Annotated in this window: 46 protein-coding genes (1 of these 46 running past the window's edge); 37 read left to right on the top strand and 9 right to left on the bottom strand. The window is 41.8% G+C overall.

The features are described 5' to 3' along the window. The 7 genes from purL to glnB all read left to right on the top strand — a co-directional run. Positions 1-122 carry the 3' portion of a phosphoribosylformylglycinamidine synthase gene (gene purL, locus AACS90_RS04575; RefSeq protein WP_099121954.1) on the top strand. The gene continues 3,766 nt to the left of window position 1, outside the view, so 122 of the gene's 3,888 nt are visible here — the last part of the coding sequence; its start codon lies beyond the left edge, outside the window; it ends in the stop codon at positions 120-122. A gap of 171 nt (positions 123-293) precedes the next feature. Continuing rightward, positions 294-698, top strand: a complete 405-nt coding sequence (locus tag AACS90_RS04570) for a RidA family protein (protein ID WP_099121880.1) — start codon at positions 294-296, stop codon at positions 696-698. Positions 699-1,463: 765 nt separating this feature from the next. After that, positions 1,464-2,903, top strand: coding sequence for a sensor histidine kinase (locus AACS90_RS04565; protein WP_193757183.1), 1,440 nt, complete (start codon positions 1,464-1,466; stop codon positions 2,901-2,903). Positions 2,904-2,935: 32 nt separating this feature from the next. Beyond that, positions 2,936-3,799 carry a two-component system QseEF-associated lipoprotein QseG gene (qseG, locus tag AACS90_RS04560; RefSeq protein ID WP_099121878.1) on the top strand — a complete coding sequence of 288 codons (864 nt, stop codon included), beginning with the start codon at positions 2,936-2,938 and terminating at the stop codon, positions 3,797-3,799. Next, positions 3,796-5,133, top strand: coding sequence for a two-component system response regulator GlrR (glrR, locus tag AACS90_RS04555; protein ID WP_099110611.1), 1,338 nt, complete (start codon positions 3,796-3,798; stop codon positions 5,131-5,133). The genes qseG and glrR overlap by 4 nt, the downstream gene beginning before the upstream one ends. Before the next feature lie 107 nt (positions 5,134-5,240). Further along, positions 5,241-6,863 (top strand): NAD+ synthase, encoded by a 1,623-nt coding sequence (locus tag AACS90_RS04550; RefSeq protein WP_099121877.1) that lies wholly within the window; start codon positions 5,241-5,243, stop codon positions 6,861-6,863. 15 nt (positions 6,864-6,878) lie between these two features. After that, positions 6,879-7,217, top strand: a complete 339-nt coding sequence (gene glnB / locus AACS90_RS04545) for a nitrogen regulatory protein P-II (RefSeq protein ID WP_086956068.1) — start codon at positions 6,879-6,881, stop codon at positions 7,215-7,217. Positions 7,218-7,273: 56 nt separating this feature from the next. Here the strand turns inward: glnB and hmpA are convergent, their stop codons facing one another. After that, on the bottom strand, positions 7,274-8,521 hold the full coding sequence (gene hmpA, locus AACS90_RS04540) for an NO-inducible flavohemoprotein (RefSeq protein ID WP_371635377.1): 1,248 nt from the start codon (positions 8,519-8,521) through the stop codon (positions 7,274-7,276). Positions 8,522-8,808: 287 nt separating this feature from the next. On the opposite strand from hmpA, the gene glyA reads away from it, so the two are divergent. Both glyA and AACS90_RS04530 read left to right on the top strand, forming a co-directional pair. After that, entirely contained in the window at positions 8,809-10,062 is a 1,254-nt protein-coding gene (gene glyA, locus AACS90_RS04535) for a serine hydroxymethyltransferase (protein WP_099121875.1), read from the top strand. A gap of 112 nt (positions 10,063-10,174) precedes the next feature. Further along, positions 10,175-11,401: a 3-phenylpropionate MFS transporter gene (locus AACS90_RS04530; protein WP_099121874.1), complete on the top strand. Its 1,227-nt coding sequence runs from the start codon at positions 10,175-10,177 to the stop codon at positions 11,399-11,401. 107 nt (positions 11,402-11,508) lie between these two features. Here AACS90_RS04530 and suhB read toward each other — a convergent pair whose 3' ends face one another. Beyond that, a complete protein-coding gene (suhB, locus tag AACS90_RS04525) occupies positions 11,509-12,312 on the bottom strand; it encodes an inositol-1-monophosphatase (RefSeq protein WP_099121873.1) in 804 nt (267 codons plus the stop codon). A 125-nt stretch (positions 12,313-12,437) separates the two neighbouring features. Here suhB and trmJ point away from each other — a divergent pair, with 125 nt between their 5' ends. From trmJ to der, 28 genes are all read left to right on the top strand, one after another. Then, positions 12,438-13,199, top strand: a complete 762-nt coding sequence (trmJ, locus tag AACS90_RS04520; RefSeq protein ID WP_099121953.1) for a tRNA (cytosine(32)/uridine(32)-2'-O)-methyltransferase TrmJ — start codon at positions 12,438-12,440, stop codon at positions 13,197-13,199. A gap of 139 nt (positions 13,200-13,338) precedes the next feature. Continuing rightward, on the top strand, positions 13,339-13,833 hold the full coding sequence (iscR, locus tag AACS90_RS04515; protein ID WP_099121872.1) for a Fe-S cluster assembly transcriptional regulator IscR: 495 nt from the start codon (positions 13,339-13,341) through the stop codon (positions 13,831-13,833). A gap of 60 nt (positions 13,834-13,893) precedes the next feature. Then, positions 13,894-15,108 (top strand): IscS subfamily cysteine desulfurase, encoded by a 1,215-nt coding sequence (locus tag AACS90_RS04510; RefSeq protein WP_099110599.1) that lies wholly within the window; start codon positions 13,894-13,896, stop codon positions 15,106-15,108. Positions 15,109-15,132: 24 nt separating this feature from the next. Then, positions 15,133-15,519: a Fe-S cluster assembly scaffold IscU gene (gene iscU / locus AACS90_RS04505; RefSeq protein WP_099110598.1), complete on the top strand. Its 387-nt coding sequence runs from the start codon at positions 15,133-15,135 to the stop codon at positions 15,517-15,519. A 30-nt stretch (positions 15,520-15,549) separates the two neighbouring features. Beyond that, a complete protein-coding gene (locus tag AACS90_RS04500) occupies positions 15,550-15,675 on the top strand; it encodes a hypothetical protein (protein WP_256376533.1) in 126 nt (41 codons plus the stop codon). Positions 15,676-15,698: 23 nt separating this feature from the next. Further along, a complete protein-coding gene (gene iscA / locus AACS90_RS04495) occupies positions 15,699-16,022 on the top strand; it encodes an iron-sulfur cluster assembly protein IscA (protein WP_099110596.1) in 324 nt (107 codons plus the stop codon). Between the two features lie 31 nt (positions 16,023-16,053). After that, positions 16,054-16,575: a co-chaperone HscB gene (hscB, locus tag AACS90_RS04490; protein ID WP_099121871.1), complete on the top strand. Its 522-nt coding sequence runs from the start codon at positions 16,054-16,056 to the stop codon at positions 16,573-16,575. A 127-nt stretch (positions 16,576-16,702) separates the two neighbouring features. Further along, on the top strand, positions 16,703-18,550 hold the full coding sequence (gene hscA, locus AACS90_RS04485) for a Fe-S protein assembly chaperone HscA (RefSeq protein ID WP_099121870.1): 1,848 nt from the start codon (positions 16,703-16,705) through the stop codon (positions 18,548-18,550). Positions 18,551-18,552: 2 nt separating this feature from the next. After that, a complete protein-coding gene (gene fdx, locus AACS90_RS04480) occupies positions 18,553-18,888 on the top strand; it encodes an ISC system 2Fe-2S type ferredoxin (protein WP_099110592.1) in 336 nt (111 codons plus the stop codon). A gap of 154 nt (positions 18,889-19,042) precedes the next feature. Further along, complete coding sequence (gene iscX / locus AACS90_RS04475; protein WP_099121869.1) at positions 19,043-19,237, top strand: Fe-S cluster assembly protein IscX; 195 nt, start codon at positions 19,043-19,045, stop codon at positions 19,235-19,237. Between the two features lie 201 nt (positions 19,238-19,438). Next, positions 19,439-20,749 carry an aminopeptidase PepB gene (gene pepB / locus AACS90_RS04470; RefSeq protein WP_371635398.1) on the top strand — a complete coding sequence of 437 codons (1,311 nt, stop codon included), beginning with the start codon at positions 19,439-19,441 and terminating at the stop codon, positions 20,747-20,749. Between the two features lie 21 nt (positions 20,750-20,770). Continuing rightward, entirely contained in the window at positions 20,771-21,211 is a 441-nt protein-coding gene (locus AACS90_RS04465; RefSeq protein ID WP_099110588.1) for a GNAT family N-acetyltransferase, read from the top strand. 251 nt (positions 21,212-21,462) lie between these two features. After that, positions 21,463-21,891 carry an enhanced serine sensitivity protein SseB C-terminal domain-containing protein gene (locus AACS90_RS04460; protein WP_099121867.1) on the top strand — a complete coding sequence of 143 codons (429 nt, stop codon included), beginning with the start codon at positions 21,463-21,465 and terminating at the stop codon, positions 21,889-21,891. Between the two features lie 70 nt (positions 21,892-21,961). Continuing rightward, positions 21,962-27,022, top strand: a complete 5,061-nt coding sequence (locus AACS90_RS04455) for an alpha-2-macroglobulin family protein (protein WP_099121866.1) — start codon at positions 21,962-21,964, stop codon at positions 27,020-27,022. 528 nt (positions 27,023-27,550) lie between these two features. Then, the gene (locus tag AACS90_RS04450) at positions 27,551-31,960 is read left to right on the top strand and encodes an inverse autotransporter beta domain-containing protein (protein ID WP_099121865.1); all 4,410 of its coding nucleotides are present in this window, start codon (positions 27,551-27,553) and stop codon (positions 31,958-31,960) included. Between the two features lie 281 nt (positions 31,961-32,241). Further along, positions 32,242-33,990 carry a hypothetical protein gene (locus AACS90_RS04445; protein ID WP_099121864.1) on the top strand — a complete coding sequence of 583 codons (1,749 nt, stop codon included), beginning with the start codon at positions 32,242-32,244 and terminating at the stop codon, positions 33,988-33,990. Between the two features lie 221 nt (positions 33,991-34,211). After that, a complete protein-coding gene (locus AACS90_RS04440) occupies positions 34,212-36,944 on the top strand; it encodes an Ig-like domain-containing protein (RefSeq protein WP_099121863.1) in 2,733 nt (910 codons plus the stop codon). A gap of 164 nt (positions 36,945-37,108) precedes the next feature. Then, positions 37,109-39,430 carry a peptidoglycan glycosyltransferase PbpC gene (gene pbpC, locus AACS90_RS04435; protein ID WP_099121862.1) on the top strand — a complete coding sequence of 774 codons (2,322 nt, stop codon included), beginning with the start codon at positions 37,109-37,111 and terminating at the stop codon, positions 39,428-39,430. A gap of 184 nt (positions 39,431-39,614) precedes the next feature. After that, entirely contained in the window at positions 39,615-39,941 is a 327-nt protein-coding gene (locus tag AACS90_RS04430) for a hypothetical protein (RefSeq protein WP_228863364.1), read from the top strand. Positions 39,942-40,361: 420 nt separating this feature from the next. Continuing rightward, on the top strand, positions 40,362-40,790 hold the full coding sequence (ndk, locus tag AACS90_RS04425; RefSeq protein ID WP_086956086.1) for a nucleoside-diphosphate kinase: 429 nt from the start codon (positions 40,362-40,364) through the stop codon (positions 40,788-40,790). 322 nt (positions 40,791-41,112) lie between these two features. Then, positions 41,113-42,309 carry a bifunctional tRNA (adenosine(37)-C2)-methyltransferase TrmG/ribosomal RNA large subunit methyltransferase RlmN gene (locus AACS90_RS04420; RefSeq protein ID WP_099121952.1) on the top strand — a complete coding sequence of 399 codons (1,197 nt, stop codon included), beginning with the start codon at positions 41,113-41,115 and terminating at the stop codon, positions 42,307-42,309. Positions 42,310-42,380: 71 nt separating this feature from the next. Then, a complete protein-coding gene (locus AACS90_RS04415; protein WP_099121861.1) occupies positions 42,381-42,824 on the top strand; it encodes a fimbrial assembly protein in 444 nt (147 codons plus the stop codon). A 143-nt stretch (positions 42,825-42,967) separates the two neighbouring features. Continuing rightward, positions 42,968-44,038 (top strand): cytoskeleton protein RodZ, encoded by a 1,071-nt coding sequence (rodZ, locus tag AACS90_RS04410; protein ID WP_099121860.1) that lies wholly within the window; start codon positions 42,968-42,970, stop codon positions 44,036-44,038. 149 nt (positions 44,039-44,187) lie between these two features. After that, positions 44,188-45,309: a flavodoxin-dependent (E)-4-hydroxy-3-methylbut-2-enyl-diphosphate synthase gene (gene ispG / locus AACS90_RS04405; protein ID WP_099121859.1), complete on the top strand. Its 1,122-nt coding sequence runs from the start codon at positions 44,188-44,190 to the stop codon at positions 45,307-45,309. A 116-nt stretch (positions 45,310-45,425) separates the two neighbouring features. Beyond that, on the top strand, positions 45,426-46,703 hold the full coding sequence (gene hisS / locus AACS90_RS04400; protein WP_099121858.1) for a histidine--tRNA ligase: 1,278 nt from the start codon (positions 45,426-45,428) through the stop codon (positions 46,701-46,703). An 11-nt stretch (positions 46,704-46,714) separates the two neighbouring features. Next, on the top strand, positions 46,715-47,335 hold the full coding sequence (locus tag AACS90_RS04395; protein ID WP_099121857.1) for a YfgM family protein: 621 nt from the start codon (positions 46,715-46,717) through the stop codon (positions 47,333-47,335). A gap of 14 nt (positions 47,336-47,349) precedes the next feature. Further along, a complete protein-coding gene (gene bamB / locus AACS90_RS04390; protein WP_099121856.1) occupies positions 47,350-48,522 on the top strand; it encodes an outer membrane protein assembly factor BamB in 1,173 nt (390 codons plus the stop codon). A gap of 173 nt (positions 48,523-48,695) precedes the next feature. Next, on the top strand, positions 48,696-50,189 hold the full coding sequence (der, locus tag AACS90_RS04385) for a ribosome biogenesis GTPase Der (RefSeq protein ID WP_099121855.1): 1,494 nt from the start codon (positions 48,696-48,698) through the stop codon (positions 50,187-50,189). A gap of 117 nt (positions 50,190-50,306) precedes the next feature. On the opposite strand, the gene AACS90_RS04380 is transcribed toward der, so the two are convergent. The 7 genes from AACS90_RS04380 to AACS90_RS04350 all read right to left on the bottom strand — a co-directional run bounded on the left by AACS90_RS04380 (position 50,307) and on the right by AACS90_RS04350 (position 57,286). Beyond that, on the bottom strand, positions 50,307-50,504 hold the full coding sequence (locus AACS90_RS04380; RefSeq protein ID WP_099121854.1) for a protealysin propeptide domain-containing protein: 198 nt from the start codon (positions 50,502-50,504) through the stop codon (positions 50,307-50,309). Positions 50,505-51,016: 512 nt separating this feature from the next. Beyond that, positions 51,017-52,063: a M4 family metallopeptidase gene (locus tag AACS90_RS04375; RefSeq protein WP_099121853.1), complete on the bottom strand. Its 1,047-nt coding sequence runs from the start codon at positions 52,061-52,063 to the stop codon at positions 51,017-51,019. A 209-nt stretch (positions 52,064-52,272) separates the two neighbouring features. Then, entirely contained in the window at positions 52,273-53,361 is a 1,089-nt protein-coding gene (locus tag AACS90_RS04370; protein WP_099121852.1) for a M4 family metallopeptidase, read from the bottom strand. A gap of 315 nt (positions 53,362-53,676) precedes the next feature. Next, positions 53,677-54,585 (bottom strand): oxygen-dependent coproporphyrinogen oxidase, encoded by a 909-nt coding sequence (gene hemF / locus AACS90_RS04365; RefSeq protein ID WP_099121851.1) that lies wholly within the window; start codon positions 54,583-54,585, stop codon positions 53,677-53,679. A gap of 337 nt (positions 54,586-54,922) precedes the next feature. Further along, the gene (locus AACS90_RS04360; protein WP_099110566.1) at positions 54,923-55,180 is read right to left on the bottom strand and encodes a helix-turn-helix domain-containing protein; all 258 of its coding nucleotides are present in this window, start codon (positions 55,178-55,180) and stop codon (positions 54,923-54,925) included. Positions 55,181-55,740: 560 nt separating this feature from the next. After that, a complete protein-coding gene (locus tag AACS90_RS04355; protein WP_099121850.1) occupies positions 55,741-56,127 on the bottom strand; it encodes a LecA/PA-IL family lectin in 387 nt (128 codons plus the stop codon). Between the two features lie 49 nt (positions 56,128-56,176). Then, on the bottom strand, positions 56,177-57,286 hold the full coding sequence (locus tag AACS90_RS04350; protein WP_193757182.1) for a phage tail fiber protein: 1,110 nt from the start codon (positions 57,284-57,286) through the stop codon (positions 56,177-56,179). Between the last annotated feature and the right edge of the window lie 385 nt (positions 57,287-57,671).

The raw sequence follows: 57,671 nt of genomic DNA, 5'->3' as shown, positions 1-57,671 counted from the left end.
CAATGATGCCGCACCCTGAAAGGGTATTCCGTACAGTGAGTAACTCCTGGCACCCTGAGGAGTGGGGAGAAGATGGCCCGTGGATGCGTATCTTCCGTAATGCCCGCAAGCAGTTAGGTTAATAACTTAATTATCCAATTTTCACTTTTCATCATAAGGCTCTGAATATGCATCAGAGCCTTTATTTTTCATTTCGTTATCACAGATAATGTTTTTTCTACATGTGGTTTTTATCTTTTTGATTTATCGTTTTATTTGCGATTTTTTTACTCTGACTGTCGAGGCATATCTCTATGACTAAAAAAACGATAAATCCTGAAACTGTCTTTAATTCTGTTCAATATGGTTTCAGTCAGGCAGTGATTAAAACAGGAACCCGGCATCTGTTTTTGTCTGGTCAGGTAGGAATTAATAAAGATGAGGAAACAATTCCGGGAGGGTTGCCTGCCCAAACTAAACTTGCGTTAGAAAATTTGCACTCAGTGATCCGAGAGGCTGGTGGTGAATTAAACGATATTACAATGTTGCGTATCTATATCAAGCAAGGAGCTGAATCGCATGAGAATCAGCAGGTCATATCATCTTTATTACAGCAGTATTTCCCTTCAGAGCCTCCCGCTTCTTCTTGGGTCATTGTAACAGGATTATCTTTACCTGAATGGCTAATAGAAATTGAAGCTGAAGCCATTTTAGATTAATGCAAAGATTTTCCATAATACACGAAGTGTTGTGTAAATGTTTTAATTTGGTTAACTTACGTTGTCTTATGAGTTAATTAAATTAATCGTTTTAAAATGGTGTCTCTAAAGAGCGACAATGGTTGTTTTTGTTGTCTCAAAATGGAGACATTTAATATTATGATTTAATTAATTAAATTAATTTAAATCATGAAGTGTCATAAATTAGCGACAGAAATACATACCCTGCATCAAAAATACATATAACAAAGTATAAATATTAAAGTGTTTTTTATTTTTATATAATAAAATCAATTAATTAATAAGTTATTTAAAAGTTGGCACGCAATGTGCATAATAAAAGGCAGTTGCTCATTCAATTTTTTATGTCGGCCCACAGAATAGGGTGGAAAAATGCCACATAAGCCCGGAATGACGCCAAAGTAAGGTGCCTACCGTCCAATTTATGATATTCGCTTTCGGGCCTTATCAAGCAAGGGGCGACACGTGGAGTGAGGCACCACCTATATTCTTATAGGCTCCTCGCTGGCGGGATAGTAGAAAAAATACTATCCCGCCGTCATTATTGCTGATTCATTTTGCCCATCGTGTTGATATATCCGCCTGCACTATTCTTGTTCTTGCCAGCCCATTTGTTATAACCCATTATTTGAGACTATTTTTTTCTAAAACTATTTTTTCTGAAAAACGGCGATAAAATCCATCGTCTGGCTGGCTTTCTACCACCTTACATCGGTTAGCATCAACGTAATTGCAGGTTTTAAGATGATTTCTCTGAAAAAAAGGCGTTTATTTCCCCGATCATTGCGTCAATTAGTTGTAATGGCTTTCTGGCTGGTGTTATTACCGCTATTAGTTCTGGCATATCAGGCATATCAAAGCCTGGATCAACTCAGTACTCAGGCGGCAGAAATTAACCGCACAACCTTATCTGATGCCCGGCGCAGTGAAGCTATGATTGGTGTCGCCCTCGAGATGGAACGCAGTTATCGCCAGTATTGTGTTCTGGGGGATGCCCGGCTGGAAAAACTCTATCAACGCCAATATCAGCAGTACACAACGATGCTGAATAATCAGATGGCGATGCTGGCCAATAAAGAGTATAAGGAGAAGTTTAATCAGCTCCTGTCCGGGTTGAATAAGATTACTTGTCGCAACAGTGTGCCAGAGGCTGCCGCAGATAAATTACTTGAACAATTCTCAAACGCTAATAACCAGTTAGTACAGGAAACGCGCAATATCATTTTTATTCGTGGTGAACAATTACAAAAAGAGATCGCGGATAAAGGGCAGTTTTTTGGCTGGCAAAGTTTAATATTATTTCTATTAAGTGCATTTTTAATTGCCCTGTTTACACGTATGATTATTGGGCCGGTCAAAGGCATTGAGAGAATGATTAATCGATTAGGTGCCGGACAGGCACTGGAAAACAAGATTGAATCCTTCAAGGGCCCCAGAGAATTACGCTCACTGGCACTGCGGATTATTTGGCTAAGTGAACGTCTGTCCTGGCTTGAATCGCAGCGCCATGAGTTTTTACGCCATATCTCCCACGAACTGAAAACGCCTCTCGCCAGTATGCGCGAAGGGACGGAATTATTGGCGGATGAAGTTGCCGGACCATTAACTACAGACCAAAAAGAAGTGGTCACCATTCTGGACAGTAGCAGTAAACATTTACAGCAACTTATTGAACAATTACTCGAATATAATCGCAAAATTGTCGATGCTCCTGCCGAACAACAGGTTGTGTCGTTAAAAGAGATAATTGACAGCGTTGTTCTGTCACATCAATTACCTGCGCGGACAAAAAATATTCATACAGAAATTCAGTTGGATACTGATGATTGTTGGGCTGAACCTAAATTATTAATGAGAGTTATTGATAATCTCTACTCCAATGCAGTGCACTATGGCGCTGAATCCGGTAACATTTGGATTTCCGGTCGGCAAGTGGATAAAAATATTCAGCTCGATATTGCCAATACGGGAACACCTATCCCTGAGTTAGAGAAAAGCATGATTTTCGAACCATTTTATCAAGGAAAACTTCAGCGCAAAGGTGCGGTCAAAGGAAGTGGGCTTGGTTTGAGTATTGCGCAGGACTGTATTAGACGGATGGGGGGAGAACTTCATCTGATAGAATCCGACTTTGCTGATGTATGTTTCCGGATTGAACTGCCGTTAACCGCAGAGAATGATTAAATAATATGCACAACAGGTTTACTCACCACTTTATGATGAAGACGGAGCAGCAGAATATTGTGACTCGGACAGTGAAAAAAAAAGCGGTAATGCAGCGTTTATCTGAACGGGCTGTGTCCCGGTGTTTCCGTACTATGATTTTACTGTTTGTTCCCTATTTACTGGCAGGGTGTGTTTCAAATTCCGCTTCTGGTGAGCTGGCAAAAATTTCTGAAGCCATTATGCCGGAGCAGCGTGTCATTGATTATCACCCCAAAGGGTGTGATGTGATATGGAATATCACAAAAACAGCTGCAATGGAAAATAGCCTTTACTGGCTAAGACTGATCGACTGCACGGAGAGACTGTCTCCAACGGAAGCCCGTGACAAGGTCAAGCAGTTCATGGCAGATGATTGGTCACAGGTTTTCAAACAGAGTATTCTTATCAACCACTCAATACCTTCAGTTGCTGAACGGCGCAGTATCATAGAAAACCTGAATCGATATAGCACACAATTTCCGCCTTCGTTGCAGCCATTATTACAACTATGGCGTGACCAACAATATTTAAAAATTAGTCTGGCAGAGCAAAAATCAAAATATCAGCGATTACAATCAGATAGTGAAACAAAAATTGATCGACTGAAAGAAGCACGAACCCGGCTGGAATATGAATTACATTCAATATCCCGTAAGTTAGAAAATCTGACCGATATTGAACGTCAGCTTTCATCCCGCAAGCAAAGCCAGAATGTCTCTTCAGCGTCAGTTGAAACAGAATACCCTGCTGATGAAAGCGGTAATAAAATCAACGAATCCCACCCGGAAAGCCATTCGAAACAACTTCCGGAAAGAAAATCGGAAACAAAGACAGAAGATAATTTTTCAGAAGAAAAAGGAGCTGAAGTACAATGACCGCACGCAATCCTGCTCATCTCCTTCTGGTTGATGATGATCCAAGCTTACTGAAATTATTGGGAATGCGTCTGATCAGTGAGGGATTTCGTGTCACGACAGTGGAAAGCGGGCATGAAGCATTACGCATCCTATTAAAAGAAAAAGTAGATTTAGTCATCAGTGACTTACGCATGGATGAGATGGATGGCATGGCCTTATTTGCTGAAATTCAAAAACAGCATCCGGGTATGCCGGTGATTATTCTCACTGCTCATGGTTCTATTCCCGATGCTGTTGCTGCAACACAGCAGGGTGTATTTAGTTTTCTGACTAAACCTGTTGATCGTGATGCACTTTACAAAGCTATTGATGATGCTCTGGAATTATCAACACCTGCTATAGATGGCAAATGGAGTGAACAAATTGTCACCCGCAGCCCTCTGATGCTGCGTTTGCTGGAACAGGCAAAAATGGTGGCGCAGTCTGATGTCAGCGTTTTGATTAACGGGCACAGCGGAACCGGTAAAGAAGTGTTGGCTCAGGCTATTCATCGTGCAAGTCCCCGGGCAAAGAAACCCTTTATTGCAATTAACTGTGGTGCCTTACCTGAACAACTGCTGGAATCTGAACTGTTCGGCCATGCGAAAGGCGCATTTACCGGAGCAGTCAGTAGCCGGGAAGGGCTTTTTCTGGCGGCTCAGGGAGGAACGCTGTTTCTTGATGAAATCGGCGATATGCCATTGGCGCTTCAGGTTAAATTATTGAGGGTATTACAGGAGCGTAAGATCCGCCCTCTGGGAAGTAATCGTGATTTAGATATTGATGTCAGGATTATTTCGGCAACTCACCGGGATTTGCCGAAGGCGATGCAACGCAATGAATTCCGCGAAGATCTCTATTACCGATTGAATGTTGTCAACCTGAAAATCCCTACCCTGAATGAACGGGCCGAAGATATTCCTTTACTGGCAAACCATTTGCTGCGGGAATCAGCCAAACGTCATAAGCCTTTTGTGCGTAGTTTCTCCACCAATGCGATGAAATGTCTGATGGCAGCAAGCTGGCCGGGGAATGTTCGCCAGTTGGTCAATGTGATTGAGCAATGTGTGGCGCTGACAACCGCTCCGGTGATCAGTGATGCCTTAGTCATGCAGGCATTGGAAGGTGAAAACACGGCATTACCGACATTTGTCGAGGCGCGTAGCCAGTTTGAACTGAATTATTTACGTAAATTACTACAAATGACTAAAGGTAATGTCACTCACGCTGCCCGTGTAGCAGGGCGTAACCGAACAGAATTTTATAAATTATTGGCTCGCCATGAACTGGATGCCAATGATTTTAAGGAATAACCTTCCTGTAATTTAAATCCCATAAATAATTGAAACGTTTTTAAAGCCGTATTGAACTGTCTGAACCAGACAGAGAAGTGAATAATGGCCCAGGAGAGCCGCATTCTATGAGTCGTACTCTTAATATTGCCCTTGCCCAATTAAACTGGCTGGTAGGGGATATCGAAGGCAACAGCGAGCGTATGTTGCATACAGTACAGGAACAGCAGGAAAAAGGCGCTGATCTCGTCATGTTCTCTGAATTATCACTGTCGGGTTATTTCCCAGAGGATCTCCTGTTCCGTTCTGATTTCCATCAGCGTTGCCGCGAACAGTTAGTACGCTTACAAGAGGCAAGCTCTCAGGTTGGTATTTTAGTTGGTCATCCGTGGCAACAGGACGGAAAAATATACAACGCACTTTCGCTGTTCTGGAAAGGTGAAACCGTTGCGCGTTACTTCAAGCAACAACTGCCTAATTATGGCGTTTTTGATGAAGAACGCTATTTCGATGCGGGCGAGCGAAATTGTGTTATACCCTTTAAAGGTTATAATCTGGGTTTGTTGATTTGTGAAGATCTATGGTTTGATGCTCCGGTTGATGCTTTGAAACAGGCGGGAGCCGATATTATCCTGTCAATGAATGCTTCTCCTTATAATCACGAAAAACCAAATATCCGCAGTGCGCTTATCAAATCACACTGCCAGCGTATCCATTTGCCAATCATCTACCTGAATCAGGTTGGCGGACAGGATCAGCTGATTTTTGATGGCTGTTCAAAAGTCTTTGATATGAATGGTGAAATCACACACCGCATGGCAGCTTTTGAAGAGCAGGTCGAGCAGTGTCGTTTGAATGACATGATAGTTGAGCCGATGGCAAACCCTATCCCTCCATTGCCGCCATTGGGGCAAATTTATAAAGCCTTAGTTCTTTCTGTGCGGGATTATGTACAGAAAAATGGTTTTAAAGGCGCGTTACTTGGGTTATCCGGAGGAATTGATTCCGGCCTGACACTGGCGATTGCGGTGGATGCTTTGGGTAAAGAGCATGTACAGGCGGTGATGATGCCATTCCGCTATACCTCTGAAATGAGTATTCATGATGCCAGAGAACAGGCTGAATTGCTTGGTGTTGAATTTGATATTGTCTCTATCGAACCGATGTTTGACGCATTTATGGCTCAGTTAGAGCCGATGTTTGCCGGTACAGAAAAAGACACGACAGAAGAAAACTTACAGGCTCGCTGCCGGGCTGTCATTCTAATGGCAATGTCAAACAAGCGCCGCCGTCTGGTACTGACAACCAGTAATAAAAGTGAATCAGCGGTGGGCTACTCCACTTTATATGGCGATATGGCTGGTGGCTTCAATGCTTTGAAAGATGTGCCAAAAACAATGGTATTTGCATTGTCCACATATCGTAATACATTATCTCCTGCTATTCCTCAGCGTGTTATCGATCGTCCGCCATCTGCGGAACTGGCTCCTGATCAGCTCGATCAGGACAGCCTGCCACCGTATGACATGCTGGATGCTATCCTCGAGGGATATGTAGAAAAAGATAAATCCGTGGCTGATTTAGTAGCAGAAGGTTTTGACGAAGCGATTGTCCGTAAAGTGATCCGGTTGGTGGACATCAATGAATATAAACGTCGTCAGGCTCCGATTGGCCCGCGTATTACACAGCGTGATTTTGGTAAAGACAGGCGCTATCCGATTACGTCTGGTTTCGGGCGTAAGAACTGGTAATAACAGGAATACTTCATGAAAAAGATTGATGCAATTATCAAACCTTTCAAGCTCGATGATGTGCGTGAAGCTCTGGCTGAAGTTGGTATCACAGGTATGACGGTGACAGAGGTGAAGGGATTTGGCCGCCAGAAAGGACATACCGAACTGTATCGTGGTGCAGAATATATGGTGGATTTTCTGCCCAAAGTCAAAATAGAGATTATCGTACCGGATGATATTGTTGATACCTGTGTCGATACTATTATGCAGACCGCCCAAACCGGTAAAATTGGTGATGGCAAGATTTTTGTGTTCGATGTTGCTCGTGTTGTACGTATTCGTACTGGTGAACAGGACGAAGAAGCAATTTAATCTCTAAGAGCCTCATTCCCCGCCATGACGGCGGGGTTCTAGATGACGATGCCGAGTTAAATGACTTTATGCGGGCCAAAACATTCGTAATGGATATGTTGTTCATGGATGCCCATTTTCAGAAGCTGAGCGGCGATATATTGCATGAAAGCGACCGGCCCACAGAGATAAAACTGCATCCCTTCTATATTTATTTCATCTTTTACCGAAGCCAGCTCCATTAATCCTGTCTGTTGGTAATCTGCGCCGAAATTATCTTCATTTCTGGGTTCGCGATACCAGACCTGATAATTCATATTAGGCATGGATTCAGCAATCGCTTTTACTTTGCCTGAGAAGGCATGAAAACCACCATGTTCTGCTGCGTGAAGCCAATTGACGATACCAGTATGTTGTTGTTTATGCAGATATTGCAGCATACTCATCATCGGAGTCAGGCCGACACCGGCAGAGATAAGCGTAACAGGAGTATCAGGCAGGATATCAAGGAAGAAATCGCCTCGCGGTGCGGACAGTAATACGGTATCTCCTTCCTGTACTTTATCGTGCATATAGCTGGATACCTTGCCATGAGATTCCCGTTTAATGGCGATTTGATAGTGAGTTCCGTTCGGTGCGGCAGTTAATGAATACTGACGAATTTCACGATGCTCAAAGGCAGGATCTTCCAGATAAATACTCAAGTATTGCCCCGGTTTATAATCTAAGACTTTACCGCCATCGACAGGCACAAATTCAAAACTGGTAATAATATCGCTTTGCGGCTGTTTCCGGCTGACACGGAACTGACGCAGACCACGCCATCCTCCTGCCGAAAGTTCACCACTCTGATAAATTTCCTCTTCACGATTGATAAAAACACCGGCTAATACATCGTAGGCTTTTCCCCAGGCATCCAGCACTTCTTCTGCCGGATTAAACATCTCATCAATTGTTGCCAACAGATGATTCCCCACAATCTGGTAGTGTTCCGGTTGAATATTCAGGCTTGCATGTTTGTGAGCGATCTTTTCTACCGCCGGTAACAGAGCAGATAAGTTATCGATATTAGCCGCATAAGCACACAGAGCATTGAAAAGGGCCTGACGTTGATCACCGTTACTCTGGTGGCTCATGTTAAAGATATTCTGTAATTCAGGGTTATGACTGAACATGCGTTCATAAAAATGAGCAGTCAATTTTGGCCCGGTAGAAACAATCAGCGGAATAGTGGATTTTATAGTTGCGATAGTTTGACTGTCTAACATCATGATCTCCTGAATTTTTAAATCATGCTCAATTGATAAGTTGCATTTTAAATGCAACTTATTCTTCTGGGGAAGAGCTTAAAGTAAAAAGCAGAAATTATTTTGACTTAAATCAAAATCACAGGATTTGTGAAACAACAATATTTGACAGAAATCACAAAGATCAATGATAAATCCCGGACGGATAAAAAACATGATGGGCTATAGGGCGGTAGGTCTTGAAGCAATCGTTTGCGTAAAATGTCCTGTCAAGACTATCTCATTTGATAAAAAGAGTTTACACTGTGTCACATTCTGGCCCTCAGGGGTATTTTTTAAAGATGTAGCTGAGTCAGGAGAACCAAATGCTAAAGCGTGAAATGAATATTGCGAATTATGATCCCGAACTGTGGCAGGCGATGGAGCAGGAGGTTCGTCGTCAGGAAGAACACATTGAACTGATTGCTTCTGAAAACTACACCAGTCCAAGAGTTATGCAGGCTCAAGGCTCTCAGCTGACTAACAAGTATGCGGAAGGTTATCCGGGTAAACGCTACTATGGTGGCTGTGAGTACGTTGATATAGTTGAACAACTGGCAATTGACAGAGCAAAAGAGCTGTTTGGTGCAGATTATGCTAATGTCCAGCCGCATTCAGGTTCTCAGGCGAATATGGCGGTATATATGACGCTGTTGCAACCCGGTGACACTGTTTTAGGGATGAATCTGGCACACGGTGGGCACCTGACTCACGGTTCTCCGGTCAACTTCTCTGGGAAACTTTATAATGTTGTTCCCTATGGCATTGATGAAAATGGAAAAATTGATTACGACGATATCCGTAATCAGGCACTGAAACATCAGCCTAAAATGATCATCGGTGGCTTCTCTGCCTACTCTGGTGTGGTTGACTGGGCAAAAATGCGTGAAATCGCTGATGAAATCGGTGCATACCTTTTTGTTGATATGGCTCACGTTGCAGGCCTGATTGCTGCGGGTGTTTATCCAAACCCGGTTCCTCATGCTCATGTTGTGACAACGACAACCCACAAAACACTGGCAGGCCCACGCGGTGGTCTGATTCTGGCAAAAGGTGGGGATGAAGAACTGTATAAAAAACTGAACTCTGCTGTTTTCCCTGGTGGTCAGGGTGGCCCGTTGATGCATGTTATTGCAGGTAAAGCGGTTGCGCTGAAAGAAGCCATGGAGCCAGAATTCAAAACGTATCAGCAACAAGTTGCTAAGAATGCGAAAGTCATGGTAGACGTGTTTTTACAGCGTGGTTACAAAATTGTTTCCGGCAGCACTGAAAACCATTTGTTCCTGCTGGATCTGGTGGATAAAGATATTACGGGTAAAGAAGCTGATGCAGCATTAGGTCGTGCCAACATTACCGTCAATAAAAACAGCGTACCTAATGATCCTCGTAGCCCATTTGTCACTTCTGGTATTCGTATTGGTACCCCGGCAATTACCCGTCGTGGTTTCAAAGAAGCAGAAACCAGTGAACTGGCTGGCTGGATATGTGATGTGCTGGATAACATCAATGATGAAACGGTGATTGAAAGCGTTAAACAGAAAGTCTTGGCAATCTGCGCAAAATATCCGGTCTACGCATAACTTAGAATAATTATTGAGTATAAATACTGAATAAATAGTTAATAAGCCCGTCTCATTAGTTTTGAGCGGGTTTTTTTGCATTAAACTTTTGCATTAAACACGGGGGCAAAGGATGGTTGTTCCATCAACATTTTGGCTGGGATTAGGCTATTTCACCTATTTCTTTTCTTTTGGGATTTTTTTACCATTCTGGTCAGTCTGGTTGCAGGGAGAAGGCATTACTCCTTCCATGATCGGCATAATATTAGGCATTGGTTTGGTTTCCCGCTTTGTTGGCAGTCTCATTATTTCTCCTACCGTTAAAGATCCTGCCAAATTAATTACAGCATTAAGATTATTATCTTTTCTGGCTTTAATCTTTGCGGTCAGTTTTTCTTTTGGCAGCCACTGGGCATGGATTTGCCTTGTAATGATAGGTTTTAACCTGTTTTTTTCGCCGTTAGTACCTTTATCAGATGCTTTAGCGGGTACATGGCAAAAGCAGTTTACTTTTGATTATGGCAAAGTGCGTGTGTGGGGGTCGATTGCCTTTATTATCAGTTCTTCTTTAACCGGGATATTACTCTCTTCCTCCGGTATTGAGTTTGGAACAAGTGTCAGTATTTCCTTTGATAAACTCAATGACTGGATTGGTGGCAATTTATTCGGTCATCACCAGATTATCCTTGCTTCTCTGATTATCAGTGTTGCTATTATGCTGTCAGGGATGATGCTGAAACCATCTGTTATGCCTGCGGGTAAAATTAAGATAGAAAACGCCAATACAGTATCATTCAGAAAGTTATTATCCGAAAAATCAGTGTGGCAGTTTTTATTATGTGTCACGCTATTACAGGCAGCTCATGCTGGTTATTACAGCTTTGGTTCCATTTATTGGGAAAAAGCCGGTTATTCATCATCCACTATCGGTTATCTCTGGTCACTGGGTGTGGTAGCAGAAGTTGTGATTTTCACCTTCAGCAAACAGTTATTCCGTCGCTGGAGCGCTCGTAGCCTTCTGCTGCTTTCTGCTATTTGTGGGGTGATCCGCTGGGGACTAATGGGAGCATTCACAGAACTACCCGTGCTGATTATTATTCAAATCCTGCATTGTGGAACTTTCACTGTTTGCCATTTAGCGGCTATGCGTTTTATCGGTGCCAGAAAAGAAAATGAAGTTATTCGCCTACAGTCAGTCTACTCTGCGTTAGCAATGGGAGGCGGTATCGCTGTTATGAGTGCAGTAGGTGGTTTCCTGTATGAACATATGGGAGGCGGAATCTACTGGGTAATGGCGCTGGTCGCATTACCTGCGATTTTCTTACGGCCTAAAGCTGAAGGTCAAATTCATTCAGTATGAAATAAAATTATAAATAAGAAACAATAAGTTAATAATAACTCAGTAAAAAAGGGCACCTATCATTTTGGTGCCCTGTAAATAACATTGCTCAGATAATTATTTTTTAATTAACGTTTCAGTGCTTCAGTTAATTCTTCACGCATTTCAGACAGCATATCTTTAACAATACGTGGGCTGCCTGCAACGATATTACCGGAACTGATGTAGTTGTGACCACCAACGAAGTCAGTCACGATACAGCCGGATTCACGAACCAGCAGTTCACCACCCATGAAATCCCATGGTTTCAGGCCAATCTCGAAATAACCATCAACACGGCCGGCAGCAACATAAGCCATATCCAGCGCCGCGGAACCAGTGCGACGAAAATCTGCACAACGTTCAAATAATTTACCCAGTACGTTCATGTAAGGGATAGCGTGTTGTTTAGCTTTGAATGGGAAACCGGTAGCAATGATAGTGCCATCCAGATCACGGGCATTAGCACCACGCAGGCGATAACCATTCAGCTGTGCACCCTGACCACGAGTAGCAGTGAACAATTCGTTACGCATTGGGTCGTAAACCACAGCAACTTCGGTGCGGCCTTTGATGCGCACAGCAATGGAAACAGCGAAATGAGGGAGACGTTTAATAAAGTTGGTGGTGCCATCCAGTGGATCGATTACCCATTGGACATCGCTATCTTCACCTAAGTGTTCACCGGTTTCTTCAGTGATAATAGTATGCTTAGGGTAGGACTTGCGGATAATGTCAATGATCATGCTTTCTGCTTCACGATCAACATTAGTGACAAAATCGTTACTGCCTTTTTGGCTTGCTTCAACAGCGTCAGGAGTTTCATAGCTTTTGGCAATGTGGTTGCCGGCCTTACGAGCAGCGCGTATAGCGATATTTAGCATCGGATGCATGGGGTATCTTCCACCAGAATTTTAAAGAACGGGAAACAAATCGGCGCGCAGTATAGCAGTAGTTCGTCAAAATGACTAATGCTGTGTTAAGATATTCGGCTCTTATACTGAAATTAAAAGCCGTCATGTTAGAGAACATCCGCATTATCCTGGTAGAAACTTCCCACACGGGCAACATGGGTTCAACTGCCAGAGCTATGAAAACCATGGGGTTAACCAATCTGTATCTGGTCAATCCGCTTGTTTTGCCTGATTCTCATGCAATCGCACTTTCCGCAGGCGCCAGTGATGTCATTGGTAATGCAATGATTGTGGATTCGCTGGATGAAGCACTGTCCGGGTGTGAATTGGTTATCGGAACCAGTGCCCGTTCCCGTACACTTTCCTGGCCAATGGTTGAACCGAGAGAGTGTGGTGAACGCTGTGTCAGCGCTGTTCAGAACTCACCGGTAGCTATCGTGTTCGGTCGTGAACGTGTGGGGCTGACTAACGAAGAACTCCAGAAGTGTCACTACCATCTTTATATTCCGACCAATCCTGAATATGGTTCGCTGAATCTGGCTATGGCTGTTCAGTTGGTCAGTTATGAGATCCGAATGGCGCACCTTGCTCTTACTGCTCAGGAAAAACAGGAAAAAGCGGATGCGACAGAGCATGAAGCGGAATACCCGCCTGTTGAAGATATGGAGCGTTTTTACCAGCACCTTGAGCAGGTATTAAATCATTCAGGCTTTATTCGCAAAGCACACCCTGGTCAGATAATGAACAGATTAAGGCGTCTTTATACCCGTGCCCGTCCGGAAACTCAGGAATTGAATATCCTGCGTGGCATTCTGACTTCTATGGAAAAATGGGCCAATAAATCGTCTGAATCCGGTCGGAAATAGGATCAGAAATGCGGCTTGTGAGCGGTAACAGGATGAAAGACAACTAAATAATAGTTGAGTAAATTACTAGGTTAAATAGTTGACTAAAACGCTCAGGAATGCCACAATTTGACCCATATTTCACCATGGAGTTTTTGTTATGAGACTGACATCAAAAGGACGTTATGCGGTAACTGCCATGTTAGATGTGGCATTGCATTCACAAGAAGGGCCGGTGCCACTAGCTGACATATCTGAACGTCAGGGAATTTCCCTTTCCTATCTTGAGCAGTTGTTTTCTCGCCTACGTAAGAATGGTCTGGTTTCTAGCGTCCGTGGTCCGGGTGGCGGTTATCTGCTGGGCAGAGATGCCGGTAAGATTTTCGTTGCCGAAGTAATTTCTGCTGTTGATGAATCCGTAGATGCAACTCGCTGTCAGGGCAGGGAAGGCTGTCAGGGTGGTGATCGCTGTCTGACTCATACATTATGGCGTGATCTTAGCGAGCGCATTACGAGCTTCCTGAATAGCATCAGTTTAGAAGAATTAGTGAACAACCAAGAAGTTTTAGACGTTGCTGATCGTCAAGACAGCGATAAGCGCCGTACAGCTAATGGCCGGGTTCAAGAAATGATTAACGTTAACCTGCGTGCTTAAATTAGTGGTAAATAAGCGGCAAACAAATGTATTAAAAGTGTCTTACGGAGCATGTGAGCAATGAAATTACCCATTTATTTGGACTATTCAGCAACAACGCCGGTTGACCCTCGTGTTGCTGAAAAGATGATGAATTATCTGACTATGGACGGGGTTTTCGGTAACCCTGCTTCCCGGTCACACCGTTTTGGCTGGCAGGCTGAAGAAGCGGTTGATATTGCGCGTAACCAGATTGCTGATCTTATCGGTGCTGACCCGCGTGAAATCGTCTTTACTTCAGGTGCAACAGAGTCAGATAACCTCGGTATTAAAGGTGCAGCGAAATTCTATCAGAAAAAAGGCAAGCACATTATTACCAGTAAAACTGAACATAAAGCTGTTTTGGATACTTGTCGTCAGCTGGAGCGTGAAGGTTTTGAAGTGACTTACCTTTCACCGATGAGTAACGGCATGATCGATCTGAAAGAGCTGGAAGCCACAATGCGTGACGATACGATTCTGGTTTCTATCATGCACGTCAACAACGAAATTGGTATTGTTCAGGACATTGTGACTATCGGTGATATGTGCCGCAGTCGTGGCATCATTTTCCACGTTGATGCGACTCAGAGTGTCGGGAAACTGCCTATTGACCTCAGCAAACTGAAAGTTGACCTGATGTCTTTCTCGGCTCATAAGATTTATGGCCCGATGGGTATCGGTGGTTTGTATGTTCGTCGCAAACCTCGTATCCGTATTGAAGCACAGCAGCACGGCGGCGGTCATGAACGTGGTATGCGTTCCGGTACACTGCCTGTTCACCAGATCGTCGGCATGGGCGAAGCCTACCGCATTGCAAAAGAAGAGCTGCAAGCCGAGTCAGAACGTCTGCGTGGTTTACGTCTGCGTTTATGGAACGGTATCAAAGATATTGAAGAAGTTTACCTGAACGGCGATTTGGAACTGGGTGCACCACACATTCTGAATGTCAGCTTCAACTATGTTGAAGGCGAATCATTGATGATGTCACTGAAAGACTTAGCAGTTTCTTCCGGTTCAGCATGTACTTCTGCGAGCCTGGAGCCTTCCTATGTTCTGCGCGCACTGGGCATGAATGATGAGCTGGCACACAGTTCTATTCGTTTCTCTTTGGGGCGTTTTACCACAGAAGAAGAAATAGACTATGCAATCAAGTTGATTCATAACGCGATTGGTCATCTGCGTGATCTTTCTCCATTGTGGGAAATGTTCAAACAGGGAGTGGATCTCAGCACCATCGAATGGTCTCATCATTAATCAGACAGTTTCAGGAGTAACGACATGGCTTACAGCGAAAAAGTAATTGATCACTACGAGAATCCACGCAATGTAGGGTCATTTGATAGTGAAGATCCTTCAGTGGGTAGTGGAATGGTTGGTGCGCCGGCTTGTGGTGACGTCATGAGACTGCAAATTAAAGTCAGCGATGACGGCATTATCGAAGACGCACGTTTTAAAACTTATGGCTGCGGTTCCGCGATTGCATCCAGTTCTCTGGTCACAGAGTGGATGAAAGGAAAATCACTGGATCAGGCAGAAGCAATCAAAAACACTGAGATTGCCGATGAACTGGAGCTGCCACCAGTGAAAATTCACTGTTCTATTCTGGCAGAAGATGCAATTAAAGCTGCGATTGCAGATTATAAGAGCAAGCGTCAGGCCAAATAATTCTTCTAAATATACCCTACTTGAAAGAGGATGGGTGAAAATATAATTCTGGTGGATATTGTTTTAATATCCACCTTTACTGATTTTGAAGATGGCAGCTTTGAAGGTGATAGCTTTAAAGGTAATAACTTCAAAGATAATAGTATTCAAAATTAATAGTTTTAAAAGTGAGGTGTTGTATGTCAATTTCCCTGACAGAAAGTGCAGCCCAGCGTGTTTTGGCTTTCCTTGATAATCGTGGAAAAGGTGTTGGTCTGCGTCTGGGAGTGAGAACTTCCGGCTGTTCTGGTATGGCATATGTACTTGAATTTGCTGATACAGTTAATGATGAAGATCAGATTTTTGAAGATAAGGGTGTGAAAGTTATCGTTGACGGTAAAAGCATTGTTTACCTTGATGGAACTGAGTTGGATTTTGTCAAAGAAGGCCTGAATGAAGGCTTTAAATTCAACAACCCCAACGTTTCCGGCGAATGCGGCTGTGGGGAAAGTTTTAACGTTTAACCCCCGTATTTTGCGAAACCAAGAGTAACTTATGGACTACTTTACTTTATTCGGGTTGCCTGTGCGTTATGCAATCGATCGCCAACAATTGGCGACCCGCTATCAGGAGTTACAGCGTCAGTTTCATCCTGATCGTTTTGCCACCCAGCCAGAGCGTGAAAAAACGCTGGCACTTCAACAGGCTGCAACCATTAATGATGGTTATCAGACTCTGAAACACCCCCTGAAACGTGCAGAATATATGCTATCTCAGCAAGGGTTTAACTTATCCAGCGAACAGCACACTATGCAGGATACGGCTTTTCTGATGCAACAGTTAGAGTTGCGTGAAGAGCTTGATGCTATTGAACATAGTGCCGAGCCGGATGCCGCATTGGCTGGTTTTTCATCTCGCCTGAATAAAATGATTAAAACTCGTAGTGAGCAGATGGAACAGCAGCTGGATGCAGAACAGTGGTCAATTGCAGCCGATACTGTCCGTAAGTTACGCTTTCTGGATAAATTGCAACAGCAGGTCGAACAGCTGGAAGAACGGCTGTTGGATGATTTTTAGCTGAATCGCGTTTTAGTGAACAATGCGGGGCTGATTTAGTATATCCGAGAAATTTCAAGTTGTATCGAGGCCAATGACAAAGAGGCAGCTTGAAAGACGGGTATAATTGGTTTTTATAGGGGCACACATGGCTTTATTACAAATCAGTGAACCTGGTTTATCTGCCGCACCACACCAGCGTCGTCTGGCTGCGGGGATTGATCTTGGTACAACACACTCCCTGGTTGCGACAGTCCGCAGTGGTCAGGCTGAGACCTTAGCAGATAGTGAAAACCGTCACTTACTTCCTTCAGTTGTACAATACTGCAAAGATGAAATTCAAATCGGCTGGCAGGCCCGTCAACAGGCGGCTTTCGATCCTGTTAATACGATAAGCTCTGTCAAACGTATGATGGGGCGCTCTCTGGCTGATATTCAGCAGCGTTACCCGAATCTTCCTTATCAATTTCAGGCCAGTGAAAATGGATTGCCGTTAATTAATACAGCGGCAGGTTTGGTTGATCCTATTCAGGTTTCTTCTGACATATTGAAATCGTTGGCTCAACGGGCAGAAGAAACACTGGATGGTAAACTTGATGGTGTTGTTATCACCGTTCCCGCTTATTTTGATGACGCTCAGCGTCAGGGAACGAAAGATGCGGCTCGTTTAGCGGGTTTGCATGTCCTTCGCCTCCTGAATGAACCCACTGCGGCTGCAATTGCCTACGGGCTTGATTCTGGTCAGGAAGGTGTGATTGCTGTTTATGATCTGGGCGGTGGAACATTTGACGTTTCTATCCTTCGCTTGAGCCGTGGTGTTTTTGAAGTATTGGCCACGGGCGGTGATACTGCACTGGGTGGTGATGACTTTGACCATCTGCTGGCAGACTGGATCCGTGAGCAGGCCGGGATTACCGATACCGGCCACGGGTTACAGCGTCAGTTACTGGATGTTGCGACACAAACTAAAATTGCATTGAGTGATGCAGATTCAGTCTCAATTAATTTTGCTGACTGGCAGGGCAATATTACCCGCATCGAGTTCAATGAATTAATTACGACACTGGTTAAACGTACTTTATTGTCTTGTCGCCGGGCCTTGAAAGATGCTGAAGTAACTGCTGACGAAGTCTTGCAGGTTGTGATGGTGGGAGGCTCAACAAGAGTTCCGCTGGTGCGCAGCATGGTAGGCGAATTTTTTGATCGTGAACCGCTGACCTCTATCGATCCGGACAAAGTTGTTGCAGTTGGTGCGGCAATACAGGCGGATATTCTGGCAGGTAATAAGCCAGACAGCGAAATGTTGTTGCTGGATGTTATTCCGCTGTCACTGGGTCTTGAAACGATGGGCGGGCTGGTTGAAAAGGTTATTCCGCGCAACACCACTATTCCTGTCGCAAGAGCTCAGGAATTTACGACCTTCAAAGATGGTCAGAGTGCAATGAGCATCCACGTTGTTCAGGGTGAACGCGAATTGGTAGCAGATTGTCGTTCTCTGGCTCGTTTCACGCTGAGGGGAATTCCTCCGTTACCGGCAGGTGGTGCGCATATCCGCGTGACTTTCCAGGTTGATGCTGATGGTTTGCTGAGTGTCAGTGCACTGGAGAAATCGACGGGTATTGAAGCCTCTATTCAGGTAAAACCTTCTTACGGTCTGTCTGATGAAGAAATCGCCAGAATGATCAAAGATTCAATGAGTAATGCGCAGGAAGATATTCAGGCGCGTAAATTGGCTGAGCAAAAAGTAGAAGCAGCCCGTGTGCTGGAAAGCTTAACCGGTGCGCTGGAAAAAGACGCTGATTTACTCAGTCAGGAAGAACATGCTGCAATTGATGCTGCGGTACAAGTATTAATTGAAAGTGCTCAGGGAACGTCTCCTGAAGCGATTGAAAGTGCAATTAAACAATTGGACAAGCAAACGCAGGAATTTGCTGCGCGTCGCATGGACACATCAATCCGTCGGGCTTTGGCGGGTCATTCTGTGGATGAAATTTAATTATGCCTAAAATTGTATTTTTACCTCATAACGAACTTTGCCCTGAAGGTGCAGTATTGGACGCTAAAGAAGGCGAATCAATTCTGGATGTTGCACTGCGAAACGGTATTGAAATTGAACATGCCTGTGAAAAATCCTGCGCATGTACCACTTGTCACTGTATCGTCAGAGAAGGGTTTGACTCATTGGAAGAAAGTGAGGAACTGGAAGATGACATGCTGGATAAAGCATGGGGACTGGAGCCGGAAAGTCGCTTAAGCTGTCAGGCTAAAGTTGCTGATGAGGATTTGGTTGTTGAAATTCCTAAATATACGATCAACCACGCGCGTGAGCACTGAGTTTAAAATAAAGTTATACACAATGGATTTCAAGATGCATCGCGGCGGCAAGGGAGTAAATTCCCGGGAGCATAGATAACTATGTGACTGGGGTGAGCGAGCGCAGCCAACAAAGAGGCTACTTGAAAGACGAAGTGTATAAGGAGAACAAAAAATGAAATGGTCTGACAGCCGTATAATAGGCGAAGCACTTTATGATAAGTTCCCGGATTTAGATCCTAAAACAGTGCGTTTCACCGACATGCATCAATGGATTTGCGAACTGGATGATTTTGATGATAATCCGGAAAAATCCAACGAAAAAGTATTAGAAGCCATTTTATTGGTTTGGTTGGATGAGTTTGAATAACAGAGCTCAATCTTAGAAGTCATGTTACGCAAACAAATAATGCGAAAAACAGTACTAACTCACCAATTTTTGTCCAATGACTTGGCATAGTCTGTATTTAATGAAAAACTGGCATCCGCCAGTTTTTTTACATTTATTACTCTAATAATGATCCTAATACAGTAAAAATAAGAAGAGAGAAAGATAATGACCAAAAACGCTATACCGGCGCAAATCATGCCGATAACTCTGTCTTATGAGCCAGCTAAAGCATGCTGGGGTGAAAAAGCGCTAATTAGCTCAAATGATCAGGGAATGATGATCCATATGTCAGGCGAGAAATCTGACATAAACAGTGAACTGGCGTTGATTCAGCGTGCCGGACGTAAAATTAATGGGCAAGGTATCTATAATGTTGCTTTGGCTGGTGAAGGCTGGGATCTGGAAAAAAGCTGGGCATTTTGGCTCGGTTTCCGGGCACCAAAAGGACTGCGCACTATCGAATGGCCGCAACTGAATGCCGAAGAAAAGCAGGAACTGGAACATCGAATTAAATTCATCGACTGGGTGCGTGATACCGTCAACCTGCCTGCCGAAGAACTAGGGCCAGAGCAGCTTGCTCAGCGTGTTCTCGATTTAATTAACAATGTAGCGCCAGATGCTATCAGTTATCGCATCATAAAAGGTGATGCGTTATATGAGCAGGGTTATGTTGGTGTCCATACTGTTGGTCGTGGTTCTTCCCGTGTTCCTGTTTTTCTGGAGCTGGATTTCAACCCAACAACAAACAAAAATGAACCCGTATTTGCCTGCTTAGTCGGAAAAGGTATTACTTTCGATTCAGGCGGATATAGCCTGAAACCATCTAACTCGATGAGCGCCATGAAATCTGATATGGGTGGTTCAGCAACTCTGTCAGGTGCGCTGGCACTGGCAATCAGCCGTGGTCTGAAACAGCGTGTAAAACTGTTCCTGTGCATTGCTGATAATATGGTCAGCGGGAATGCATTCAAACTGGGTGATATCATTCGTTATCGTAACGGTAAAACCGTTGAAGTCATGAATACTGATGCAGAAGGCCGTCTGGTACTGGCTGATGGTTTGATTGATGCCAGTGCAGAAAATGCCCCTTTGATCATTGATGCAGCGACATTGACGGGTGCTGCAAAAATGGCTGTTGGTAACGATTACCACTCTGTTTTCAGTTTTGATGATCAACTGGTGGCGGATTTATTGGTTGCAGCGGATACAGAGCATGAACAATTCTGGCGTCTGCCATTGGCTGAATTCCACCGCAATCAGCTGCCATCCAACTTTGCTGATTTGAATAACATTGCTGCACCTTCTCACACAGCTGGCGCAAGTACTGCCGCTGCTTTCCTGTCTCATTTTGTCGAGAATTACAAAAAAGGCTGGGTACATATCGATTGTTCAGCAACCTATCGTTCATCTGCGGTTGAACAATGGTCGGCAGGTGCAACAGGTTATGGTGTTCGCACCATCGCCAACTTACTGCTGACAAAAGCAAAATAAGCACATGAGAAGGAAAATGTAATGAATCAGGACATTGTGCTACCCGACTTTGACATCACGGATTCTGACGAGAATGATCCACATGCGCGTGAACGGGTCAGTGAATTACTCGATCAATGGAATATCAGGCAGACGGGCGAGCAGGGTAACCAGCCTCTGGATATTTATATCCGGGATAGCGATGGGGAAGTGATTGGCGGTTTGGTCGGACGAACGTCGCTTGGCATGCTTTTCATCAACTATCTTTACCTCCCTGATGAACTCAGAAGTCAGAGACTGGGCAGTGTGTTACTCAGAAAAGCTGAGGAAAAAGCCCGCCAGCGTGGTTGTCATGCTGTGACGTTGTACACGATGTCCATTCAGGCACCTGAGTTTTACCTCAAACACGGATACACGGCTTTTGGTGAAGTCGCCTGTAAACCGGCGGGAAATGCCAGAATATTTATGTATAAACTGTTGTGATATCTGAATACTTCTGATTTCCTGTTTTCTGGCCTCCTCATATGGGGAGGCTATGATTTAGCACTTTTTTAGATATATACACAATGGATTTCAAGGTGCGTCGCGGCGGCAAGAGAGTAAATCCCCAGGAGCATAGATACCTATGTGACTGGGGTGAGCGAGCGTAGCCAACAAAGAGGCAACTTGAAAGATGAAGTGTATAACTCTGCTTTTAACATCTGTATCAACATATATACTGTTCGGAGATTTTCATGAGCTTGTCAAACGAAGCCGTTGCCACTGAAATTGAGGTTCCGAGTGGAAGTCGTATTACTCTCAGCCAACTAGAAGAACAACCAGTCCAGCTTATTGAAGCTCTGATTAATTTATTTAAGCAGCATAAACCCGTACGCCGTGCTTTTCTGGTGATGGCTCACGATAAAGAGCAGGACGAAAACCCTAATCTGTTAATTGGTCTGGAGCTGAGTGGGATACAGGCAGACAGTGACATTAATATACTGATCCAGACTGCTGGAGAGGTAGCTTGTGAACACCTGAATGAAGATGAATCAGTGGATTTTTGCCTGCTTGATGAAAAAGATGGCGGGATAAGCCACTACCTGATTCAACATACTCAGCCTTTCTACCAACGGAAATTAGGCAGTTGGCTGAGGGAGACTATTCCTGTACTCAATCAATAAATAAATATTAATTAACACAGGGATCGTGTAATGAATGAGTGCCAGCCGGTGAACAATAAGGATTATGGTTATGTGTCAACATCAACTGAGGCAATGGGCAACAAGGAAAAAACGCACAATCACGTCAATGGTTGTTACTTTGTTTGCATGCTTTGCGCTAGGTATTTTATCTGGATGCGATCAATCGCAGGATAATGAAAAGAGTATAAAACCGGAAACATCAGCAATTCCGGCACCTTCAGAAATAACGGATACCGCCAGTCGCGGTTCTCACACCCCGGAAACACAATCTCCAGCAGCCCAATCCCTGCCACGCCAATCCCTGGAAGAGCAATATGCGGGTAAAGATGTCACTATTTTAGATGCTTCAGAAGTACAGCTGGATGGTGCCAGTGCAATGGTTGTGACATTCTCTGTTCCTCTGAAACCCGATCAAAATTTTGCTCAGCGCGTTCATTTGGTTGATGTTAAATCCGGCAAATTAGATGGTGCATGGGAGTTATCAGATAACCAAATGGAGCTGAGACTCCGCCATTTGCCTCCAAAGCGCCAATTAATATTAACTGTTGATGACGGTTTACAGGGCATCAACGGGCGTAGTCTGTTCAATGTCTATGAAAAAAAATTCCAGACTGCCTCAATTCAACCTGCTGTTGGTTTTGCCAGCAAAGGTGTGCTTTTACCCAGTAAACTAGCAGAAGGCTTACCCGTTCTGGCACTGAATGTTGATCGGGTCGATGTTAATTTTTTCCGCATCAAAGAAGCTTCATTACCCATGTTTATCGCTCGCGGGCGATACCTCAGCGGTATAACTTCCTGGGATTCTGAGCGATTACTGGAAAATGCAGATTTAGTCTATACCGGTCGCTTTGATTTGAACCCGACACCGAATACCCGTGAAAAACTGTTATTGCCATTGAATGATATTAAAGAGTTGCAAAAGAGTGGTGCCTATCTGGCCGTTATGCAGCAGGCCGGAAAATATGCTTACACTAACCCAGCAATTCTGTTTACGCGGAGTGATATAGGCGTTTCGATGCATAGCTATCTGAATCAGATAGATGTTTTTACCCAATCACTGGAACAGGGTTCCGGCCTGAAAGGTGTTGAGGTTCGTGTACTGGATATCAATGGGCAACTTCTGGCAAAAAATACGACAGACAGTAATGGCCACGCCACGCTGGAAAAAAGTTCCAAAGCGGCCTTGTTGCTGGCAACGCAGGGCGAGCAAGTCAGTATGATTGATTTGTCATCCCCTGCACTGGATCTGTCTGAGTTTGATATCGGTGGTGAGCAAGGGTATAGCAGGCAGTTTTTTGTATTCGGCCCCCGGGATCTTTATCGTCCGGGCGAAACACTGATTGTTAATGGCTTACTGCGTGATGCGGATGGTCGTTTGCTGAAACCTCAGCCGGTAAAAGTGGATATATTAAAAGCCGATAATCAGGTAGCGCGCAGTTTTGTCTGGCAGCCTGAAAATGGGTTGTACCAATATCGTTATTCAATTCCACAGTCTGCTGAAACCGGAATGTGGTCACTGCGTCTGGATTTGGGAGATAACACCCCACGTTATTACAAATTCAACGTTGAAGACTTTATGCCTGAGCGCATGGCCTTAGAAATTAAAGGAAATACGGATAGCCGACCAATACAGAAGAATGAAAGTGTTAACTTTTCCATTACGGGTCGTTATTTGTACGGTGCTCCGGCAGCCGAAAATCGGCTACAGGGCCAGTTATTCATGCGTCCGGCTCGTGATGCAGTGGCGAAGCTATCAGGGTATGAATTTGGCTCGTCAAAAGAAGAAGAGTTAAGCAGAACGCTGGATGAGTTTGATTTAGTCCTGAATAGTGAAGGCAAAACTAACATTACTGTCGGTGAGGATAACTGGAGATATGTCTCTTCTCCGGTAAGAATCGCTGTACAGGCCAGCCTGCTTGAAGCAGGAGGACGCCCGGTAACACGCCATGCTGAACAGGCTGTCTGGCCTGCTGAAAAACTGGTTGGTATACGCCCGCTATTTAATAAAAAGTCTAATTATAACTATTACACTGATCACTATGAATCCCGTTATAACGTTAATGAAAACTCGCTGGCGGAGTTTGATGTTGTTTATGCGGATGCCGATGGTAAAAAATACGCCACGAATGACTTGAGAGCTCGCTTGATATACGAACGCCGTGATTATTACTGGCGTTGGTCTGACAGTGGTGGCTGGGATTCGGGATATGACCAGAAAGATCTGATGATGGCAGATGAGCCTGTTCAAATTGTGGAAGATGGTACAGCAAAAATCAGCTTTCCGGTTAAATGGGGTTCTTATCGTATTGAAGTTGTGAATCAGAAAAATCAACTTATCACCAGTCTGAACTTTTGGGCCGGCTATTCATGGCAGGATAATACCGAGGGAACAGGAGCTGTCCGGCCGGATCAGGTCAAATTATCACTGGATAAACCTGCATATAAACCGGGAGATAAAGTCAGACTGCATATAGCTGCGCCACAGGCAGGTAAAGGATATTTATTACTGGAATCCAGTGATGGCCCGTTATGGTGGCAGGAAATTGACGTACCAGCACAAGGTCTGGATATTGATGTGCCGGTTAATCAATCATGGGCGCGTCATGATCTGTATCTGACCGCAGTTGTGGTACGACCGGGAGATAAAAACCGTCAGGCAACATCAAAACGGGCAATCGGCGTCTTACACTTACCACTGATGGATGAAGGGCGTAAGCTGGATCTGACGCTCAGCGCGCCGGACAAAGTACGCCCGAATCAGGACCTTTCTGTCAAAATTAAGGTAACACCTCAAAAAGGCAGAGAGTTGCCAAAGCAGGTTTATGTACTGCTTTCTGCTGTTGATTCTGGTGTCCTTAGTATTACTGACTTTAAAACACCGGATCCTTATGAGGCATTTTTCGGGCGTAAGCGTTATAGCGTTGACCAGTATGATGTTTACGGACATCTGATTGAAAGTGAAGGGCGCAAGGCAAACTTACGTTTTGGTGGTGATGTTGGTGAAGGTGAGCCGGAAAGAGGCGGTAAAAAACCGCTGACAGTAGTCAATATTCTGGCGGAACAGGCTAAGCCTATTAGCCTGAATGCTGATGGAGAAGGGGAGATTACGTTACCGATCCCTGACTTTAATGGTGAACTCAGGCTAATGGCGCAGGCATGGAGCGATGACGAATTCGGAAACAGTGAACGCAAAGTTACTGTAGCCGCGCCAGTGGTTGCGCAAATGTCATTACCGCGTTTTATGGCTGGTGGTGATCAATCTCAACTGGCATTAGATCTCACTAATCTTACTGAGCAGCCACAAAAACTGACATTTAATTTTGCTGCAACCGGGCTGATACAATTACAGGAATCTGCGAATAACAGCATCACGCTGGAAACAGGAAAAAGGGTAACGATTCAAATTCCGGTTAAAGCTGACTATGGATTTGGACAAGGCGAAATTTTCCTGACCGTTGATGGCCTGAAGGTATCCAACGAGGTACAGCAATACAAAAACAGTTGGAAAATTGGTGTTCGTCCGGCATACCCTGCTGTTACCAGACAGTTTGCGGATGTTATCCGGCAAGATGAAGAATGGCTGTTACCGCCAGATGCGATCACAGGTCTGGCCCCGGAAACACTGGAAGGCCAGCTTTTGCTGACCAGTAGGCCACCACTTCAAATCGCCCGTTATATCCGCGAATTATATGCTTATCCATATGGCTGTCTGGAACAGACAATCAGTGGGCTTTATCCGTCTCTCTACTCCAATGAAGCTGAACTGAAAAAACTGGGCATTAAGACACAAAGTGATGAAAAACGCCGGGCAGCCATTGAAGACGGTATTACGCATCTGCTGAGTATGCAACGTCATGATGGCAGTTTTTCTCTTTGGGATCGTAATGGTGAAGAAGAATTCTGGCTCACCGCATATGCGGCAGATTTCCTGTTCCGTGCCAATCAGCAAGGCTACAGTATTCCGGTTGATTCCCTGAAAAATGCCAATAACCGGCTGCTGCGTTACTTGCAGGATAAAAACATCATCAACGATCGCTATAGCGGTTCGCACAGTGCAACACAGTTTTCCGTGCGGGCTTACGCCGGTCTGGTGTTAGCCAGCCAGCAGAAAGCGCCATTAAGTAGCTTGAGACAACTTTACGAGCAGCGGGATCAGGCTGATAGTGGATTATCTCTGGTGCAATTAGGCGTAGCATTAAGAATGATGGGGGATGATAACCGTGGCAATGAAGCCATTCACTTGGGGGTGTCTAAATCCCGTAAACAGGGTTATGGGCTGAATGATTATGGCAGCACCATACGTGACGACGCATTGATTGTCTCTTTGTTGAATGAAAATAACATGTTGCAGAAAGAGCGGGATGAAAAGCTGCTTGCGTTATCCAATGAACTCTCGTCCCGAAAGTATTTTTCAACACAGGAAAGTAATGCGCTTTATCTGGCCGGACGTTATTTTATTGATGCCAGTGAACAACCCTGGAAAGCCGTCATTAATCGACAAATACCACCGATTAACCGCAATACTGCGCTGAATAACGCCTTGTCTGCAAAACAGATTCTGAATGGCATTGAGATAAGTAATCGGGGAGATAATTCCCTGTATTCACGGCTGAATGTGGTGGGTTACCCTCTGAAAAAACCCGAACCTTATTCAAACATACTGAGTATTAAGCGTACCTATCTTGATTTGACAGGTAAAACCTACACTCCGGATCGCCTGAACAGCGGCGAGCTGATGATTGTAAAACTGGAAATCAGTGCGACCCAGCCTGTTTCAGATGCTCTGGTTGTCGATCTCCTGCCCGCAGGATTGGAGCTTGAAAACCAAAATCTGGCATACAGCAGCGTCAGTTTGAGTGAAAACGCAACAGATTTACAGGATATGATTTACAGAATGCAAAGAGCAAATATTCGTCATATGGAATACCGGGATGATCGTTTTGTTGCCGCTGTTTCTGTAGAGCCTTACCAGCCAGTGACCCTGTTATATTTAGCAAGGGCTGTTGCACCGGGGGTTTATCAAATCCCGGCTCCCCAGGTTGAATCCATGTACGTACCTTACTGGCGTGCCGTCGGTGTAACAGGCGAAAAACTGGAAGTTGTCCGGTAACTGTGATGAATACATAGGATATTTGGTAATAGCGCCCATTTTAGTTAGAAAAAAGCTTCATCTATAGTTTGGTAACTACAGACCAAAATCATGGATGAAGCTTTGACGATTATTATTATAAAATTATTATTACTTTAATCCTTCCCGTAACTATTCCTTACAAAACATAGTTCACTAAATAGCTGTTCAAAATTATAGGAGTACACCTTACCCCGCGTGACACGCGGGGTAAGGAACACCGCATGCTGATACTCTCACTATTATGAAAAGGTATATAGAACAGCATTGATTAAAAATTCGTGAAATATCTGACCTTTCACATTGTTCTTTAGCTATCAGCCATAGCGAACAGCAATTTATTACTTTGTGCTCCACATAACAGCTTAGATGGGCTTTATCGAAGCTTAATAATGATAATTTAATTTTTTTGACTAGTATTAATCATTGGGAATAAGTGAATGTTATAAAAGAAATGAAAAAACAAATGAATATTATTCGTTAATGTAAAAATTTCTGGGGTATTCATACATGTCTTCATATGCAAGAAAAACTATTAGTTTCTTTGTTTTCTTCTACACATTATTAATGCCTTCTTCAGTATTTAACGCTTCAGCGGAAAATAATATAAAATCTGAGGATGTGTATACCCATTTTAAACAAACTAGTGATACTTCAGAGCTTGATACATCACCTATTATTGATAACACAGCCCGGACAGTAAGCCATATTTTATCTTCTTCCTCCTCAGAACTGGTGGATCAAGCAACATCCTATACGTTGAATAAATTTAACAGTACCGTATCTTCTGAAGTACAAAAGTGGTTATCGCAGTATGGTACTGTGGGAATTAACTTTGGGTTAAACCGTGAGTGGACGCTAAAGAATAACTCAATCGATCTCTTACTACCGATTTATGACAATCAAGAAAATTGGCTGTTTTTTTCCCAGCTGGGTTATCGTAATAAAGATAGCCGAAATACGGTTAACTTAGGTTTAGGCAGCCGATATTTTGATAAGAACTGGATGTATGGTTTAAACACTTTCTATGATTATGATGTAACAGGAAACAACCGGCGATTAGGGTTAGGGGGGGAAATTTGGGCCGATTATATTAAATTTTCTGCTAATACTTATTATCGCTTAAGTAACTGGCAAGAATCCCGGAATTTTGAGGATTATCATGAACGCCCAGCCATGGGTTATGACATTAATGGCGAGTTTTTTTTATCGGCTTATCCTAACTTGGGGATGAAACTGACTTATGAGCAATATTTCGGTGATAATGTCACTTTATTCAACCGAGAGACAAAGCAAAAAAATCCCCGCCAAACTAAATTAGATCTGATGTATACCCCGATTCCTTTAATCACAATTGGTGCAAGTTATCGGCAAGGTGAAGAAGGTCATACTGAAACTCAGTTTCTGACAAACTTAAATTATAAATTCGGAATTCCATTAAGTACTCAATTATCACCTGCTAATGTCTCATCTATGCGGACATTGATAGGCAGCCGCCATGATTTGGTTGAAAGAAATAATTATATTATTTTGGATCATAAAAAAAGAGAAAAAGATGAACTGTACAAGCTAGACCCAATTAGCGGATATGGCCAGCAGGAAATAACTGTTAATGCCCCTATTCGATCTTATGCGAATATCAAAGATATTAGCTGGTCTGTACCAGATAAAGCATTTAAAGAAAATGACGGGAAACTCACGCCAGAATCAGGCAGGAGTATTATTATTACGCTTCCCAGTTATCAGGAAACGCATGAAAGCGATTACGAGCTTGATGTATTGATCACTGATAATCAGGGAAGGAAACAAACTGTTCAGACCACGATAAAGGTTGTGCCTTTTTTAATCGATGAAAAAGTGAATATTACAAGTAATGACAAAAATGGATATACATTTAGTGATCCCATTATTACTTATCGCGGAGCACCTTCCGGAGAGTTTGTTAAAAATGCCAGCATAAATAAGGTGACTTGGATAACTGATCCGCCTTTAGGCGATGAATCTGGATTAGAATTTACATGGAAAAATGGTCCTGCCAAAACGAATGATGAGGGTAAACTGGCAGATGAAGAAGGAAATGTGATACTTAACACTTTAACTAGCAAAAAAGCACACGAAAAAGTTTTAGTTTATATACAGTTGGATGGGGCACAACGGCAGAAAATAGGATCAGTGAGTTTTACCGACAATCCATCCGCTTACCATATTCAGGAAGAATTTCTGACTGTAAGTCCGCAGGGGCCTTTGTTCGTAGGCGATGGAAAATTTTACACCTTCAGCGGTACAGTCGTGGATCGCCATAATAATCCGGTAAAGACACAAGAAATTAAGACTGTGGTATGGAAAGCAACCGATGATAAAGGTCAAGAAGTCAAGTTAACCTCGCAAACAAAAAAGACAAATGATTCAGGTGAGTTGATTGCAACATTAGATAGTTCGCAGCCATTCAATAAGGTAACGGTATCACTGGCTATTGAAAATCACCCCGCGATTAGCACTAAAGTGCCGGTTTCCATTGAATCTGAACACGCTTACCATATTCAGGAAGAATTTCTGACTGTAAGTCCGCAGGGGCCTTTGCTCGTAGGCGATGGAAAATTTTACACCTTCAGCGGTACAGTCGTGGATCGCCATAATAATCCGGTAAAGACGCAAGAAATTAAGACTGCGATATGGAAAGCAACCGATGATAAAGGTCAAGAAGTCAAGTTAACCTCACAAACAAACAAGACAAATGATTCAGGTGAGTTGATTGCAACATTGGATAGTTCGAAGCCATTCAATAAGGTAACGGTATCACTGGCTATTGAAAATCACCCCGCGATTAGCACTAAAGTGCCGGTTTCCATTGAATCTGAACACGCTTACCATATTCAGGAAGAATTTCTGACTGTAAGTCCGCAGGGGCCTTTGCTCGTAGGCGATGGGAAATTTTACACCTTCAGCGGTACAGTCGTGGATCGCCATAACAATCCGGTAAAGACGCAAGAAATTAAGACTGTGGTATGGAAAGCAACCGATGATAAAGGTCAAGAAGTCAAGTTAACCTCGCAAACAAAAAAGACAAATGATTCAGGTGAGTTGATTGCAACATTGGATAGCTCAAAACCCTTCAATAAGATAACGGTATCACTGGCTATTGAAAATCACCCCGCGATTACCACTAAAGTACCGGTTTCCATTCAATCTGAACATATTACTGTGGAATGCAAGGCTGTTGGTAAAACCCCTGTATTAGTAGGCGAAAGTTATATCTGTACAGCCCATGTGACGGATTTAGATGGAGGTATAGCAGGGGAAAAAATTGTTTGGAAGGTTAACGATCCTGATCTTCAATTGGAGCCGACTTCAGAGGCAACGGATAATGATGGTAAGATGAAAGCAACCTTAACCAGTCCGAAGAAGGCATTAGGTCTTGTTGTCACAGCATCTGTTATAGAGTCCAGTGGTGCACAATCTAGCGGGGAATCAACAAAAGATATTATTAGCTTTATTTGGCCGGAAATTACTATCAATCCAACCTCAAAAAATCCAGTTGTTGTTGCAAATGGGCAGGATTCATATGAATTTACAGCAACTGTCTGGCGTGACAAACAAAGTAATAATCCATATAAAGGGACAGACATAAAGTTTGCATGGGCTAAACCTCAGCTTCAGGATGATACAGGTACAACTGAACCAAACTTAACACCTCCACCAGATGAACCGTTAGAGGTAAACCCGAAGGATGGGACTTTAATAGCTACTATGACCAGTCTTCAGTGGGGACAGGTAAAAGCATGTATTAATATTGTGGATAGGGATCCTGTTTCGCCGATATGTTCGAAATTAGTGAATTTTGCATTGGATTTCGAAATTGCTAAGGATAGTGTTGAAATATATAAAGTTAACCGAGCTGGGCGTGAAGAGGTATTTGATCCTAATAAGCCATTATTGGGGGATGATAAATCAGAATATATGTATAGGGCACAGATCATTGATAAAAACAACAAACAGCCAGTATCTAACTACACATTCAGTGACGTCAACTGGACTCGTAATCTTCCGGATGTAACAGATAAACAATTAAGTATAGAATGGGATAAAGAGGGTAAAACAAATAGAGAAGGATATTTATACGCTACTTTAAAGAGTAATGTCGGACTCAATAAAAAAAGAGTAGAAGTTACCTTCAATATGGCAGGGATTTCATCTGGTAGTACGTTCTTTCAGGCTGCCAAACAAACAGTCACTTTCGATGTTTCACCGGATGTAGCCGCGATAAGGGTCTATAAGTATGATCCTAAAACGATGAAAGTGAATAAATCGATTAGCAAATCCTTTACCGAGCAAGAAAGACCATATAATGCTTTTTTTCAATTGGCTGCTGAATTCACATCCTCTAAAGGTGAAGCACTCGTTGAATCAGGAGATAATGTTAGATACACTCCAGAATTAGATTGGTCGACTCCTGTGGGAGTAGATAGATTTAACAAAAGATTTTTGATATTTAACAATGTACTAGGAAGCCAAAAAGTTACGCTTCATATTACGAAAAAAAATGGAACTCAACAGCAATATACATATACATTTTTTACGCGTAGATTTTTCTTAATCAATTTGAATATTCTTAGTGGCACTACACTAAATAATGGTCAAAGTTGCGAAGAGGATGATATGTTGTCACCCATTAAATCAGATTTAGTATCGACAGGAACAGGAACTACACTGTACGATGAGTTTCCGGATGCTTATGAATTTGGCATTTTAGATGGGATTATTGTTAAAAATATAAATCATATTTATATTAAGATGTTAGAGTCTCGACAAAATAGTGACTCTGGTAAATATTTAGCCTATAACTTATTAACAGGTAAGCAAGTTGTAGGTGATAATTCTAACAATTTTTATGTGTTATGTGAAAACAATTATTCTCAATAGCAGGGTGTAATTAACCAAGGAATAATGTCTTATGTCAATTGTTTTAAACACTTCATATTATATTCATTAATGATGGCTATATTTTTCAAGATACCAAAATATTCATTGTAAAATAACCATGTTAAATTAATTATAAAACAAACTATACCGAGAAGATCAGTGCAAAATACATAATATAAGCTGTGCTGATTACTTTTTTTTATTGGATATTTTATTTTAAATGTTTTCCAATACACTTGGAGTAACAAATAAAAATCATATACTAATATATGAGGTTAACTATGACAGAAATAAATAGAAATAATATACTTGTTTCCACAGTAACTCCTATTTTATCAGTCCCAAATGAGACCACGGTAATTTACGGTCAGACATTTTATCTTGATGTGACATTGAACGACAAAAATAATTTTCCACCAGGAGCATCACTTAAGGTTACAGCAAAAGGTCAGGGTATAACAATAAGTCCTATAGAACCTCCCCCTGTGTCATCTGGCTCGGAAAAAAGTATTGTTGGGCATTACATGGTAGTCATTAGTAGTGATGAAACTAAGATAACAAGTGGTCTGGTATCATTTAGTGTAGACTTCACTTCGACTCAATATCCTAATATTTTTAATAGTGATTTTCAATACAATGTAAAAAAAATCTTCCCCTCTAGTTTGCTGCTACAGACTGATAAATATGCTTTTGTTATTCCTGAAAAATACTCTAAACCAGATAAAAATGATTCTCAGGATAAATATGTTATTTACAAAACTATATTATTAGAGAATACAGAAACATCTTTATTAAAGACACAGTCAAAGATACCATTGAAAAATGCACTGGTTTATCTTGTAACTCAAGAACGTCCCGATATCAGAAATGACATTATTGTGACATCTGATCCAGACAAGGGAGGAAATGATACATTAATAATTTATAAACCGACAAAGATAAAAAATAGTGATTTTACTTTTATCAAATTAATAAGTGATGCCAGTACGGGAGAAATCAGATTCCGTGTTTATTCAAATAATAAACCACTTCTTGGTGAAAGTGATACCAATAGTAGACCAACTGTGATTTACTTAGGATGTATAATTTACGAAGTAGAAGAAAATTATATGGCTCACAGTGTGTGCTTTATTAAGCCAAGACCATCTATCAATCTAGATGAACTAGATCAATTATATATACCTGATTCCGATAATGGTGTAATAAAAGGAGATCCAGACAGTCCTGGTTTTGAAGTGCAAATTGATACTGGTGCAAATTATAAAAATAATGATCAGCTATTATTTTTCACAAAAGAAGAAAATAACATCCCTGATGTAAATAGTTTAATATCATCTCCTTATACAATTAGAAGTGATATTAATAATTATTCTTATCCAATTCCTTATAATAGCTTTACGATAAATAAGAAATCGGAAATATTTTATGTGATTGCACGTAAAGGGGATACTCTTTATTCAGGATCAGAATCAATTACATATGCTGGCGGAGGTTCTGGTATTGTTCCACCTGGTGCAGTAGCCAGGGTTTATAATAAAGTTGAGGTTTTTTCAAGTTATGCGGATTATAATGACGATAATACATTAAGTAACCCTGGTGAATTAGGTTCTCGACTGGATGAGGACGAGGTTACTACCAGAGAACAACTGGCAAACTATATTTATAACGGTGGAAATGATGCATATTTGAGAATAAAGGCAACTAATGACCCCAATGATGATAAATATCCTAAGGTTGGGGATTATATATTTATAAATATGTATATTAGTTCGGAGAATAAAAATTTATGGCAGCCAATAAATGGAAATAATGGCATAAGGCTCTTATCTATACTAGATAAATACCCAGCACATAATACAACTATTTGTTCAACAGTAGTTCCAATTCCGCATCCTTTTTATACGGATATAGATGCTTATGAAAATATTCCAGCAATGGTTTATTTTGAATATTATACAGTAGATGAGAGTAATCATAAAATATATAGCAAAGTTTGGCATGGTCCAACAGATACATCATCTTCAATATGATGCTGAATGGTGTCTGTTTTATTTTTTATAATTAAAAATGAAATTAATTTTGGTTTGTTTTAAATGAAATTCTGTCACCTTTTACTTGATGTTTGTTTTAAATAAAATATATGGAAATGGAATTCCATTTCCATCATAAAAAATTAGCAGAAATTACTAGGATTGGTATTAATAAAACCTTTCATTGGGTGACTTAAGTATATCAATGCATGAGGTGAACTATGACAGCAGTAAATAAAAATAATTTATCTGGCCCCACAATAACTGTAACCTTGTCAGTCCCGAATGAGACCACCATAATTTACGGTCAACAATTTTATCTTGATGTGACATTAATGTCTGAAGTTAATTTTCTGCAAGGAGCATCACTTCGTGTTACAGCGAAAGGCCAGGGTATAAAAATAACTTCTATAGGAGAAGTCCCTGTATCATCTGGCTTGGTAAAAAGTATTGTTGGGCATTATTATGTAGTAATTAGTGATTTTAGTGATACTAAGAACCCAGTAATAAATGGTGAAGTGTCATTTACTGTAAATTTATCTTCACCTCTAATGACTAATTATTATAGTTATTTTCAATACAGTGTAAAAAAAATTCTTCGGGACAGTTTGCAGTTGAAACCTAATAAGCTTGTTTGTGTTATTCCCGAAAAATATTCAGATCCAAAAATAAATGACCCTCAGGATAATTATTTTCTTTATGAAGCTAAGTTATTAGAAGATACAGGGGATGGTACATCTAGTACTCCACTGAAAAAAACACTAATTTATCTGGTTTCTTCACCTGATACAGATATTAATAGAGATATTATTATTACGTCTGATTCAGATGAAAGTACTGGACAGTTAATCAACTATTCCCCAGTAAACTATAATGAAAATGATTTTATTAGCTTAATAAGTGATGAGCAGTCGGGAAAAATTAGATTCCGTGTTTATTCAAATAATAAACCTATTGGTAGCGATGTTAATTATAAACCAACGATACTATCTTTGGGTTGTGAGATTTTGGATCATAATCCTGTACAAATGTCAGAAAGTGTATTTTTTATTACGCCTAGACCTGTTTCACATTTCGATGACCTAGAGAAACTATATATACCAAGTGCTGATGGTGGTGTAATACATGGTGCTCCGGGTAAAAGTAGTTTTGTAGTGGTTATTCAAAATAACATTAATTATAAAGATAACGATCGCCTTTTGTTTTTCACAAAAGAAAAAAATCACATTCCTGATGTGAACAGTTTAATACCACCTATTTATAGAATGGAAGGAGGTATTGATAATTACTTTTATAATATTCCTTTTGAATATTTTAAGAATAATGTGTGGACAGAGATTTTCTATGTGATTACAAATAGGGGTTATACTCATTATTCAATAAGTGAAAAAATAAAATATATAGGTGTAGATTCAGTACAATACACGCTTAAATTTGAACTTATTAATGGCAATGAAATAGTCGGTGATATGCAATCCCAAAAAGTCCAGGCTATTCTTACTGGAACAGGGGAAGGAGTAAATACTGCTAACCGTAAATTGAATTTAAGTATTGATGGAAACGCATCTTTTAAAGAAGATAGTAGAGTTCAAACAATATCTGTTATTACAGGTGAATCGGGGAAAATAAGTTTTGAACTCTATGATTCTAACCTAGATGGCGAGACAGTGACACTAACAGGGGAACTGGATATTGATAAAAAAACGAAAGCAACAAAACGAATTCATTTCTCATCAATTAAAGTAGAATTATTCTTCCTGGAACCTGAAAATAGCATAGTAGCGGTAGGATCCACTGTACCTTTAACAGCCACGGTAATATTAGAAGGAGGTATAACTAAAAAGGGTATAGAAGTTGTTTTCCAAGCAGATAATGGTGTCACATTAAATCCGCCTTCTACAACAACGAATGAAAATGGAGAGGCTACGACGCAGGTTACCAGTAACCAGACAATCGCTATCACAGTTACCGCGACTGCGGTGAGGAAAAGCACTAAGGCATATATTGATTTCGTTCAAATAGAGTCGATTAGTTTGCACCCTGAAAAGATAACAGTATATTTTGAAGCTGAGGTGTCATTCAAGGCCACGGTAGTGTTAGCAGGTGGTATAACTAAGAAAGGTATACTTGTTGATTTTAGCTCAAGCGACAATAACATTTCAGGAGATGAAGAAATAACAGATGGTAGTGGTCAGGCCGAAACATGGTTCTCATTTTCTGACGGAGAAGAAGATACTATAACCGTTACTGCAACTGCACTGGGGAGAAGTGCTATTGCGAAAGTTTTTACCTATACTGTGGGCTGGAGTTCTTTGACACCTGCAAATAGCACAGCACTAGTGAAAACCTCTGTACCACTAACATTCAAGGTAGGAGTAATAGAAGATATACCTATGGATGGCATAAAGGTTACTTTTCACGCAAGCAATGACGTCATTCTTAACCCTCCTTCGACTCACTTGAAAAAAATCAGCGAAGCTACAGCTACAGAGAATAATATCGGTGAGGCCATAACTCAGGTTACTAGCAATCAGGCAGTCTCTACAACAGTAACTGCCTTCATTGAATCCTATGGAGAGGGTGCCAATGCGAATGTTACGTTTATTAAAAAACCGTACATTATTACAATAGCTCCTGACCATGCTGAATTAGGAGAAGGCGGTTCTGTAACATTCTCAATCGGAGTAAAAAGCCTAAATAATTATGCTTCGGGTTACGTAGAGATTACTGTTAGTGCTATTTATGTGACTTTTAGTCAACCTTCAGGAACAGTGTGGCTTGATGGTGCTTGGTTCCACACGGTAGCCACTCTTAGCGAGCCTACCGCTATAATACAGCATGATATGCTTGAAACAGTTACAGTTACCATTAAAGACTCACATGGGTATGTTCAACACGCTTATGCAAAAATTAATTTGCTACAATCTGGCGCGTATGGTGGTGATCGTGAGTGATATCAGTCCATTATTCCATAGTAAAAGTGGAAATCACTGGCTGGGGTATATGGTTGCTGAGTTCTAATTCTATTCAATTTCTCTATCGATTTCTGCAATTTCATTTTGTTTAATCAGCCCTTATTACCGATAATAAGGGCTGATTTCTGTCGGATTCAGTTTCAATGAGAAAATATTTCCCCCGCATTTACCTTATTATTTTGGCTATTTTACTTATTCTGCCTGCCACTTTGTGGCTAGCCGACAAAATCTGGCCTTTACCATTAAAAAACGTCACCGCCGCACGTGTTGTGGTCGGAGCGGATGGTTCACCTTTATGGCGTTTTGCTGATAGTGAAGGGATCTGGCGTTATCCCGTGACTCTAGAGCAGGTTTCCCCTGAATATATTCAGGCTTTGTTAACTTACGAAGATCGCTGGTTTTACCAGCATTTGGGGGTGAATCCTCTCTCGTTGTTACGGGCGGCAGGGCAGGATATACGTGCCGGAAAAATCGTATCCGGCGGAAGTACGATTTCTATGCAGGTTGCCCGTTTGATAGATCCTCATTCACGTACTTTTGGCGGTAAGTTCAAACAGCTTTGGCGAACTCTGCAATTAGAGTGGCACTATTCGAAAGATGAGATTCTGGAGATGTATCTGAATCGGGCGCCATTTGGCGGCACGTTACAGGGCATCGGGGCGGCAAGTTGGGCTTATTTGGGAAAGTCACCGTCAGATTTGTCATCCGGTGAAGCGGCATTATTGGCAGTGTTACCACAGGCTCCAAGCCGTTTAAGGCCGGATCGCTATCCTGAGCGTGCTCAGGCTGCCCGTAACAAGGTATTGCAGCGATTGAAGCAGTATGGTGTCTGGTCAGCAGAAAAAGTGGCGGATATTGAGGAAGAAAATCTTTGGCTGGCTCCGCGTCAGGTTCCTCAGCTTGCCCCTCTTTTAGCAAGACGAATGGCTCTCAATAATCAGCAGGAAATCATCCGAACCACAATTGATACCGGCTTGCAGCGCCAACTGGAAGATATGGTACTTAACTGGAAATATCAGTTAGCGGAAAAAACATCAATTGGTGTGCTGGTGGTCGATCATACGGATATGACAGTGAAGGCTTATATTGGCTCGGCGGATTTTCAGGATAACAGCCGTTTTGGTCATGTTGATATGGTCAGCGCATGGCGCTCTCCGGGTTCGACATTAAAACCTTTTCTGTATGCAATGGCGCTGGATGATGGTCTGATCCATGCGGAATCTCTTTTACAGGATGTTCCCCGCCGTTTCGATAATTATCGGCCGGGAAATTTTGATAGTGGGTTTAATGGCCCGGTCAGCGCCAGCGAGGCGCTGACTCGTTCACTAAACTTGCCGGTAGTACAGCTTCTGGAAGCCTATGGCGCGAAACGGTTTACTGCCAATTTGCGTAATGCAGGCATGATGCTGCGTTTCCCTCTGGGAAGTGAGCCGAATCTGGCGCTGATTCTGGGAGGAACTTCGGTTCGTATGGATCAGCTGGTTTCTGTTTACAGTGCGTTTGCTCGTCAGGGGAAAGTCTCTCCGTTACGCTTTACTTCACAGCAGGAACTGCGGGACAGACAGCTTTTTACTCCGGGAGCCGCCTGGATTATCAGGCGGATTATGGCAGGGGAAAGCCGCCCGCTACCGGATAATGTCTTGCCCGCCGAAGTGCCGCTGGCATGGAAAACAGGCACGAGTTATGGCTATCGTGACGCATGGGCAATCGGTTTAAATGCCCGATATACCATTGGTGTCTGGGTCGGCAGGCCGGATGGAACACCGGTAGCAGGGCAGTCTGGTTATGCGACTGCAATTCCTATCATGAACCAGATTCATGGGTTATTGATGGCTGACTTGCGCTATGGTTCGCAACCTATTCCTGTTGATCCGCGACCGGAGAATGTCAGTCAGGCTGTTATTTGCTGGCCGGGTGGTACGGTATTTCGGTCGGAAGACAGCAACTGCCGTCAGCGCCGTTTGAGCTGGATTCTGGATAACACCATCCCGCCAACACTGCCATCTACGGGGCAGGAATCGATTTCGGGTATCCATGAACAGATATGGGTCGATAAAAACGGTTTGCGTGTTGCTGCCGATTGCCCTGATGCCCGACCTGAAACAATCTCTTTATGGCCGATTGCACTGGAAGCATGGCTACCAGAGAAAGAGCGCCGCGTGAATCGGCTACCTCCAATTAATCCTCAGTGCCCGCCAATGAAAACAGATGACGCACCGTTATTGATTACCGGTATCCGAGAAGGGGATGTTCTGACTCGCTTGCCCGGTCAACGGACGTTGGATCTGCGGGTAGCAACACAGGGCGGTCAGGGACAGCAATGGTGGTTTTTGAATGGTGAGCAGGTTACCGTGACTGAAAATAATCAGTCGTGGACGAAAACATTGTCACAGCCAGGAAAATATCAGCTTAGTGTTTTAGATCTGAGTGGGCAAATCAGCAAAATTAATTTTGTATTAAAATGATCCGGTTACGATTTGTGGTGTAGGTCAAAAATTTCGTCATAAACAAAAAATTAATTGTATTTTTTGTTTTAAAGTAAACTTATTGCTGTTCTGTTCGGAATATATTGATCTTTTAAGATGTTGAGTCAGTAAGTTGTAATTTATTTAATAGCTGTATGTTAATTCAACCAGTGAGGAAATAAAGATGAAAGTTGTTTCATATGCTTTGTTGCTGGGTTTATTTTATGTACCAGTTTCTTTAGCAGATACATCAGCAAAAGATATTGATAATAAAATAGTAATTAAAGAAGTGGTTAATCAGGGCGCATTGAAAAAATGCACCCATTTATTACCTGAAGGACATAAATATACTATTAGCATTATCGGTACTTCTGATAAGACAACAAAAGACAGTAATGAGCAGTTTACAGGGCAATTTGAAGTTTCTGATGAAACTAAAAAACCATTGGATGAGAAAAGACAAGAACAGGTTAAGCCTTTTATTCAGTGTGTGAAAGATACGGTTTTGTAACTGAAGTTGTTTAAATAATGATATAACGCGCGAAGTCAATGATCTTGGTCAGAATGCCTATGCGGGAAATTATCGCCTGCATAGGCATTATTTTATAAAATGAATCAATAAGACAGTGCATATCGATAGAAAAGTAAGATATCTGAAATAGGAGTTAGTGCTGAAAATGTGTTTAACTCGTATCGTCTTTAATTGGTTTGTACTGCAAAAATGTGATTTGTGCTAAAAAATTATCATTTTCGCTAAGAATGTTTTAATAAAATGTTGTGTTTTTTGTAGGCAAGCCGAAAGTCTCCTCCTATAATCAACGCCTATTTTTATTCCTGTCAGGAAAACAGGATAAATTCTGTCCTTCTGTGTTATCAGGGGGAACAAAAAATTAAAATGAATCATCGCTGAAAGTGCCAAAGGGGTTATCCAATGACGATTGAACGTACTTTTTCCATTATTAAACCTAATGCTGTGAAGAAAGATGTTATCGGTTCCATCTATGCTCGTTTTGAAAGTGCCGGTTTTAAAATCATCGCTGCTAAAATGCTGCATTTAACTCGTGAACAAGCTGAAGGTTTTTATGCCGAGCACAAAGGCCGCCCTTTCTTTGATGGTCTGGTAGAGTTCATGACATCCGGCCCAATCATGGTACAGGTTCTGGAAGGTGAAAATGCAGTTCAGCGTCACCGTGATCTGATGGGTGCAACTAACCCGGACAACGCGCTGGCTGGTACTCTGCGTGCTGATTATGCCGACAGTTTTACTGAAAATGCGGTACACGGCTCAGATTCCATTGAATCTGCAAACCGTGAAATTGCTTACTTCTTCAGTGATGATGAAGTTTTCTCTCGCAGCTAATATTCAATAAGTTTCGAGCTGCTTCAAAAAGACGACCTGAAAGATGGTCGGGATGTTTAGTTCTCGTAGCATCTGAACAGTAAAGTTTGTACAATGTCGCGCCCCGCTGATTTGACTTAGCGGGGCGTTTATTATTTCATTTCAATTAACGATTAACGCTGGATATGTTTTCGCAAAAGAGACCATGTATTGCGTTATATTTATTGAATATGAAGTCTGTTTACTGAATCAGTAGTCACCGCATGAAAACTTAGTGCTGAAATACAATCAGCACAGAGCCGAAAGTGTAACAACGAGGCGATGTAACAATATGTCCCAGACAATGTCCCAACCTAATACAGCCGAACAATGTTCAACTTCTGCCACTTCTTTCACACCTGATAAGACTTTTACGCGGGATAAGACAAGCGGCAAAATTAATCTGCTTGATCTCAACCGCAAACAAATGCGTCAGTTTTTCATTGAAATGGGGGAAAAACCTTTTCGTGCCGATCAGGTCATGAAATGGATGTACCACTATTGCTATGACGACTTTGAGCAAATGACTGACATCAATAAAGTGCTCAGGGCAAAACTACAACAGGTTGCTGAAATCAGAGCACCTGAAGTTGCAGAAGAACAGCGTTCTTCGGATGGTACTATCAAGTGGGCAATTACTGTTGGCGATCAACAGGTCGAAACAGTTTATATTCCGGAAGATGACCGGGCGACACTGTGTGTCTCATCTCAGGTAGGGTGCGCTTTAGAATGTAAGTTTTGCTCTACTGCTCAACAGGGTTTTAACCGCAACCTGCGTGTTTCTGAAATTATTGGTCAGGTCTGGCGCGCCGCTAAAATTATTGGCTCGCTGAAATCCAGTGGTCGCCGCCCAATCACCAATGTGGTGATGATGGGCATGGGAGAGCCGTTACTGAACCTGAACAATGTGGTACCGGCCATGGAAATCATGATGGATGATTTTGGATTTGGCCTGTCAAAACGTCGCGTAACCCTGTCAACATCCGGCGTAGTGCCTGCACTGGATAAACTGGGTGATATGATCGACGTCGCTCTGGCAATTTCTCTCCATGCACCCACTGACGATATCCGTGATGAAATTGTACCGATTAACCGTAAGTACAATATCGAAGAGTTTCTGGCTGGTGTCCGCCGCTATCTGACTAAGTCGAATGCTAATCAGGGACGGGTCACGGTAGAGTATGTGATGCTCGATCACGTTAATGACAGCGTGGAACAGGCTCACCAATTAGCAGAATGTCTGAAAGATACACCAAGTAAAATTAACCTGATCCCCTGGAACCCGTTCCCCGGAGCACCTTACGGGCGTAGCTCCAACAGCCGGATTGACCGTTTCTCCAAGGTACTGATGGGATATGGCTTTACTACCATCGTGCGTAAAACCAGAGGTGATGATATCGATGCTGCCTGTGGACAGCTGGCTGGCGAAGTTATCGACAGAACCAAGCGGACAATGAGAAAACGTCTGGCAGGTGAACCTATTCAGGTAAAAACAGTCTAATTTTTTGTTCAATTCTTGTAATTGGCTAAAAATCTGGCGAAGTTTGACATATCCTTATAAATGAAAATGATATGATACGGAAATCAATAATTTGGTCTATAGTTTGTTTGAGTCTGGTAGCAGGTTGTGCGGAACATCCTCAGAACCGGGCTCATCATGCTGTTGCAGTAGATACCCGATTACAGTTAGGGAAAGCATATCTGGCAGAACGTAATTTATCGGCTGCCAGATTTCATTTTCAGAAAGTTTTACTGGCTGAACCCCGTCATCCGCAAGCTCATTTGGGGATGGCGTTGCATGAACAATATGCGGGTCAGCCTGAATCCGCCGACCGTCACTACAGAATGGCAATGCAGTACGGAGCAGGAGATGATACTGTAATAGGTCATTATTACGTTTTTCTCTGTGAACAAAGACGGTATAAAGAAGCTAAAAATTTGGTCTCGGACAATTTGGTCACAGATAATTTGGTTATAAAGAGTAACACCGGCTTCTATGCCCATTGCGGTGAATAATTGCAATAAGTAGGAGTTGTGATAAATGATTGCCTACGTTTTATGCAGTATGAAATGATTTCGCTACACAAGTTAAATTGTGTCTGATAGTCAATTAACTTGTGTGAATATTTTAACCTGAACAGTACCAGTGTCCTTAGATAATGAAGACTGAAACTCATCCAGAAGAAGCTAATCTGACAGCGGGTCAGATCTTGCGTCAAGCTCGTGAAAAACATGAGCTTTCTCAGCAGACTGTGGCAGATCGCTTGTGTCTTAAAGTGTCCACTGTTCGTGATATTGAAGAAGATAATGTTCCTGACAATATCGTACCCACATTTTTTCGCGGTTATATCCGTGCTTATGCGAAACTTGTTCAGGTGCCTGAGTCTGAGATCTTAGCCAAGATCGATGTACAGATGCAGCATAAGGCAGTAAAAACATCTCAGATGCAGAGCTTTTCTGCCCAAAAAATACGTAAGAAACGTGATGGCTGGCTGATGAAATTCACATGGCTTGTCATTATTGTGTTATTGGGTATGACAGGTGTGTGGTGGTGGCAGAATTATAATATTCAGCAAAAAGACTTGGCTTCAATGACAGAACAGTCTGATATACAGGCACAAAAGTCTGCCAGTGAACTGAGTGATACTCAATCTGTGACAGCCAGTTCCAACCTAAATACGACAGAAGTGCAATCTGGTACAGCTCAGACAGAGAAGAATGTACAAGTACCATTAAATAGCACAACTACAGACAGTCAGGTGCCATTATCTTCCGGTGCTCCTTCATCAACTCAGACTAGCTCAGTGCCACAGTCGGGTAGTCAGCCGCTGACAGCTTCTGGTAATACTGCCTCCACTGGTGTTTCTCCTGTAAATCAGGGAGCAGAGAATTCAGTTACAACGAATATCACGCCAGACGCTGTGTCATCAACGAATCCTGTATCAACAACTCCCTTATCAACAACTGAAAATCAGTCCAGTATCGCGAACAGCAATGAACTGGTATTTAATTTCAAAGGCAGATGCTGGCTGGAAATTAAAGATGCCAACGGTAAGAAACTGTTTAGTGGTACCAAAAGTAAGGGCGATAGCCTGAAATTATCAGGTGCTTTACCTTATTCACTTAATATCGGGGCACCTGCTCAGGTCGAGGTAGAGTTTCAGGGAAAACGTGTGAATATGGATGCGTTTATTAAGAAAGGCACCAATGCCAGACTGACACTGCCATAAGCGGATTTATGGTTTTGACACGTTTACTGGGCACATACTTTGAGACGAATGTTGAGCTGGGGTTCAGGTTCGTCTATGTGTATTATTCACCACAGCATAGTTGTAATTTTTATAAATAAAATACAGGGATGTAGGGGAGTAATGTAAAAATGCATAATGAATCACCGATAACAAGACGTAAATCCACACGTATCTATGTCGGTAATGTACCTATTGGAGATAATGCACCTATTGCGGTGCAGTCAATGACGAACACACGGACAACAGATGTTGAAGCGACTGTTAATCAGATCAAATCGCTGGAGCGTGTAGGTGTTGATATTGTCCGTGTTTCGGTGCCAACCATGGATGCGGCGGAAGCTTTTAAACTCATCAAGCAGCAAGTCAATGTCCCGTTAGTTGCCGATATCCATTTTGATTATCGTATCGCATTAAAAGTTGCCGAATACGGTGTTGACTGTTTGCGTATTAATCCCGGAAATATTGGTAATGAAGAGCGGATCCGTCAGGTTGTAGATTGCGCTCGCCATCATAATATACCAATCCGTATTGGGGTTAATGGCGGCTCTTTGGAAAAAGATTTACAGGAAAAATACGGAGAGCCGACACCAGAAGCATTGGTGGAATCGGCTATGCGTCATGTAGATATTCTTGACCGCCTTAACTTTGATCAGTTCAAGGTCAGTGTTAAAGCATCTGACGTCTTCCTTGCTGTAGGTGCCTATCGTTTGCTGGCTCAGAAAATTGATCAGCCGCTGCATTTAGGCATTACTGAAGCCGGTGGTGCCCGTGCTGGTGCGGTGAAATCTTCAATCGGGTTAGGAATGCTGTTATCTGAAGGTATTGGAGACACTTTGCGTATCTCTCTGGCGGCAGATCCGGTAGAAGAGGTTAAAGTTGGCTTCGATATTCTGAAAGCACTGCGCATTCGTTCAAGAGGTATCAATTTCATTGCCTGCCCGACCTGCTCCCGTCAGGAATTTGACGTTATCGGTACAGTCAATGCGCTTGAACAACGCCTTGAAGATTTGATTACGCCGATGGATGTTTCCATCATCGGCTGCGTTGTCAATGGTCCCGGAGAAGCTGAAGTTTCTACATTGGGTGTGACAGGCGCAAAAACAAAAAGTGGTTTTTATGAAGATGGCGTTCGTCAGAAAGAACGTCTCAATAATAATGATTTGATTGACCAGCTTGAAGCGAAAATCCGGGCCAAGGCTGCGATCCTTGATGCCAGTAAACGAATCAGTATCAATCAGCTCGAAAAGTAAAATTCAATACCGGCTCATGTTATTTGAGTCGGTATTATTTTGTTTGCTGATTGAACCTTGAGAATATTCGCTTTTATAATCGACTCTATTGTAAAAATATTAATAAGAGATAAAACATGGCAAAAAACATTTCGGCTATTCGTGGCATGAACGACTGCCTTCCTGCTGAAACAGCGATTTGGCAACGTGTTGAGTCTACAATAAAACGTGTGCTGGCTGGTTATGGCTTCAGTGAAATCAGAACACCGGTTGTAGAGCAGACCCCGTTATTCAAGCGAGCTATCGGGGAAGTGACTGATGTGGTCGAAAAAGAAATGTATACATTTAATGACCGCAACGGAGAAAGCCTGACCCTGCGCCCGGAAAACACTGCTGGTTGTGTTCGTGCCGGTATCGAACATGGTCTGCTGTACAATCAGGAACAGCGTTTATGGTACATCGGCCAGATGTTCCGTTATGAGCGCCCGCAAAAAGGCCGTTATCGTCAGTTTCATCAATTGGGCGCTGAAGTGTTTGGTCTTCAGGGGCCGGATATTGATGCTGAAATGATCCTGATGACTGCGCGCTGGTGGCGGGAGTTGGGTATTGCTGAGCATGTGACACTAGAGTTGAATTCCATCGGTTCGCTGGAAGCGCGGGCAAACTATCGTGATGCTCTGGTTGCTTTCCTTGAGCAGCATAAAGATAAATTGGACGAAGATTGTCTGCGTCGCATGTATACTAACCCATTGCGCGTACTGGATTCTAAAAATCCGGAGGTTCAGGCACTTCTTAACGATGCCCCGGCTCTGTTTGATTATCTTGATGCAGAATCAAAAGAACACTTTGACGGCCTGTGCCGGAATCTGGATGCTGCTGGTATTCAATATCGTATTAACCAGCGTCTGGTGCGCGGTCTTGACTATTATAACCGCACAGTTTTTGAATGGGTCACTTCTGCTTTGGGTGCGCAGGGTACGGTCTGTGCCGGTGGGCGTTATGATGGTCTGGTTGAGCAACTGGGTGGGAAATCAACACCTGCGGTCGGCTTTGCCATGGGTATGGAACGCATGATCCTGTTGGTTCAGGAAGTGAACCCTGAATTTGTTGCCGATCTCACGGTTGCAGATGTTTACCTTTCTTCCTTCGGGGAAGGCAGTCAACAGGCAGCACTGATTCTGGCAGAGAAAATCCGTGATGAATTACCGGAATTACGCCTAATGACCAATCACGGTGGCGGTAACTTTAAGAAACAACTGGGGCGTGCAGGTAAGCACGGTGCCAAAATTGCCCTGCTTTTAGGGGAAGATGAAATTAGTACAGGTAATGTCACCGTGAAAGATTTACGAAATGGTGAGCAACAAACATTACCACAACAAACGATCGCAGCACGTTTGAGCGAACTGTTAGGCTAAGGAGAGACTCTGTGGAAGTCTATACCACTGAAACTGAACAAGTTGATGCAATAAAGCGTTTTTTCGTTAACAACGGTAAATATATTGCTGTTGGCTTAGTATTGGGGATTGGGGCAATTATTGGCTGGCGTTACTGGCAATCTCATCAAACAAATCAGTTACAAGATACTGCAACAGCATTTGAGCAAATGAACCAGTCATTAGCATCAGGTTCGAAAGAAGGTATCTCGGCCGCAGAGAAATTCGCTAACGAAACGAATAATATCTACGGTGTGATGGCAGATATGGAACTGGCAAAACATGTGGCTGATAAGAATGATCTGGCTCAGGCAGAAAAATATTTACTGACTGCTACAGGTAAAGCTAAAGATCAGGATATACAGGCTTTGTCAGATATTCGTCTGGCCCGCATTCAGTTAGCCGAAGATAAAACTGATGCGGCATTAAAAACGCTGGAGCAGGTAAAAAGCAAAGGATGGCAAATCATCACTGAGAATATCCGGGGTGATATTCTGGCGAAGAAAGGCGATATAGCAGGTGCGCGTGAAGCATACTCCAGAGGGTTGGAATCTCAGGGAGCTCAGGCTTTGAAAGAGAGAATGCAAGTTAAACTAGATAATTTATCCAATTAAGGGAGCCAACTCTAATGCAACTGCGTAAAACACTTCTGGTTGGGCTGGTTGCTTCTGTTCTGCTGGCGGGTTGCTCAAGTGAACAGGATACGGTCATAATGTCCCCGCTGCCAAAGGTTGAAAACCAATTCAATCCTCATGTGGTGTGGGATAAGTCGGTTGGAAGTGGAGTTGGTCATTACTACTCTCACTTATCACCTGCATGGCAAGGCTCTGCTGTTTATGTTGCTGATCGTAATGGTATTATCAAAGCATTTGATATAGATAGCGGCAAAGAGTTATGGTCTACCGACCTGTCGGAGAAAACAGGCTTTCTGTCGTCACGTTTGCCTGCGTTATTATCCGGTGGTTTGACGGTATCAGGTGATCGTCTGTATGTTGGCACAGAGAAAGCCAAAGTTATCGCATTAGATACTACAACCGGCAAAGTTGAGTGGGAAACGCAGGTTGCTGGTGAAGCGTTATCCCGTCCGGTGTTAAGTGATAACCTTATCCTGATTCATACCGGTAATGGGATGTTACAGGCATTGAATGCAAATGATGGCTCTATCGCCTGGTCCATCAATATGGATACGCCGCCATTGTCTGTCCGTGGTGAGTCAGCTCCCGCTGTGGCATATGGTGCTGCGATTGTCGGTGGTGATAATGGCCGTGTCAGTGCTGTTCTGCTTTCACAGGGGCAACTTATTTGGCAACAGCGTATCTCTCAGGTCACTGGTGCAACGGAAATTGATCGTCTGAATGATGTTGATATGACACCGGTCATTTCTGATAATGTCATTTATGCCATTGCCTATAATGGCAATCTGGTTGCAATGGATATGCGCTCTGGTCAGATAATCTGGAAACGTGATCTTGGTTCCGTCAATGATATGGTTGTGACTGACAACAATATTTTTGTTGTAGATCAGGATGATCGTATTTTATCCCTGCGTAAAAGTGATGGGGTAACCATTTGGTCCCAGAACGATTTGTTGCACCGTAATCTGACTGCCCCGGAAATGTATAACGGCTATCTGGTTGTGGGTGATGGAGAAGGTTATCTGCACTGGCTGAATATGGAAGATGGTCAGTTTATGGCTCAGCATAAGGTTGATAGCTCAGGCTTATTAAGCCGTCCGGTTATCGCCAGTGATAAACTGATGGTGCAGGCAAGGAATGGTAAAGTTTACCTGTATACACGCTGATATACAGTAAATATTTTAATGCATTTTATCCGAACACGGCTCCTGTAATGACAGGAGCCGTGTCGTCTTTTTAGTATCTTGCAGTTATGAGAAGAAGATTTTGTTGTGAACGAACTTCAAGCGCCTCTTTTTTTGCGGGATATCGATTTACATTTAGTCATGAGGCATCAAAAATGATACCTGTCGTTGCGCTGGTTGGGCGCCCCAATGTTGGAAAGTCTACTTTATTTAACCGCTTAACCCGTACCAGAGATGCATTGGTCGCGGATTTTCCCGGTTTAACCCGCGACCGTAAATATGGACGTGCGGAAGTTGAAGGGAAAGAATTTATTATCGTTGATACCGGTGGTATTGACGGAACAGAAGAGGGCGTAGAAACACATATGGCTACGCAATCTTTGATGGCAATCGAAGAAGCAGACATTGTCCTGTTTATGGTTGATGCCAGGTCCGGGCTGATGCCTGCGGATCACGCGATTGCAAAGCATTTGCGCAGCCGTGAAAAATCGACGTTTTTAGTCGCGAATAAGACTGACGGTATCGATATTGATACATCTGTTGCTGAATTTTATTCTCTGGGATTGGGGGATATACATTCTATCGCTGCTTCTCATGGACGTGGCGTAACACAATTGATTGAGCATGCACTGTTGCCTTTCTATGCAGATGAGGAAGGTGCAGAGGAAATTGAATTAACGGAAGAAGAAGCTAACGCTGCTTACTGGGCTGAGTTAGAACAGGCTGAACAAGACGCTGTCGAAGAAGCTGAGCAGGAAGATGATTTCGATCCGACAACACTGCCATTGAAGTTAGCAATCGTCGGGCGTCCAAATGTGGGTAAGTCCACACTGACTAACCGTATTTTGGGTGAAGAGCGTGTTGTTGTCTTCGATATGCCGGGTACAACTCGTGACAGCATTTATATTCCGATGGAGCGTGATGGTCGTGAATATGTGCTGATTGACACAGCGGGAGTTCGTAAGCGTGGCAAGGTGACAGAAACGGTAGAGAAATTCTCCGTTATCAAAACACTTCAGGCAATTGAAGATGCGAACGTCGTTATGCTGGTGGTTGATGCCCGTGAAGGTATTTCGGATCAGGATCTTTCCCTGTTGGGCTTTATTCTTAACAGCGGCCGCTCCTTAGTCATCGCGGTGAACAAATGGGATGGCATGACTCAGGAAGACCGTGATCATGTTAAGGATATGCTGGACTTACGTCTGGGGTTTGTTGATTTTGCCCGTGTCCACTTTATTTCTGCTTTGCATGGTAGCGGAGTAGGGAATCTGTTTGATTCTATTCTGGAAGCTTATGAAAGTGCGACCCGTCGTGTCAATACGTCCATGCTTACCCGTATTATGCGTATGGCTGAAGATGATCATCAGCCACCAATAATACGCGGGCGCAGGGTTAAAATGAAATATGCTCATGCCGGAGGATATAATCCGCCAATCGTTGTTATTCACGGTAATCAGGTAACAGGCTTGCCTGATTCGTATAAGCGCTACTTAATGAATTATTTCCGCCGCTCTTTAAAAGTGATGGGTACACCTATTCGTATTCAGTTTAAAGAAGGGGCTAACCCATATGCGGGTAAGAAAAACACATTAACGGCAACACAGTTACGTAAACGTAAACGTTTGATGGAACATTTGAAAAAGCGTTAATTAAGCAAAAAAATAAAGAGCTATTTATAGCTCTTTATTTTTGTTTAAGACGATTAACCATTATGATGAATAATTGAATTGATTATCTTCTGGGTTATACTTTTTAACATCGAATGATTAATTACTTTTTTCTTTATCAATTTTAGTTATATCTTTTTTTTGTAACGAAGAATTTTGGGCTGATTTTTTCATTAACTTATTAACATCATTTAATGTTTTTAGCACATATTCCTTATCTTTCTCATCGCAGTGCTTTGCAATATACTCCAGCAAATGGGGCGGGACTATACAGTGTTGATTTGTTGTATTGCACATAATATACCCAATTTGGTTAGTGTGTGAGCCTGGTATCTATATAATATCCCCCGTTTTTCAAGTACCTCTTGCTGGCTACACTCACGCACCCCAGTCACCGTTTTTATAAATATACGATGCGTTATGATCCCAGAGAGTAATGAGCGGCTTTTGTGTTCCATCGGGAACCAGCTTTTATCATTCCTTTGTTGCCGTGATGCATATTGAAACCCGTTGGGTATAACTTACCTTGCTAGTCTAAATATTAGTCAAAATAATTAAATCAGTCACTACTAAAAATGTAAATTTTTTTATTCATTTATTTTGTTAATTATATATGTAATAAGCAGATAAATTTTCAGAACCATAGCTGATTATATATTATTGGGAATTCATGCGGTTGAAGAATTTAATTAAGATAAAATTGATGTTATTAGAAAAAATAATCACCTGATAAAAAAGAATATAGAAATAAATATGACGATAACAACAGGGGTTTTCCTAACCCCTGTGCCAAAAATATTATTTTATCGTCAGCGCAGGACACCCACTTGATGCCATGCATCAGTGACAAGATTTGAAGCACTTTTACCAAAGAGCTTGCAGGCATTAATTACCGTTAATTTAGCAAAATCATCAAAATTTGCTTTGTTGGATAGGTTATTATCTGTCAAAGTGCTGTACCAGATTTTACCTGCTTGCTCCCATGAATACCCTCCTAAAGCTGTTGCTAACAGGTAGAATGCTCTATTTGGAATGCCTGAATATTTATGAACTCCGCCGTTGTCATTTGAAAAGGGAAGATCTTCATATTGATCCATATGACCTATTTGATCATCATCTGAATACGCAGCTCCCGGATCCTTGAACGAACGCAGTGCAAGATTGGGATCATTATTAGGATTCATTTTTGGCCCGAAGATCCCCTGACCAATCAGCCAGTCAGATTCGTCGGCTTTCTGATTATTCGAAAATTGTTTCACCATAATACCGAATACATCTGAAATAGACTCGTTGAGAGCACCTGCTTGATAGGCATAGTCCAGATTTGCTTCATATTGAGTGACACCGTGTGTCATTTCATGCGCTGTAACATCAATACAGGATGTGAAGCGATTAAGATACGACTTCATACCATCACCAAAAACCATCTGGTTGTCTGCCCAAAACGCATTTGCATAATTTTCAAGGTAATGTACTGTAGCGACTAACTTAAGTCCTTTATTATCAATTGAGTTACGGCCAAAAATTTCTTTATAGAATTGATAAGTTATACCAAGATGTTCATAGGCTTCATCAACACAAATATCCTTACTTTCAGAAGAGCCTTCAGTCCGTATTGTTTTTGTACCTGGATACTTATCTGTATTTTCGGCATCATATATTATTCTATCCAGATTCTCATCATCTCCTGGATTATATATCAGTGATGAACTTCCCATGCCAGCATAATAATTCATTAAATTATAAGTGTGATTTAAAGCTTTTAATATTGGAGCCTTATCATTTTCATCGCAATTTTTAATAATATATTCGAATAAATTTGGAGGAATAATGTTGTGTATCGTATTTTTGTACATAATGATACCCCGATTTATTTTTGGATGCTGTGTATTTTTTTTGGGATCCCAATTAAATTATTAGCCTAAGTCACAAGGTTTTCTACTAATTAGATGCTTTTTTATTATTTTGTTTTTATTAATCTATAAATATAGTAAAGAGCTTAAATAGGCTATATAATATTAACTATATGATTAATATTAAATTAATATAATATTGATGAATAATATTATATTAATATTTTCGTTGCTGTTTTTTTGGGCAAAAGTACACCAACTTCTTTCCAGCACTCTCTGGTAATGTGGGAGATATTCTTGCCAAATAATCTTTCTGCACTCTTAATAGTTAATGTAGCGAACTCATCAAAAGTGGCATACGAAGATAAACGATTATCTAACAAAGTTTCATACCAGATTTTTCCCGCTCTCTCCCATGAATAACCTCCCAGTGCAATTGCGAGTAAGTAAAATGCCTTGTTCGGGATCCCTGAATATATATGAACACCTCCATTATCCAGCGTAATTGGTAGCTCTTCATATTGATCCATATGAGCAACCTGCCTGTCGTTGGAAAACGCTGTACCCGGCCTTATAAATGAGCGTAAGGCAATATCAGGTTTATTCTCTGGGTTAAAACGAGGACCCAGAATTCCTTTTCCCAATAACCAGTCGGATTCATCCGCTCTTTGATTATTGGAATACTGTTTTACCATTATGCCAAATGCATCTGAAATAGACTCATTCAGAGCACCAGACTGGTAGGCATAATAGAGGTTAACTTCATTTTGAATAACTCCATGCGTTAGTTCGTGTGCTACCACATCAATAGCAGAGGTAAAGCGATTGAAGAACTGACCATCACCATCACCGAAAACCATTTGCTTCCTTGACCAAAAAGCATTTAAGTAATTTTTACCATAATGAACAGTGGCAACTAATTTCAGCCCTTGGTTATCAAGTGAATTGCGATCAAAAACCTTACTATAAAACTCATGAGTTTTTCCAAGGTACTCATAGGCTTCATTAATGGCAATATCGTCACTGTCAGGCATACCTTCACTTCGGATTAATTTCTTTCCGGGGAACTCTTCTTTCTGTTCCGCATCATAGATAGTTCTGTGTAGTTTTATTTTTTCAACATGTTTTATTTCATATTCCGGCTGTGGAATACCTTCAAATATCGTAATGTTCATTAAATTATAAACATGATCTAATGTTTTTAATACATATTGATTAGTACACTCGTCACAGTGATTGGATATTTGTTCTAAGACAAATGGAGGAATTAAACTGCATCTATTAATTGCTTGTCTATTCATAGTTATCCCCTGTTTTGTCAGTGCTATGTTTATTGTTTTGGGCGCCCATTTGCATACTATCGATAATTAAAGTGATAGTCATTAGGGTAAATATTGACTTTTTATAACAGAATATTGTTAATGGAATGCTATCAATAAATTTATTAATCTATTGATATAAAAGCAGGGTTGTAATATATACAATTAAACACAAGATGCGTAGCCAGCAAAGAGATAACTTGAAAGTCGATGTGTATATTAAATTTTAAATTTAGATTAGAGTAGTGATAAATAGCCCAATACATATTTATACTATTGGGCTACTCCAGGATTTATTTATACCCAGTCTTTTTTTATCAGAAATGATGTATAGAGCTCTTCTTCGGCAGAATTGGGCTCAGGGGAATAATTATACTCCCAGCGAACTAAAGGAGGCATGGACATCAGTATAGATTCTGTTCTCCCGCCACTTTGCAGGCCGAATAATGTTCCTCTATCCCAGACTAAATTAAATTCAACATAGCGACCACGGCGATATAATTGGAATTGCCTTTCCCGCTCTCCCCAGCCGATATCTTTTCTTCTTTCAACAATAGGTAGATAAGCCGAAAGGAAACCATTACCCACAGCTTGTGTGAAATTGAAGCAAGTATCAAAATCGGGACTATTTAAATCATCATAAAATAGCCCGCCAATACCACGAGGCTCATTACGATGCTTAATAAAGAAATAATCATCACACCATTTTTTATATGTGGGATAAATATCCTCACCAAATGGCTGGCATAACGTACTGGCAACGGTGTGCCAGTGAACGGCATCCTCTTTAAAGCCATAATAGGGAGTGAGATCAAACCCGCCACCAAACCACCAGATGGGGGACTCACCTTCTTTTTCGGCAACAAAAAAGCGAACATTGGCGTGACTGGTCGGAACATAAGGATTTTGGGGATGAATAACAAGGGAAACCCCCATTGCCTGATAGCTGCGACCCGCCAGTTCAGGGCGGTGAGCTGTTGCTGACGAAGGCAGGGAATCTCCGGTTACATGGGAAAAATTCACACCTGCCTGCTCAAAAACCTTACCTGATTTTAAGACACGGCTGCGTCCGCCACCGCCTTCCTCCCGTTGCCAGCACTCTTCGATGAAATGGGAATGATCATCCAGACGTTCAAGTTGTTTACAGATTTCATCCTGTAATGAGAGGAAAAAAGTCTTAACTTGAGATATATTAGCTATATTCATAATTAAAGTATAACCATTTGATATTATTTAAATAATTACAATTATTTAACGAGGTTGTTTTTGTTTGTTTATGCAATTGTTTATACATAGAACGCTGAACAAACTTATAAACAAGACATAAGATAAGAACAGTGTAAAAGAAAAGACAGGAAAGAATAAGAGTGAATTTGTGATCAATAAAACAAGGCCAGTATGCTAACCGTTCTGATCTTGCGAAGAAGTTACGGTTATTTTGCTGAAAGTTTTTAGAAGGGACAATTACGAATGTTACTGCTAGTGAGAAGATACCCCGTTACGGCTATCTTCCCGATGATTTTCAAGTGATGGGCTACTATTTTTATGATTTATCTCGAACCTTGCGTTCAATCAATTCACCATACGAATCAAAATAACGGCTAGGCCAGATTTCTGAGGGATGTATTTCAAGATAGTTAGCTATTATCCATTCGCCTTTCGGCCACGGTCGACTAAGAGTATTCGCTAGTGTTGATGAACTGAGGCCAGATTCACGAGAAACAGCCGCTAAGGTTGTACCACGTTTACGTAATGCGGCGATAATGTCGGCTTGATGCCAATCATTTTTAACATTATTCATTCCTGTTACCCCTTCCATTAATTGAGAAAATTGATGGTGGCGATTCAAGCAAGGTTCGCATTACCGGGCTAAGATTCCGGTGAGGCCGAAGCCTCCCCTGCCTGAATCACCATTGAAAGGGTGAACGAGGTCACTGGTAGAAACATCCTACCAGTGTTCTTAGCTCAGGGATGCGAAGCCCTGACCACTAGATTTTGCTAATGGCGGGGGGACTTTAACTGATTGGTTTATCTGGTTCAATAAGCGAATCAGTATAAGCGCTTAACTTTTGAGTTAGAGAGGCTTAAAGTGTTACTGTGATTTTGTACTTAAAGTAAACGAAAAATATCCATACTCTATTTGCTATGTACCAAAGCATATTAAAAATACAATGTATAATATGCTTGTCTATTAAATGTTAAGACTTTAATTTAATGGCATAAATGAAAATGTCTAATAATAATAGAGTTGTTATTTTTGAAAAATAAGCTACGAGTGTAATGTTAAGGATATTATTGTTGACCAAGTGAGATCTGGTTATGTCATCTCACTTGGCATTTACAGTAGGGATTTTAATTACATTAATTTATTGGGTTTATTTCTTTTAGATAATCAGGGGAATAACGTGATTCTATTTTTACGCTAATCTGAAATTCACCTGTATTATCACCAAAATAACCTTTGTAATCGTTAAATAAAAATACTAATTCTCCATCTATAGGAATTGTTTTGTGGAGTACTCCATTACCAATTTCATAGGTTTTTCCTCCAATTTTAGCAACTAAACTATATGAAAAATCACTAGGTTCATCTACGACACCTTGTGGTGCAGTATATGGATTTCCCGGTCCCCCATATTGTACCCAACCTTTAGCAATAATTGAAATAACATCTCCTACATTAAGATAAAGCCCAGTATGTCTACCTGTCTCAAGGTTAGCAGGAACACTTCCAGACCAGTCATACATAATATTACCTCCAAATTATATTTTGAATGTGTAAAAATTAAGATTGTGATTATTTAATGGCAGGCATTTTCACTCGAACAGAAACAAATCTGCCATCAGGGATATCAATTAAATCACCGTCAGAATAACCTTCTCGTACATTTCTGGCAAAAGTAGGTGCGTCTAAGTGTTCACGGTGGTAGATCATTAATTTGATGGAGCCATCAGGTAGAACTTCGTGATTGATCCAAATTAGTGGTAATTTGTTTTTAGATAGCGGTATTTCAATATCGTTATCTGTGTCACTTTGTATATCATCAGTACTAAAGCCTGAAACGCCTTTAATAAGGTAAATACCCTCTGAAATACGTTCCGCTGTGGCTCCTTTAGATTCGCCTTTGGTGATAAATGTTCCATCAGAGTTAATTTGAATTATAGAGGATATTTGCCTTAAATATCCTTTTTCATCTAATCTAACACTTCCTTCATCCAATATTTTTCTAAATGGAAGCCAGCAACCACGATCCCCATTTCTGACTCTATAGTATAAACCACCGTTTTTCTCATCATAATTTGACTGTAAAACAAAATCATAACCACCCAATGGTCCACATATTTTAATACCTGTACCATATACATTTATCCCATCAACTGCTCCATGATAATTAAAATATGTTGAATTTGTCGGAATATCTTTAAAGTCTCCGATATTAGAATTATTTGAACTTCCAACAATTAGATTGGCATTAGTTTGAATTGAACCGATATCATGTGCTGACGGCTTATTATTTGGGCTATAAGCATCCTTCGCTAATTTCACTGTTTCGGATAATCCTATGTTTTTAACAAACAACGTTTTATCAGGAATATCAGCCCCGTTCTGTTTCTTCTCCAAATAGAGATCAGAATTATTATTGAGAGCATTTTGGTTAGCTGTATTGGCTAAATCATATGCTTTTTTAACAGCTTTAGAGGTTGCAACGGTTATCTCACTGTCATTGTCTACTGCATTACTTAACGTAACAAATCCCGGTTCTGCTTGAGTTGCATAGGGATGATTACGGCTTGCAGCGTGTTCCGCAATGGCTTCTTTGATTGAATCTTTGACATATTCCGGTGTTGTAACAATCACAAGATTACTATCTTCTGAGACAGGTGCATCAGGCTTTTTATCTTGCATATTTATTCCCTCATTTAATCAACAATAACATTGCTAAATAACATGAAGGCGGTGAGATACTTCTCCGCCGGTGAACATCAATAAATTGGTTCATCAATATTGGAGAGTACAGATTGATTTCATTCAGTGGATGAATTGCATATTTTAATGGCAGGATGACATAAAATAACAGATGGTAAATTAATAAAATTTATCCGGTGACTGATAAATTTTAGTGAAATAAAGGTGAGGTATCTCACCTTCTGAGCATTTGATTTTATTAAACCCCATCAAAGATATCCAGTTTCTTCTGCTGTTCTTCACTCAAGTTAAACGCAAAGTCTTCATGTTCCACCTGCCATGTGCCAAAACTCATCAGGAACGCAATCGAAGGGTCTATCTTATT

The sequence above is a fragment of the Xenorhabdus sp. KK7.4 genome (genome assembly GCF_963876465.1).
In the GTDB taxonomy this organism is placed as follows: Bacteria; Pseudomonadota; Gammaproteobacteria; order Enterobacterales; family Enterobacteriaceae; genus Xenorhabdus; species Xenorhabdus stockiae.
Note: the sequence above shows the minus strand (reverse complement) of the source record. Positions and strands in the feature narration are given on the sequence as shown.

Coding starts and splice junctions, on each gene's coding strand:
- AACS90_RS04445 (WP_099121864.1), top strand. CDS start 32,242: ATGACAGAAATAAATAGAAATAATATACTTGTTTCCACAGTAACTCCT.
- bamB (WP_099121856.1), top strand. CDS start 47,350: ATGCAACTGCGTAAAACACTTCTGGTTGGGCTGGTTGCTTCTGTTCTG.
- trmJ (WP_099121953.1), top strand. CDS start 12,438: ATGTTAGAGAACATCCGCATTATCCTGGTAGAAACTTCCCACACGGGC.
- AACS90_RS04510 (WP_099110599.1), top strand. CDS start 13,894: ATGAAATTACCCATTTATTTGGACTATTCAGCAACAACGCCGGTTGAC.
- AACS90_RS04415 (WP_099121861.1), top strand. CDS start 42,381: ATGATACGGAAATCAATAATTTGGTCTATAGTTTGTTTGAGTCTGGTA.
- AACS90_RS04500 (WP_256376533.1), top strand. CDS start 15,550: ATGGGTGAAAATATAATTCTGGTGGATATTGTTTTAATATCCACCTTT.
- AACS90_RS04465 (WP_099110588.1), top strand. CDS start 20,771: ATGAATCAGGACATTGTGCTACCCGACTTTGACATCACGGATTCTGAC.
- glnB (WP_086956068.1), top strand. CDS start 6,879: ATGAAAAAGATTGATGCAATTATCAAACCTTTCAAGCTCGATGATGTG.
- suhB (WP_099121873.1), bottom strand. CDS start 12,312: ATGCATCCGATGCTAAATATCGCTATACGCGCTGCTCGTAAGGCCGGC.
- hscB (WP_099121871.1), top strand. CDS start 16,054: ATGGACTACTTTACTTTATTCGGGTTGCCTGTGCGTTATGCAATCGAT.
- AACS90_RS04565 (WP_193757183.1), top strand. CDS start 1,464: ATGATTTCTCTGAAAAAAAGGCGTTTATTTCCCCGATCATTGCGTCAA.
- fdx (WP_099110592.1), top strand. CDS start 18,553: ATGCCTAAAATTGTATTTTTACCTCATAACGAACTTTGCCCTGAAGGT.
- AACS90_RS04550 (WP_099121877.1), top strand. CDS start 5,241: ATGAGTCGTACTCTTAATATTGCCCTTGCCCAATTAAACTGGCTGGTA.
- AACS90_RS04375 (WP_099121853.1), bottom strand. CDS start 52,063: ATGTACAAAAATACGATACACAACATTATTCCTCCAAATTTATTCGAA.
- AACS90_RS04450 (WP_099121865.1), top strand. CDS start 27,551: ATGTCTTCATATGCAAGAAAAACTATTAGTTTCTTTGTTTTCTTCTAC.
- AACS90_RS04530 (WP_099121874.1), top strand. CDS start 10,175: ATGGTTGTTCCATCAACATTTTGGCTGGGATTAGGCTATTTCACCTAT.
- AACS90_RS04350 (WP_193757182.1), bottom strand. CDS start 57,286: ATGCAAGATAAAAAGCCTGATGCACCTGTCTCAGAAGATAGTAATCTT.
- AACS90_RS04430 (WP_228863364.1), top strand. CDS start 39,615: ATGAAAGTTGTTTCATATGCTTTGTTGCTGGGTTTATTTTATGTACCA.
- hscA (WP_099121870.1), top strand. CDS start 16,703: ATGGCTTTATTACAAATCAGTGAACCTGGTTTATCTGCCGCACCACAC.
- AACS90_RS04440 (WP_099121863.1), top strand. CDS start 34,212: ATGACAGCAGTAAATAAAAATAATTTATCTGGCCCCACAATAACTGTA.
- AACS90_RS04455 (WP_099121866.1), top strand. CDS start 21,962: ATGTGTCAACATCAACTGAGGCAATGGGCAACAAGGAAAAAACGCACA.
- AACS90_RS04570 (WP_099121880.1), top strand. CDS start 294: ATGACTAAAAAAACGATAAATCCTGAAACTGTCTTTAATTCTGTTCAA.
- AACS90_RS04380 (WP_099121854.1), bottom strand. CDS start 50,504: ATGTGCAATACAACAAATCAACACTGTATAGTCCCGCCCCATTTGCTG.
- iscU (WP_099110598.1), top strand. CDS start 15,133: ATGGCTTACAGCGAAAAAGTAATTGATCACTACGAGAATCCACGCAAT.
- AACS90_RS04355 (WP_099121850.1), bottom strand. CDS start 56,127: ATGTATGACTGGTCTGGAAGTGTTCCTGCTAACCTTGAGACAGGTAGA.
- glrR (WP_099110611.1), top strand. CDS start 3,796: ATGACCGCACGCAATCCTGCTCATCTCCTTCTGGTTGATGATGATCCA.
- hemF (WP_099121851.1), bottom strand. CDS start 54,585: ATGAATATAGCTAATATATCTCAAGTTAAGACTTTTTTCCTCTCATTA.
- AACS90_RS04460 (WP_099121867.1), top strand. CDS start 21,463: ATGAGCTTGTCAAACGAAGCCGTTGCCACTGAAATTGAGGTTCCGAGT.
- hisS (WP_099121858.1), top strand. CDS start 45,426: ATGGCAAAAAACATTTCGGCTATTCGTGGCATGAACGACTGCCTTCCT.
- iscA (WP_099110596.1), top strand. CDS start 15,699: ATGTCAATTTCCCTGACAGAAAGTGCAGCCCAGCGTGTTTTGGCTTTC.
- iscX (WP_099121869.1), top strand. CDS start 19,043: ATGAAATGGTCTGACAGCCGTATAATAGGCGAAGCACTTTATGATAAG.
- pbpC (WP_099121862.1), top strand. CDS start 37,109: ATGAGAAAATATTTCCCCCGCATTTACCTTATTATTTTGGCTATTTTA.
- rodZ (WP_099121860.1), top strand. CDS start 42,968: ATGAAGACTGAAACTCATCCAGAAGAAGCTAATCTGACAGCGGGTCAG.
- AACS90_RS04420 (WP_099121952.1), top strand. CDS start 41,113: ATGTCCCAACCTAATACAGCCGAACAATGTTCAACTTCTGCCACTTCT.
- ispG (WP_099121859.1), top strand. CDS start 44,188: ATGCATAATGAATCACCGATAACAAGACGTAAATCCACACGTATCTAT.
- AACS90_RS04370 (WP_099121852.1), bottom strand. CDS start 53,361: ATGAATAGACAAGCAATTAATAGATGCAGTTTAATTCCTCCATTTGTC.
- iscR (WP_099121872.1), top strand. CDS start 13,339: ATGAGACTGACATCAAAAGGACGTTATGCGGTAACTGCCATGTTAGAT.
- AACS90_RS04360 (WP_099110566.1), bottom strand. CDS start 55,180: ATGAATAATGTTAAAAATGATTGGCATCAAGCCGACATTATCGCCGCA.
- glyA (WP_099121875.1), top strand. CDS start 8,809: ATGCTAAAGCGTGAAATGAATATTGCGAATTATGATCCCGAACTGTGG.
- qseG (WP_099121878.1), top strand. CDS start 2,936: ATGATGAAGACGGAGCAGCAGAATATTGTGACTCGGACAGTGAAAAAA.
- der (WP_099121855.1), top strand. CDS start 48,696: ATGATACCTGTCGTTGCGCTGGTTGGGCGCCCCAATGTTGGAAAGTCT.
- ndk (WP_086956086.1), top strand. CDS start 40,362: ATGACGATTGAACGTACTTTTTCCATTATTAAACCTAATGCTGTGAAG.